General features: G+C 65.0%; 42 protein-coding genes, 2 rRNA genes and 1 pseudogene (1 of these 45 only partly in view). 18 read left to right on the plus strand and 27 right to left on the minus strand.

Annotated features, from left to right (window positions below; all coding sequences use genetic code 11):
- The 4 genes from IM816_RS00955 to IM816_RS00970 form a co-directional block, all read left to right on the plus strand.
- Nucleotides 1–868 (plus strand): 23S ribosomal RNA (locus IM816_RS00955); it begins 2,017 nt to the left of the window's first position.
- A gap of 113 nt (nucleotides 869–981) precedes the next feature.
- A 5S ribosomal RNA gene (rrf, locus tag IM816_RS00960) occupies nucleotides 982–1,096 on the plus strand.
- 372 nt (nucleotides 1,097–1,468) lie between these two features.
- On the plus strand, nucleotides 1,469–3,073 hold the full coding sequence (locus IM816_RS00965) for an ExeA family protein (RefSeq protein ID WP_345779958.1): 1,605 nt from the start codon (nucleotides 1,469–1,471) through the stop codon (nucleotides 3,071–3,073).
- A 2-nt stretch (nucleotides 3,074–3,075) separates the two neighbouring features.
- On the plus strand, nucleotides 3,076–3,759 hold the full coding sequence (locus IM816_RS00970; RefSeq protein ID WP_072324003.1) for a rhomboid family intramembrane serine protease: 684 nt from the start codon (nucleotides 3,076–3,078) through the stop codon (nucleotides 3,757–3,759).
- On the opposite strand, the gene IM816_RS00975 is transcribed toward IM816_RS00970, so the two are convergent.
- Nucleotides 3,748–4,485: a glutamine amidotransferase gene (locus IM816_RS00975; RefSeq protein ID WP_250339418.1), complete on the minus strand. Its 738-nt coding sequence runs from the start codon at nucleotides 4,483–4,485 to the stop codon at nucleotides 3,748–3,750. The two genes, IM816_RS00970 and IM816_RS00975, sit on opposite strands and share 12 nt — an antisense overlap.
- On the minus strand, nucleotides 4,482–6,296 hold the full coding sequence (gene tfpB, locus IM816_RS00980; protein ID WP_250339419.1) for a type IV pilus assembly ATPase TfpB: 1,815 nt from the start codon (nucleotides 6,294–6,296) through the stop codon (nucleotides 4,482–4,484). The genes IM816_RS00975 and tfpB overlap by 4 nt, the downstream gene beginning before the upstream one ends.
- Before the next feature lie 66 nt (nucleotides 6,297–6,362).
- Between tfpB and glyQ the strand changes: the two genes are divergently transcribed.
- Nucleotides 6,363–7,277 (plus strand): glycine--tRNA ligase subunit alpha, encoded by a 915-nt coding sequence (glyQ, locus tag IM816_RS00985; protein ID WP_250339420.1) that lies wholly within the window; start codon nucleotides 6,363–6,365, stop codon nucleotides 7,275–7,277.
- Entirely contained in the window at nucleotides 7,267–9,411 is a 2,145-nt protein-coding gene (gene glyS / locus IM816_RS00990; protein WP_250339421.1) for a glycine--tRNA ligase subunit beta, read from the plus strand. The genes glyQ and glyS overlap by 11 nt, the downstream gene beginning before the upstream one ends.
- A gap of 52 nt (nucleotides 9,412–9,463) precedes the next feature.
- On the opposite strand, the gene IM816_RS00995 is transcribed toward glyS, so the two are convergent.
- Nucleotides 9,464–10,063 carry a helix-turn-helix domain-containing protein gene (locus IM816_RS00995; RefSeq protein ID WP_250339422.1) on the minus strand — a complete coding sequence of 200 codons (600 nt, stop codon included), beginning with the start codon at nucleotides 10,061–10,063 and terminating at the stop codon, nucleotides 9,464–9,466.
- 549 nt (nucleotides 10,064–10,612) lie between these two features.
- On the opposite strand from IM816_RS00995, the gene IM816_RS01000 reads away from it, so the two are divergent.
- The 4 genes from IM816_RS01000 (at nucleotide 10,613) to IM816_RS01015 (ending at nucleotide 18,536) form a co-directional block, all read left to right on the plus strand.
- Nucleotides 10,613–13,693, plus strand: coding sequence for a TonB-dependent receptor (locus IM816_RS01000; RefSeq protein WP_250339423.1), 3,081 nt, complete (start codon nucleotides 10,613–10,615; stop codon nucleotides 13,691–13,693).
- Between the two features lie 634 nt (nucleotides 13,694–14,327).
- Complete coding sequence (locus IM816_RS01005; protein WP_250339424.1) at nucleotides 14,328–17,357, plus strand: TonB-dependent receptor; 3,030 nt, start codon at nucleotides 14,328–14,330, stop codon at nucleotides 17,355–17,357.
- A 7-nt stretch (nucleotides 17,358–17,364) separates the two neighbouring features.
- On the plus strand, nucleotides 17,365–17,640 hold the full coding sequence (locus IM816_RS01010) for a hypothetical protein (protein ID WP_250339425.1): 276 nt from the start codon (nucleotides 17,365–17,367) through the stop codon (nucleotides 17,638–17,640).
- 35 nt (nucleotides 17,641–17,675) lie between these two features.
- Nucleotides 17,676–18,536, plus strand: a complete 861-nt coding sequence (locus tag IM816_RS01015) for a DUF1481 domain-containing protein (protein WP_250339426.1) — start codon at nucleotides 17,676–17,678, stop codon at nucleotides 18,534–18,536.
- A gap of 70 nt (nucleotides 18,537–18,606) precedes the next feature.
- On the opposite strand, the gene IM816_RS01020 is transcribed toward IM816_RS01015, so the two are convergent.
- Nucleotides 18,607–19,056 (minus strand): hypothetical protein, encoded by a 450-nt coding sequence (locus IM816_RS01020; protein ID WP_250339427.1) that lies wholly within the window; start codon nucleotides 19,054–19,056, stop codon nucleotides 18,607–18,609.
- Between the two features lie 194 nt (nucleotides 19,057–19,250).
- On the opposite strand from IM816_RS01020, the pseudogene IM816_RS01025 reads away from it, so the two are divergent.
- Nucleotides 19,251–20,619: pseudogene (locus tag IM816_RS01025) on the plus strand (IS3 family transposase).
- Between the two features lie 69 nt (nucleotides 20,620–20,688).
- Here IM816_RS01025 and IM816_RS01030 read toward each other — a convergent pair.
- The 5 genes from IM816_RS01030 to pepN all read right to left on the minus strand — a co-directional run bounded on the left by IM816_RS01030 (nucleotide 20,689) and on the right by pepN (nucleotide 30,988).
- Complete coding sequence (locus tag IM816_RS01030; RefSeq protein ID WP_250339428.1) at nucleotides 20,689–22,485, minus strand: autotransporter outer membrane beta-barrel domain-containing protein; 1,797 nt, start codon at nucleotides 22,483–22,485, stop codon at nucleotides 20,689–20,691.
- A 222-nt stretch (nucleotides 22,486–22,707) separates the two neighbouring features.
- Entirely contained in the window at nucleotides 22,708–25,041 is a 2,334-nt protein-coding gene (locus IM816_RS01035) for a Tex family protein (protein ID WP_250339429.1), read from the minus strand.
- Nucleotides 25,042–25,139: 98 nt separating this feature from the next.
- A complete protein-coding gene (locus IM816_RS01040; protein ID WP_250339430.1) occupies nucleotides 25,140–25,886 on the minus strand; it encodes an RDD family protein in 747 nt (248 codons plus the stop codon).
- Between the two features lie 84 nt (nucleotides 25,887–25,970).
- Nucleotides 25,971–27,845 (minus strand): tRNA uridine-5-carboxymethylaminomethyl(34) synthesis enzyme MnmG, encoded by a 1,875-nt coding sequence (gene mnmG, locus IM816_RS01045; RefSeq protein ID WP_250339431.1) that lies wholly within the window; start codon nucleotides 27,843–27,845, stop codon nucleotides 25,971–25,973.
- Nucleotides 27,846–28,336: 491 nt separating this feature from the next.
- Nucleotides 28,337–30,988, minus strand: coding sequence for an aminopeptidase N (gene pepN / locus IM816_RS01050; protein ID WP_250339432.1), 2,652 nt, complete (start codon nucleotides 30,986–30,988; stop codon nucleotides 28,337–28,339).
- Nucleotides 30,989–31,056: 68 nt separating this feature from the next.
- Between pepN and IM816_RS01055 the strand changes: the two genes are divergently transcribed.
- From IM816_RS01055 to IM816_RS01070, 4 genes are all read left to right on the plus strand, one after another.
- Complete coding sequence (locus tag IM816_RS01055; protein WP_250339433.1) at nucleotides 31,057–32,061, plus strand: aldose 1-epimerase; 1,005 nt, start codon at nucleotides 31,057–31,059, stop codon at nucleotides 32,059–32,061.
- Entirely contained in the window at nucleotides 32,058–33,002 is a 945-nt protein-coding gene (locus tag IM816_RS01060; protein ID WP_250339434.1) for a pyridoxal-phosphate dependent enzyme, read from the plus strand. Before IM816_RS01055 ends, IM816_RS01060 begins: the two co-directional genes overlap by 4 nt.
- 210 nt (nucleotides 33,003–33,212) lie before the next feature.
- Nucleotides 33,213–33,761: a DNA-3-methyladenine glycosylase I gene (locus tag IM816_RS01065; protein WP_250339435.1), complete on the plus strand. Its 549-nt coding sequence runs from the start codon at nucleotides 33,213–33,215 to the stop codon at nucleotides 33,759–33,761.
- A 46-nt stretch (nucleotides 33,762–33,807) separates the two neighbouring features.
- Nucleotides 33,808–34,671 (plus strand): DUF72 domain-containing protein, encoded by an 864-nt coding sequence (locus IM816_RS01070; protein ID WP_250339436.1) that lies wholly within the window; start codon nucleotides 33,808–33,810, stop codon nucleotides 34,669–34,671.
- Nucleotides 34,672–34,674: 3 nt separating this feature from the next.
- On the opposite strand, the gene bioC is transcribed toward IM816_RS01070, so the two are convergent.
- The 5 genes from bioC to bioB are packed head-to-tail and all read right to left on the minus strand — an operon-like array spanning nucleotide 34,675 to nucleotide 39,310.
- Entirely contained in the window at nucleotides 34,675–35,562 is an 888-nt protein-coding gene (bioC, locus tag IM816_RS01075; protein WP_250339437.1) for a malonyl-ACP O-methyltransferase BioC, read from the minus strand.
- Nucleotides 35,559–36,287: a pimeloyl-ACP methyl ester esterase BioH gene (gene bioH, locus IM816_RS01080; protein ID WP_250340665.1), complete on the minus strand. Its 729-nt coding sequence runs from the start codon at nucleotides 36,285–36,287 to the stop codon at nucleotides 35,559–35,561. The genes bioC and bioH overlap by 4 nt, the downstream gene beginning before the upstream one ends.
- A 41-nt stretch (nucleotides 36,288–36,328) precedes the next feature.
- The gene (locus IM816_RS01085; RefSeq protein ID WP_250339438.1) at nucleotides 36,329–37,066 is read right to left on the minus strand and encodes a sulfurtransferase; all 738 of its coding nucleotides are present in this window, start codon (nucleotides 37,064–37,066) and stop codon (nucleotides 36,329–36,331) included.
- A gap of 28 nt (nucleotides 37,067–37,094) precedes the next feature.
- On the minus strand, nucleotides 37,095–38,309 hold the full coding sequence (locus tag IM816_RS01090; protein ID WP_250339439.1) for an 8-amino-7-oxononanoate synthase: 1,215 nt from the start codon (nucleotides 38,307–38,309) through the stop codon (nucleotides 37,095–37,097).
- Nucleotides 38,306–39,310, minus strand: coding sequence for a biotin synthase BioB (bioB, locus tag IM816_RS01095; protein WP_250339440.1), 1,005 nt, complete (start codon nucleotides 39,308–39,310; stop codon nucleotides 38,306–38,308). The genes IM816_RS01090 and bioB overlap by 4 nt, the downstream gene beginning before the upstream one ends.
- A 142-nt stretch (nucleotides 39,311–39,452) precedes the next feature.
- Between bioB and IM816_RS01100 the strand changes: the two genes are divergently transcribed.
- Together IM816_RS01100 and IM816_RS01105 are read left to right on the plus strand one after the other, a co-directional pair.
- A complete protein-coding gene (locus tag IM816_RS01100) occupies nucleotides 39,453–39,656 on the plus strand; it encodes a hypothetical protein (RefSeq protein ID WP_250339441.1) in 204 nt (67 codons plus the stop codon).
- 14 nt (nucleotides 39,657–39,670) lie between these two features.
- On the plus strand, nucleotides 39,671–40,438 hold the full coding sequence (locus tag IM816_RS01105) for a ComF family protein (RefSeq protein ID WP_250339442.1): 768 nt from the start codon (nucleotides 39,671–39,673) through the stop codon (nucleotides 40,436–40,438).
- Between the two features lie 63 nt (nucleotides 40,439–40,501).
- On the opposite strand, the gene IM816_RS01110 is transcribed toward IM816_RS01105, so the two are convergent.
- The 4 genes from IM816_RS01110 to IM816_RS01125 all read right to left on the minus strand — a co-directional run bounded on the left by IM816_RS01110 (nucleotide 40,502) and on the right by IM816_RS01125 (nucleotide 45,921).
- A complete protein-coding gene (locus IM816_RS01110) occupies nucleotides 40,502–41,995 on the minus strand; it encodes a CehA/McbA family metallohydrolase (RefSeq protein ID WP_250339443.1) in 1,494 nt (497 codons plus the stop codon).
- Nucleotides 41,995–44,484, minus strand: coding sequence for a TonB-dependent receptor (locus IM816_RS01115; protein ID WP_250339444.1), 2,490 nt, complete (start codon nucleotides 44,482–44,484; stop codon nucleotides 41,995–41,997). The genes IM816_RS01110 and IM816_RS01115 overlap by 1 nt, the downstream gene beginning before the upstream one ends.
- Nucleotides 44,485–44,681: 197 nt before the next feature.
- Complete coding sequence (ubiA, locus tag IM816_RS01120; protein WP_250339445.1) at nucleotides 44,682–45,686, minus strand: 4-hydroxybenzoate octaprenyltransferase; 1,005 nt, start codon at nucleotides 45,684–45,686, stop codon at nucleotides 44,682–44,684.
- A 76-nt stretch (nucleotides 45,687–45,762) separates the two neighbouring features.
- Nucleotides 45,763–45,921 (minus strand): hypothetical protein, encoded by a 159-nt coding sequence (locus tag IM816_RS01125; RefSeq protein WP_177257447.1) that lies wholly within the window; start codon nucleotides 45,919–45,921, stop codon nucleotides 45,763–45,765.
- Between the two features lie 156 nt (nucleotides 45,922–46,077).
- Here IM816_RS01125 and IM816_RS01130 point away from each other — a divergent pair, with 156 nt between their 5' ends.
- Nucleotides 46,078–46,677, plus strand: a complete 600-nt coding sequence (locus IM816_RS01130) for a short chain dehydrogenase (protein WP_250339446.1) — start codon at nucleotides 46,078–46,080, stop codon at nucleotides 46,675–46,677.
- Between the two features lie 22 nt (nucleotides 46,678–46,699).
- Here the strand turns inward: IM816_RS01130 and ilvN are convergent, their stop codons facing one another.
- The 9 genes from ilvN to IM816_RS01175 form a co-directional block, all read right to left on the minus strand.
- Entirely contained in the window at nucleotides 46,700–47,203 is a 504-nt protein-coding gene (gene ilvN, locus IM816_RS01135) for an acetolactate synthase small subunit (RefSeq protein WP_250339447.1), read from the minus strand.
- 2 nt (nucleotides 47,204–47,205) lie between these two features.
- Nucleotides 47,206–49,002 (minus strand): biosynthetic-type acetolactate synthase large subunit, encoded by a 1,797-nt coding sequence (ilvB, locus tag IM816_RS01140; protein ID WP_250340666.1) that lies wholly within the window; start codon nucleotides 49,000–49,002, stop codon nucleotides 47,206–47,208.
- Between the two features lie 144 nt (nucleotides 49,003–49,146).
- On the minus strand, nucleotides 49,147–50,166 hold the full coding sequence (ilvC, locus tag IM816_RS01145; protein ID WP_250339448.1) for a ketol-acid reductoisomerase: 1,020 nt from the start codon (nucleotides 50,164–50,166) through the stop codon (nucleotides 49,147–49,149).
- Nucleotides 50,167–50,225: 59 nt separating this feature from the next.
- On the minus strand, nucleotides 50,226–51,986 hold the full coding sequence (ilvD, locus tag IM816_RS01150; RefSeq protein WP_250339449.1) for a dihydroxy-acid dehydratase: 1,761 nt from the start codon (nucleotides 51,984–51,986) through the stop codon (nucleotides 50,226–50,228).
- Nucleotides 51,983–53,047 carry a 3-isopropylmalate dehydrogenase gene (gene leuB / locus IM816_RS01155; protein WP_250339450.1) on the minus strand — a complete coding sequence of 355 codons (1,065 nt, stop codon included), beginning with the start codon at nucleotides 53,045–53,047 and terminating at the stop codon, nucleotides 51,983–51,985. The genes ilvD and leuB overlap by 4 nt, the downstream gene beginning before the upstream one ends.
- The gene (gene leuD / locus IM816_RS01160; protein WP_250339451.1) at nucleotides 53,044–53,640 is read right to left on the minus strand and encodes a 3-isopropylmalate dehydratase small subunit; all 597 of its coding nucleotides are present in this window, start codon (nucleotides 53,638–53,640) and stop codon (nucleotides 53,044–53,046) included. The genes leuB and leuD overlap by 4 nt, the downstream gene beginning before the upstream one ends.
- Nucleotides 53,637–55,052 carry a 3-isopropylmalate dehydratase large subunit gene (gene leuC, locus IM816_RS01165; RefSeq protein ID WP_250339452.1) on the minus strand — a complete coding sequence of 472 codons (1,416 nt, stop codon included), beginning with the start codon at nucleotides 55,050–55,052 and terminating at the stop codon, nucleotides 53,637–53,639. The genes leuD and leuC overlap by 4 nt, the downstream gene beginning before the upstream one ends.
- Nucleotides 55,049–55,996, minus strand: coding sequence for a branched-chain amino acid transaminase (locus IM816_RS01170; protein WP_250339453.1), 948 nt, complete (start codon nucleotides 55,994–55,996; stop codon nucleotides 55,049–55,051). Before IM816_RS01170 ends, leuC begins: the two co-directional genes overlap by 4 nt.
- A gap of 10 nt (nucleotides 55,997–56,006) precedes the next feature.
- Nucleotides 56,007–57,236, minus strand: a complete 1,230-nt coding sequence (locus IM816_RS01175) for a 2-isopropylmalate synthase (RefSeq protein WP_425602624.1) — start codon at nucleotides 57,234–57,236, stop codon at nucleotides 56,007–56,009.
- Between the last annotated feature and the right edge of the window lie 435 nt (nucleotides 57,237–57,671).

Genomic DNA, 57,671 nt, shown 5'->3' on the forward strand with positions numbered 1-57,671 from the left:
CAGCGTTCCCGCGGCAAGACGGAAAGACCCCGTGAACCTTTACTATAGCTTTACACTGAACGTTGAGTTCTTCTGTGTAGGATAGGTGGGAGGCTATGAAACCGAGACGCTAGTTTCGGTGGAGCCATCCTTGAAATACCACCCTGAAGTGCTTGACGTTCTAACCTAGGTCCGTAATCCGGATCGGGGACCGTGTATGGTGGGTAGTTTGACTGGGGCGGTCTCCTCCCAAAGAGTAACGGAGGAGCACGAAGGTACGCTCAGCGCGGTCGGACATCGCGCACTGTGTGCAAAGGCATAAGCGTGCTTGACTGCGAGATCGACGGATCAAGCAGGTACGAAAGTAGGTCTTAGTGATCCGGTGGTTCTGTATGGAAGGGCCATCGCTCAACGGATAAAAGGTACTCCGGGGATAACAGGCTGATACCGCCCAAGAGTTCATATCGACGGCGGTGTTTGGCACCTCGATGTCGGCTCATCACATCCTGGGGCTGTAGCCGGTCCCAAGGGTATGGCTGTTCGCCATTTAAAGTGGTACGCGAGCTGGGTTCAGAACGTCGTGAGACAGTTCGGTCCCTATCTGTCGTGGGCGTTGGAGATTTGAGGGGGGCTGCTCCTAGTACGAGAGGACCGGAGTGGACGTTCCGCTGGTGTTCGGGTTGTCATGCCCATGGCATTGCCCGGTAGCTACGAACGGAAGTGATAACCGCTGAAAGCATCTAAGCGGGAAGCACGCCCCAAGATGAGATCTCCCGAGAGCTTGACTCTCCTTAAGGCACCATCAAGACTAGGTGGTTGATAGGCGCGGTGTGGAAGTGCAGCAATGCATTGAGCTTACGCGTACTAATGAGCCGTGAGGCTTGACCATATAACCCCAAGACGCTTCACCGTCTTAATACAATCCTCCGGTCGTTCCCGGACGCTTGTCACTCGTTTACCCCCTTTGTGGAGCCGGCGCTAAGGCGCTGCTCCCACCCCTTCCCTGGCGGCTATAGCGGCGTGGTCCCACCTGATCCCATCCCGAACTCAGAAGTGAAACGCGCATGCGCCGATGGTAGTGTGGCTCAAGCCATGCAAGAGTAGGTCACCGCCAGGGGCTTTATCCTAAAAACCCGGTCTCGTCAGAGGCCGGGTTTTTTTCTTGGCCGCAAACTAATGGCGTGGCGTCGTGCCCGCAGGGCACGACCCGCAACAGGTCACCGCCAGGGGCTTTATCCTAAAAACCCGGTCTCGTCAGAGGCCGGGTTTTTTGCTTGGCCTGTGGGAGCCGCCATGGCGGCGAGAAGCCCACGAAGCGATGTCGCCGCGAGGCTAGTTCCCATCGCCAGCAGGCTGGCTCCCACCAGACAAGCTTCCTTCGCTGCCATGGCGGCTCCTACGCGGATGGGCTGTCGTGTGGCCAATTTTTCGCTTCGGGGTTCCCATTCCTATGCATCCGCCCTCGCGGCCGATCGGCTACAGTAGACCCATGTATCTACAGACTTTCGGACTTCGCGAACCGCCGTTTGGCGACGCACCGGATCCGCGTTTCGCGTGTCTGTTCGCTCGCGAGCGCGAGATCCTGGCACACGTGGAATACGAGGTCGGCGCCGGTCCTTCGAGCGTGACGCTGGTGACGGGCGAGCGAGGTATCGGGAAGACGCTGCTCTGCATGCTGGTGGAAGCCGATGCACTGAGCCGGGGGATTCGCGCGGTCCGTCACGGCGAGGGCGACTATGCGCTCGAGACCATAGCCTGGTTGCGTTCGCTGTATGCGGGGTTCGGCCTGCCGCTGCCCTTGAGTGCTGAAGCGAATACGCAGGAGCATCTTGTCGACGGCCTGGCGACAGGCCTTGGACGCCTGACGCACCACGTTAACCACCGCTTCCTCTGGATCCTCGACGATGCCGAGGAACTGTCCGACGATGATCTTGCCATCGTCATGCGCTTACTCGTCGCCTGCGAGAAGGCCGGCGCGCCGTTTCATATCATGCTGGCCGGTGAGCCGTCGCTCCGCGAACGGCTTGCTGGGCCGGACGCGCCGGAACTCGCGTCCCGTATCCGCAGCCGGCTGCCGATGGGGCCCCTCAACGGCGAAGAAAGTGAGCGCTATGTCCGTCATCGCCTCCATGTGGCGGGCACGACGCAGATGCCGTTCAGTCGCCTGGGTCTGCGCAGCCTGCGCGATGACGGCAAGGGCAACCCACGCCGGTTGAACACCCTGGCTCATCGCGCGCTCGAGCGTGCGGCCGAGCGGGGCGAGCGTTCGATCGGCGAGCGCGCCTTGTCGTTTGTGGTGCGGGAGGCGCTGCCGCAACACGCCCAATACTGGCTGCGCCGATTCCGGAAACCCATCCTCGTCGCCGGCATCCTGGCCGCGGTTCTGTTTGTCGGTGGCGCGGCGACCTGGTTCCTGACGGGGCACAGTCCTTCGCGCCCCAAGAGCCTGGTAACCGCCACCCCGGAACAGGCCCTGGAGAAATTCAAGGACGCACTCCCGCCGCCCGATGTGGGTAAGGTTCGGGTCTGGGGGGAACTGCTCGCGCGCTGGCAGATCACCTCGAAGGAGACGTCGGTCGCGAACGCGATCAACTGCGACGCGACGATTTTCCCGGGCTTTGCCTGCGTGAGCGGCCGCGGCTCGCTGGACCAACTGCGTCGCTTCGACCGCCCTATCGTTCTGGAACTCGACGAGACGCACGCGAAGCAGCAGGTACTGCTGGTGGGCGCGGGCGATGAAGCGGTCCGCTTGTACCTCGGTGGAAAATACGTGGAACTGACCCGGGAAGCGTTCGCCCAGGTGTGGAGCGGTCGCTTCTATGCGGTATTCCGCGTCGATCCCGCCATGCCCTTGAAGCTTGCACGCGGCGACACGGGTGAAGGGCTCGCCTGGGTTCTCGCGCGCCTTCCGCGCGATCCCGGCGCGCCGACAGCCACTCCGCCGACAAGCTTCGATCGCTCGGTGGAGGCTCGCGTTCTCGGCCTGCAGCAGCGCTTCGGCATCGCGGCCGATGGGGTGGTCGGCCCCGAGACGATGTTTGCGCTCTCGTCACTGGAGACGGATGGCCCTCATCTGGCGCGTGGCGTCCCCTGAGCATGTTCGTCCAGGTTGACACCCGTCGACGGTCGCGGCTTTCCTGGGCGACGATGCTCGTCGTCATCGTTTGCGTGGTCAGTTTCGTGGCGCTCGCGTTGGCCGGTCCCGACGAGCGCCGCTCGATCATGCTCCACTGGGGCACGGTGCCTGCCCATCTCTTCGGGACAGGGCTGCCGTTGTGGGAGCAGTTGAGCGACCCCGCCCTGTTGCGCCTGTTCACCGCGATCTTCATTCACGGCGGCTGGTTGCATCTGCTGAGCAACCTGCTCTTCCTCGTGATCTTCAGCCTCCCCGCAGAGCGCAGTCTCGGTTCGCCGCGGTTCCTGCTGCTTTTTCTGCTCGGCGGCGTGGTCGCGAATCTCATCGGTGCGATTTCGCTCACTGGGGTGCGCGTGGCGATCATCGGATGCAGCGGTGCGGTGTCTGCGGTGGTGGGCGCCTATGTCACCTTGTTCCCGCGAGCGAAGCTGGGCCTCGTGCTGCCGCTGGGCTTATATCTCGAATTCGTGCGCGTGCCCGCATTCCTGCTGATCGGCATCTGGGCGCTGGTGCAGTTGCTTTTCAGCTACGCGGGCGCGAGCTACGGTGCGGTTGTGTGGTGGACGCACATTGGCGGGTTTCTCTTCGGCATTGTCTTTGCGCTGTTCTCGCGGGGCGCCATCGCCCGTCGCTTACGCGGCTGAGTATTCCCGCGGCGCGAGCAAATGCTCCTGCACAAAACCACGTAGCAACAGGGTCGCGTCACGCGTCGGGACGACGGCGGCGAGCATCGCGTCGGGCGCTTGACCCTCTTGCCGTAGCACGTCGTGCTTGCGCCGAATGTACGCGCGCATGACTTCCGCCGAAAACTCGGGATGGAATTGCGTGCTCACTGCGTGCTTGCCGTAACGCACCAGGTGATGCGGGTCTCGGTCCGACCGCGCGAGCGAAGTTGCCCCCTTCGGTAATTCCAGCACGCTCTGCTCGTGTGTCGCATGAGCATGGAAGGCGGCGGGCAACCGCGCGCCGAGTGGATCGGCCGCGGCATCGACGTGCGCTTCGATGCGTATCGTGCCCATCTCGCGCCCACCTGGCAGATAATCCACGCGCCCGCCAAGCGCATGCGACATCAACTGATGGCCGTAACAGACGCCGAGCATCGGAAGATCGATGTCCATGGCGTTGCGAATCCACCCCGCCGTTCGCTCGCTCCACGGCAGTTTCTCGGTGACCATCGACGCGGAGCCGGTGAGTACGGCTCCTGCGCATTCGTCGGGATCGGGCAGATGATCGCCTTGCTCCACGTCCACCACTTTTACGTGGGGCTCGCGCAGGCGAAGACCGAGACGGAACCAACGCGGGAAGTCGCCGTGGCGCTGGCTGATGACCTCGGGCGCACGGCCGGTGCGAATGATGAGAACGGGCTTCATGGTTGATGACTATCGTCGATGTCGGTCGGCGGGAGAACGTTGAGCACTTCACGCACGGTGGTGAGTCCAGCGGCGACCTGCATGGCCGCCGAGATACGCAGGGGTTTCATGCCTTCGCGCAAGGCTTCGGCACCGAACCGGCCGAGATCGAGGTCCGCCAAGATCAGCGAACGCAAGCGCGCGGTCATCGGCATCATCTCGTACACGCCGGTGCGTCCGAGGAAGCCTGTCTTGCGGCATTCGAGGCAACCGACGGGCTCGTAAACCCGCTCGGGCAGCGGTACGTCCCAGCCGTGCGTCAGCACACGCCAGGCATCCGCATCCTGCGTTGTGACCACCTTGCAATGCGGACAGAGGGTGCGCACCAGTCGCTGCGCGACAACGCCCGAGAGCGTCGACTGGATGAGGTAATGCGGCACGCCCAGATCGAGCAGGCGAGTGACCGCACTGGGCGAGTCGTTCGTGTGCAGCGTCGAGAGCACCAGATGGCCCGTGAGCGACGCCTGCACGGCCATCTGCGCCGTCTCAAGATCGCGAATCTCGCCGATCATGATGATGTCCGGATCCTGGCGCAGCAGCGTTCGCACGCCCGCCGCGAAGTCCAGGTCGATGGACGGCTGGACCTGCATCTGATTGAGGTCGGGGGACACCATTTCGATCGGGTCTTCGACCGTGCAGACGTTCAACTCGGGGCGCGCGAGATGTTTCAGTGTGGAATAGAGCGTGGTGGTCTTGCCCGAGCCGGTGGGGCCGGTCACCAGCACGATGCCGTGCGGGCGTTCCACCATGCTGCGCCACACGCGATCTTCCTCGGCGGAGAAACCGAGTTGAGCGAAGTCTTTCATCACGAGGTCGGGATCGAAGATACGCATCACCACCTTCTCGCCGAAGGCGGTAGGCATCGTGGAGATACGCAATTCCACTTCGCGGCCGCCGGCCGAGCGCGTCTTGATGCGACCGTCCTGCGGACGCCGTTTCTCCGCCACGTCCATGCGCGCGAGGATCTTCACGCGCGCGGTCACCGCGGTCATCACCGGTGGCGGAAGCTCGAACACCTTCTGCATCACGCCATCGATGCGGAAGCGCATCTGCCCGGCATCGCGGCGCGGCTCCAGGTGAATGTCGGAGGCGCGTTGTTCGAAAGCGTATTGCAGCAGCCAGTCCACGATGTGGACCACATGGCGGTCGTCTGCACCCACTTCGCCGGTCTTGCCGAGTTCCACCAACTGTTCGAAGTTGATGATCTTCGACGGCTCGTTGCCCTTGGCGTCCTGAGCGAGCTGGATCGATCGCTGCACGCCGTAGAACTCGAGCAGATAGCGATTGATGTCGATCGGATTCGACACCACGCGGCGCACGTCGCGGCGGAGCATGTGCGCCAGGTCGTTCGCCCAGCCGGTGTCGAAGGGCTCCGCGGTGGCGAAGGTCACCTCCATCGACGATGCCGCCACGGGAAGGATGCGGTGGCGCTGGGCGTACGCACTGCTCACGGCCTGCGTGGCCTGGGCCACGTTCACCTTCATGGGGTCGATCTTGAGGTAGGGCAGGTCGGCCTTGCCGGCCAGCCATTCCACCAGGATTTCGAGGCTCAGCGGCCGCCCGGCTTCACGGCGGTTCTCCGGCTTGGCGTTCGCAATCAGAACCAGCGGGTGCAGCTCGATGGCGGATTTTCCGCCGCGGGAAGCGAGCCGGATGCGCTTGGCGTCGTCGCCGGTGAGGTATCCGTCCACGACGAGCGAGGCGAGCACCTCGTCGAGTTCCAGCCGGCCGCGGCGGCCGAGCAGCGCGCCGGGTTGCGGATTGACTGCCATGGTGGTGCGACCCCGTGTGAATCCTACGCCGCTATACTAGCCCGCTTTCTCAAGGACTCGGGAACCATGTCCGCGCCCACCTTCCAAGACGTGATCCAGACCCTGAACCGCTATTGGGCGGAGCAGGGCTGCGTGCTGGTCCAGCCGCTCGACACCGAGGTCGGCGCGGGAACGTTCCACCCCGCCACCTTCCTTCGTGCGCTCGGACCCGAGCCCTGGGCAGCGGCCTACGTGCAGCCCTGCCGCCGGCCCACGGACGGTCGCTACGGCGACAACCCGAACCGACTCCAGCACTACTACCAGTACCAGGTGGTGTTGAAGCCGAACCCGGACGACATCCTCGAGCGTTACATCGGCTCGCTGAAAGCGCTGGGTATCGATCCGCTGGTGCACGACCTGCGTTTCGTCGAGGACAACTGGGAATCACCCACGCTGGGCGCCTGGGGTCTGGGTTGGGAAGTCTGGTTGAACGGCATGGAAGTCACCCAGTTCACCTATTTCCAGCAGGCCGGCGGTCTCGAATGCCGTCCCGTCACGGGCGAGATCACCTACGGCCTCGAGCGCCTGGTCATGTACCTGCAGAACGTGGACAGCATCTACGACATCGTCTGGACGCATGCCCCGCATGGCGTCGTCACGTATGGCGACGTCTTCCATCAGAACGAGGTGGAGCAGAGCACGTACAACTTCGAGCATGCCAACGTTCCCGAGCTGTTCCATTGGTTCGACGTCTGCGAAGGCGAGGCAAGCAAGCTGATCGCCGCGGGCCTGCCGCTGCCGGCGTACGAGCAGGTCTGCAAGGCCAGCCATGCCTTCAACCTGCTGGATGCGCGCCGCGCCATCAGCGTGACCGAGCGCCAGCGTTTCATCCTGCGCGTGCGCACGTTGGCGCGCAGCGTCGCCGAGGCGTACGTGGCGCAGCGCGAAAAGCTTGGTTTTCCTGGCCTGAAGAACGACAAGGAGGCCACCCGTGGCCGATAAGCGACTGCCGCTCGTCATCGAGCTGGGCACCGAGGAACTGCCGCCGAAGGCCCTGGACGACCTGTCCGCCGCGTTCGCGCGTGGCGTTGTCGAAGGCCTGGAGAAGCGCGGCGTCGCCGCAGACTTCGCCTCGGCGAAGGCTTATGCGTCACCCCGCCGTCTTGCGGTGCACATCGCCGACGTGGCCGTGGCACAACCGGAACAGACCATCGAGCGTCGCGGCCCGGCGATCGCCGCGAGTCTCGGCGCCGACGGCGAGCCGAGCAAGGCGTTGCTCGGCTTTGCGCAATCGTGCGGCGTCGACGTGTCCGCCCTCGAAAAGCTCGAGACCGACAAGGGCGCGTGGTTCGTGTTCCGCGCCGTGAAGCCGGGTCAGCCGACCGCATCGCTGCTCCCTGAGGTCGTTACCGAGGCGCTCAAGGCGCTGCCGATTCCCAAGGCGATGCGCTGGGGCGATCGCGACGATACCTTCGTGCGCCCCGTGCATACGCTGCTGATGCTGCATGGTGCCGACATCGTCGAAGGCGAGGTTCTGGGCTTGAAGAGTGGTCGCCAGAGCAGCGGTCATCGCTTTCATCATCCCGCACCGGTCCACGTCGCCGACGCCGACAGCTGGCTTGAGGCCCTGCGCCATGCGCACGTCATCGCTGATCCCGCCGAACGGCGGCAGCGCGTGCGCGACGAAGTGGCGCGCGTGGCGACCGGGGGCGTGCCGCGACTGTCCGAAGGGCTGCTCGACGAGATCGCCAACCTCACCGAATGGCCGGTGGGCATCGCCTGTACCTTCGAGCGCGCCTTTCTCGACGTGCCGCCCGAGGCGTTGGTCACCACGATGGAGACCAACCAGAAGTTCGTGCCGGTGTTCGATGCCGAGGGGCGCCTGACGGAACACTTCATCGGCGTCGCCAACATCGAGAGCCGCGATCCCGCCGAGATCCGCAAGGGCTACGAGCGCGTCATCCGTCCGCGTTTTGCCGACGCCAAGTTCTTCTGGGACGAAGACCTCAAGACGCCGCTCGCCGACCACCAGGAAGGCTTGAAGAACGTGACCTACCAGCAGTCGCTGGGCAGCCTGTGGGACAAGACCGTGCGTGTGGCCGAGCTGGCTCGCGTCATCGCCAACCGTGTCGGTGTGGACGCGGGCCAGGCGACGCATGCCGCGGCGCTTTCGAAGTGCGATCTGCTCACGCGCATGGTCGGCGAATTCCCTGAACTGCAAGGCGTCATGGGTCGCTACTACGCCACGCGGCAAGGCATCGCGGCCGACGTGGCCGAGGCGCTCGACAGCTTCTACCAGCCGCGTTTCGGCGGCGATGCCATTGCCGCCGGTAAGGTCGGGCAGGTGCTTGCCGTGGCCGAACGTCTCGACACGCTCGCCGGCATCTTCGCCGTGGGGCTCAAGCCCAGCGGCAACAAGGATCCGTTTGCGCTGCGCCGCGCGGCGCTGGGTCTGGCGCGTACCCTCATCGAGGGCGGGCTGGAGATTGATCTGCGCGCCGCCTTCACCGAAGCCTTCGAGATGGTGCCCGAAGCGGCGCTCGTGGCCGGCGTGAAGCCGGGCAAGGATGGCAAGGCACCGGCCGTGGACATCGGCGCCCGGCGCCGGGAACTGGGCGACGAAGTCGTGGCCTTCGTGCTCGATCGCCTGCGCGGTTACTACGCGGACCAGGGCTTTTCGGCCGACCAGTTCGAGGCCGTGCTCGCGGTGGCGCCGGCCACGCTGCCCGACTTCGATCGCCGTCTGCGCGCGGTCGGCGAGTTTGCGCAGCGAGCCGAGGCGGCTAGCCTGGCGGCAGCGAACAAGCGTGTGGCCAACATCCTGCGCAAGCAGGCGGAAGAAGCCAGCGCCGCACCCATCCCGTCGAGCGTCGACCCAGCCCATTTCGAATCCGATGCCGAGCGTGAGTTGCACGCGGCCCTGGACGCCGCCCGCGCGGAGACGCGCGACTTGCTTGCACGTGGCGACTACACGGGCACGCTCGCGCGCCTGTCAGCCTTGCAGAGGCCTGTGGATCGGTTCTTCGACGATGTGCTGGTCAACGCCGAGAACCCGGCCGTGCGCGCCAACCGTCTTGCACTGCTCGCCCAGCTGAAAGCCAGCTTCGGCGCCATCGCCGACATCTCGCGGCTGTAATTCCTTCGGCGGTCTTCGGGCGATGCCGATGGCATCGCCCGAAAGACGGGGCTCAAGCGAGTGCCGTACCCTGTTCGTCGTGCACGCGCGACACCAGCGTCCGCCGGAAGGCGACCATTCGGTCGGCGTAGTCCGATTCGCCCGAGCGGCCGAGGATGGCGTACATCTCCGCCACGAGGTCCGCGTGGCGCACCGGTGAAAAGCGGCTGCCGGCCATCTCGATATCCGATTGCAGCAACTTCATCGCGGCAGCAAGGCGGGAGGGATCCAGTGCGCTCGTACGCGCGGCCGATACTTCGCGGCTGCGCGTGGATTCGGACGACTCGGTGCGAGCGACGGTGTCTTCGTTGGACCCGTCAAGCATCATCGGTCCTTCGCCTGCGGCAAGCCAGACGAGGGACAGACCCAGCGTCTTCGCCATGGTCACGCAACGGCCACGCGACGGATCGGTATTTCCGTCGCGCCAACTGCGCACCACGCCCTCCGAGAAGCCGCAGCGACGTGCGATTTCGCTGACGCTCCCCGACATCTTGATGACCGCGCGCACGCGGCTGGCAAAGGAAGACGGCGCTACCGAGGTCTCGGCGCGACCGGTGTCCAGGCCTCCGCTGGCAGCATCGGCCAGGATGGATCCCCGTAAATTGTCGTTCATGCGATTGAAACCTCGTTGATCAAAGACCGCCCCCCGGCGTTGACGCTCCAACGCGCGAGCCCGGCATCCGGTGTACACGCGCTTCCCTTCGAAAGTCTTTCGCTTGAGAAGTTTCGGAAGGCGGCGATTCAGCGGCCGTCCCGCTGTCCGTCATCGATGCGATATCGCGAACTAATCGCCGGTTTTTTCTAGGAATGTTTCCTAGGGCGAATTCGCAGACATGCCGAAAGTCATGGTTGGCGCCGCCGTAACCGTCGATCCCGACAGCTTTTTTTGCTGCGCGCGCACCCATGGCCTCCCGGGCACGATTTCGATCGACCGGACGTGCGTGAATTTTTCGTGTTGCCAAGCCGCAAGCTCTTACGTATATGTGACGACGCAGCACGTCACCGTGCTGTAGGGGAGTATGCGGCGCTTGTTGGCAAGTGGCCGTCATGAATGGAAAAAGACACGAGCCGATTGACCCTGGCCTGGTGCCGCCGGGACGGGCGCGGCTTGCCGATGAATCGAAAGAACGTACGACTTCGGAACTTCCAGGGGAGCCACTGAATGAATTTGCGTAACTACCGCACGGCAGCGCTGGGTCGGCGGACGGCGTTGGCCGTCGCCATCGGCCTGGGCACCGTCGCTGGCGCCGCGATGGCGCAATCGAACGTCACCGGTTCGATCTTCGGCCAGGTGAATCCGCAGCAGGGCAACACGGTCACCATCTCCAACCCCGATACGGGCTTCGCACGATCGATCACCGTCGACGCGAACGGCCGCTATCGCTTCAGTTCGCTTCCGCCGGGCAGCTACAAGGTCACGCTCGAGAACAACGGCGCCGTGGTGAGCCAGCGCGACAACGTTTCGGTGACGATTTCGGGCGGTTCGGAAGTGTCGTTCGGTTCGGCAGCGTCCGCGACCGAGGCCAGCACGCTGGAAGGCGTTTCCGTGAGCGCGACGGCCATGCCGTCGATCGACGTTTCGTCCGTGGACACGCGCACCGTTATCACCGCCGAGCAGCTCAACAAGTTGCCCATCACCCGCGACGTGCTTGCCGCCGCACTGCTGGCGCCGGGTGTCATCGGCAACTCGAGCTACAAGGATGCCCTCGGCAATCCGGTGCCCAGCTTCGGTGGCTCCGCTTCCTCCGAGAACGCCTATTTCATCAACGGCTATGCCGTGACCAATCCGCTGACCTCGATCGGCCTCACCCAGCTTCCGTTCGATGCGATCGATCAGCAGCAGGTGCTCACGGGTGGTTACGGTGCGGAATTCGGCCGGTCCACCGGTGGCGTCATCAACATCGTCACCAAGCGCGGTACCAACGAGTGGCACGGCGGCGTATACACCATCTGGGAACCGTCCGGCACGCGCGCGTCGCCGCGTAACAACAACTATCCCGACACGGGCTTCTACCCGACGACCGACGGCACGATCTATCAGTACACGAAGAAGAACAATTACTGGCGCTCGACCATTGGCGCCTACGCGAGCGGTCCGCTGATCAAGGACAAGCTGTTCTTCTACATCGATGCCGAAATGAATCGGCGTGAAGGTCAGGGCATCGCCAGCAGCACGACTGCAGGTGCGATTACCTCGGCTACCGTTGGCCGCAATGGTTGGAACGAATACCAGTACAAGATCCCGCGCTGGTTGGCGAAGATCGACTGGAACATCACCGACGATCATCACATCGAACTGACCGGCGTCTCGGACAAGAGCGAGTACACGTCCAAGACCTACGGCTTCAGCTACGCCACGCTCGGTCACGGGCAGACGCAGAACGGCGGCGTCTATACCAAGGACGGCGGCGACCTCTACGTCGGCAAGTACACGGGCTACATCACCGACAACTTCACCGTGTCGGCCCTGTACGGACAGCAGCGACTGGATCACATCCAGTTACCGTATCAATACAACCCGAACTGCCCGCTCATCAGCATCGCCACCGCGCAGGCACGTGCGCCAGGCCTCAGCTACGGCGGTTGCCAGACCACCTCGGCCGCGGTTCGTGTGCCGGGTGCCAACGACGAAACCAACGGCTGGCGCCTCGATCTGGAATACCGCCTGGGCGATCACGACATCCGCTTCGGCGCGGACCGCCAGGAGGCGAAGTCGTTCACTGGCACCTCGCTGCCAGGCGGCTATAGCTGGACCTATAACTTCCAGAACAACCCGGGCCAGGCGATCGACGCCGGCCACGGCGTGGGTTCACCGGCGGCTGCAGGCGGCCTCGGTACACAGGGCTACTACGTCACCCGCGCGTACACGACCACCTCGGCGAAGGTGAAGACGGTTCAGGAGTCGCAGTACATCGACGACCACTGGCAGCTCACCGATCGCTGGATGATCTACGCCGGTCTGCGCAACGAGCAGTTCAAGAACTACAACGGCAACAACGAGGTCTACGCGAAGCAGCGTCATCAGCTCGCCCCGCGCCTCGGTGTGTCGTGGGACGTCAACGGCGACTCCACCTTGAAAATCTACGCCAACGCCGGTCGCTACCACCTCGCAATGCCGAACAACGTCGCCGTCCGCGCGGCGTCGGGTTCGCTGGGTACGTCGGAGTACTTCAGCTACACGGGCATCGACCCCACCACCGGTGCGCCTACCGGACTGGTGTCCGTGCCGGTAAACCAAGCCGCGGGCTATACGTGTAATGGCACGAACGCCGTCTCCGCGAACCTGGAATGCGGCATTGCGCCGGATCCCCGCACGGTCGCGGCGAAGGGCCTGAAGTCGCACTACCAGGACGAGTACATCGCCGGTCTCGATCAGGCGCTCACCCCGTCGCTCAACTGGGGCGTGAAGCTCACCTGGCGTCAGCTGCGCAGCGCCATCGACGACACCTGCACGCCCGCACTTGGCGGCGCCTGCTTCCTGTTCAATCCGGGCACCGGCAATACGTTCCTGCAGGAGCAGGATGACGGCTCCTTCGTGGCCGTGCATTACTCGAAGGACGCGTTGCAGCTGCCGGATCTGAAGCGCAAGTACTACGCCGTGGATCTGTACCTGGAGCATCCGTTCTCCGACAAGTGGTATGGCCGCATCGACTACACCTGGTCGCGCAGCTACGGCAACACCGAAGGCCAGCTCGCTTCGGACCTCGATACCGGTAACGGGGGCCAGGCTGACGTGTCGGTCACGCAGGACTGGGATCTTCCGCAGTTGATGGTCGGCGCGAACGGCAAGCTGCCGAACAACCGCACGCACCAGATCAAGGCGTTCGGCTACTACCAGCTCAGTGACGACTGGCGCTTCGGTGCGAACCTCAACATCGCCTCGGGCCGTCCGAAGAACTGCACCAGCTTCTACCCGACCGCCGACGCCGGCTTGTACAACGGCTCGTTCTACTACTGGTGCGGTCTCCCCGGCACGCCTGGCTACGCGCGCTCGCCGCGTGGTTCGGCAGGCAACACGCCGTGGACCTACGTCGTGAACCTCAACGCGGCGTACACGCCGTCCTGGCTGCATAAGAACCTGACCTTCCAGGTCGACGTGCTCAACGTGCTCAACAAGCAGACGCCGACCTCTTACAACCCGCGCTACGCGCAGTCGCGCTCGACGGTGAACCCGCTCTATGACCGCGAGCTCAACTTCACCGATCCGCGCACCGTGCGCTTCACGGCGCGTTACGACTTCTGATCCGCGGAAGTCGCCGTAGAGCGACGACAAGAGTCCCCGTACGGTCTTCCGTACGGGGAGACAACAAGCGTCTCCCCGCATCGCCCCCGGCTGTTCACGCCGGGGGCTTTTTTCCATAAGCCTCACGGCGTGATTCTGCTTGCTCGCCCCGGTGCCCGTATCGGCAGGGAGTCAGCGGAAAACGCGACGAGTGGCGGCAAAACAGTGGGCACGTGCGGGATCTTGCGCCAACGGTGTAATTAGCGCTCTCCGAGGACGCGGATTTCTCCCCGAACCGTTTCAATTGTAAGCACTTTTTCCTTCGGCGCTGAGGCGTTGTGTTCGAGGTTGCCAAAGAAACGCTAAGAAAAGTCGTTTTCCCATGTAAATAATTTGTTGACACGGCGGTCGGCGTACGCCTATGTTCGGCACCGACCATGCTAGTTTTTTCTTTCGCGCATCATGCGTGGGGGCAAATTCAGCAGGTGTCCATGGCTTGTCGGGAGCAGGTCCAGGGGATGGCGTACCACTCGAGGAGGGACGGTACGCAGGGAATATCCTCAAGAACGTGCGCCGAGAAGCTGTTTTTTTCCGGCCTTGGCTGGGTTTTGCTCGTTTTCAGGCCCGGTGAGGGCCGATCTGGGGAGATTTGCAAATGAGTTCTCGCAGCATCCGGCAGGCATCCGTCCTGCGTCGTTCTTCGCTCGCCCTTGCGCTGGCCATTGGCTTGGGCGGCTCTGGACTGGCTGTCGCGCAGTCCACCGTCGGCGCGATTTTCGGTAGCGCTACTCCGGGCCAGACCGTCACCGCGACCAGCGCGTCGGGCGTCACCCGCACGGTTACTGTCGACCAGTCCGGTCGATACACCATCAGCTCGCTGCCGGTGGGCAACTACACCGTGTCGCTGTCCTCGGGCGGTTCGACCGTGTCAACGCGTGACAACGTTGGCATCCGCGTCGGTTCGGGTACTGAAGTGTCGTTCAACAACCCGACGAATGCGGGCGCGGCACAGGACCTGTCGGGAGTTACCGTCTCGGCGAACACGCTTCCGTCCATCGACGTCACCGGTGTGGATTCGCGCACGGTGATCACCGCGCAGCAGCTGCAGAAGCTCCCGCTGGCGCGTAGCGCTGACGCCATCGCGCAGCTCGCGCCCGGCGTCGTCGCGGGCAGCTCTGACTTCACCAGCCAGGCAACGGGCCGTCCGTTGTCGTCGTTCGGCGGTGCGGGCGTCTCCGAGAACGCCTACTACATCAACGGCATGAACGTCACCGACCCGCTGAATGGCCTGGGTGGTATCGAGCTGCCATACGGCTCCATTGAACAGCAGGAAGTGCTGACCGGCGGTTATGGCGCAGCCTACGGCCGTTCCGACGGCGGTGTGATCAACCAGATCGGTAAGCGCGGCACGAACGAGTGGCACTTCGGCGCGCAGATCCTCTACACCCCGGAGTGGGCTCGCGGCACGCCGCGCAGCACGTACTACGGTGACGGTTATCCCGGTGGTGAACTGAATGGTACGCTCTACCAGCGGCGCCACGACGACAAGGGCTGGGAAGCGGTCGAGAGCGCATACGTGGGCGGTCCGCTGATCAAGGACAAGCTCTTCATGTTCGCGTCGGTCGAAGCCGACAGGACCCAGGACAAGTACACCGGCCTCAATTCCAGCGCCGCACAGCAGACCAAGCGGACCTACAAGGATCCGAAGTGGTACGCCAAACTCGACTGGAACATCACGGACAACCACATCCTCGAGCTTACCGCTGCCTCGACCAAGCACGAGTACAACGGCTCGAACTACGAATACAACTACGACGACTTCACTCGCGGCGATTATCTCGGTCAGGACGTTCCGACCAAGACTTCGGCCAAGATGTGGATCGCGAAGTACACCGGCTACATCACCGACGACTTCACCGTGTCGGCGCAGTTCGGTAAGCAGATCACGAATATCTATCAGGAGAACGTGAACAACTTCCCTGATCTGATCCCGATCCTCGGTTCGACCAACCAGAACCCGGCCTACACCGGCGGTGCGCCGATCACCAACGCGAACAAGGTCATTCAGTACACCGATCCGTCCCATCAGACGCGTGGTGCCAACTACCGCATCGATCTGACCTACAAGCTCGGTGATCACACGATCACGGCGGGTATCGATAATCAGCGTACGCAGGATCTGAACGACAGCACGCTGATGGCGCCCAACGCCGGCTACGCCTGGCAGTATGGTCGCCAGAACAACCCGGCCAGCGAGATCGCCGACGGTGAAGTGGATGCGCCCATCAATTATCCGGGCGGCCAGAACGGTTACTTTGTCGACAAGTACGTTCAGTACACCAGCGCTTCGACCCGCGTCGAGCAGCGTGCCCAGTACATCGAAGATTCCTGGCAGGTTTCCGACCGCTGGCTGGTGAAGATCGGTCTGCGCAACGACCAGTTCACCAACTACAACCCGGATGGTGATGCGTACATCACGCAGACGCGTCCGCAGTGGGCGCCGCGCCTCGGCTTCAGCTGGGACGTCTTCGGCGATTCCAGCTTCAAGGTCTACGGTAATGCCGGTCGTTACTACCTCGCGCTGCCGACCAGCGTTGCGCTCCGTGGTGCTTCGGGCTCCTACTACACCAAGGAGTACTACACCTACACGGGCATCGATGCGAATGGTTACCCGACCGGTCTGACGCCGATCAACACCTATCAGGGTGCGGGCGTGCCTTACTCGGCTAACCGTGAATACGGTCAGCAGCCGGATCCGAAGACGGTGACGGCCAAGAACCTGAAAGCGCAGAACCAGGACGAGTACATCCTCGGCTTCGACAAGGTCCTCAACGACCAGTTGAACTGGGGTATGAAGGCGACGTATCGCAAGCTCAATCGCATCATCGACGATGTCTGCGATACCGACGTGCTCGAGGGCCAGGCTATTGCCCAGGGCGCCGACGTTTCCGGCCTTCGCGGCTGCTACTTCTTCAACCCGGGTAACGCGGCGACGTTCCAGCTTCCGAACGGCACGGGCGGCTACCAGCAGGTGCACATCACGAACGCCGATTTCGGCTTCCCGCAGCCGAAGCGTAAGTACTACGCCCTGGACACGTACCTCGAGCATCCGTTCGACGGCAAGCTGTGGGGCCGTATCACCTACACCTTCTCGAAGAGCTACGGCAATTCGGAAGGCCAGGTGAAGTCCGACATCGGTCAGCAGGACATCGCGGCGACGCAGGACTGGGACTACCCGTCGATCATGGAATACGGCTCTGGCCGACTCCCGAACGACCATCGCCATCAGATCAAGGCCTACGGAAGCTGGCAGATCACTCCGGAGTGGAACGTGGGTGGCATTCTGCAGATGGCCTCCGGCTCGCCGAACTCGTGCGAAGGTCTGTACGGTCCCAACCAGACCGTTCCGGCGTACAACGGCAACTACTACCACTGGTGCGGTGGTGTACCGTCGCCGTACGGCTCAAAGGGAACGACTGACTGGACCCACATCCTGTCGCTCAATGCCGAGTACCGCCCGTCGTTCGCGGACCACAAGCTCGCGTTCAATGTGAACGTGTACAACGTCCTCAACGAGCAGAAGGCCACCCGACTGAATCCGGATTACTCGGACGGCAACTATAAGACGCCGCTGTCGTGGGAAACCCCGCGCTACGTTCGCTTCGGCATTACCTACGACTTCTGATCCATCGATGTCGCAGGCCAGCGCCACGCCCCTCGGGGCGTGGTCGCCGGAAAACGAAAAACGCCACCTTCGGGTGGCGTTTTTCGTAGGCGGAGGAAAAACATCTCGCAAGATCAAGCAATTGCGCCTTTCCGGCAAATCTGACTGTCAGCTTGCCGACCGCATCGCGAAACCCGATTCCTGTCAGATTCGTCACTTGACTTTTCCAGAGGCGCATTTGCCGGTATGCTCCGACGTTCCCCCCGGAAGCCTTGTGCGCCATGCGCGCGCGTATCTTCCGTGACCCACCAACATTCCGTTCTGTAACGAGGTTCGACCATGCGCAGGATTTTCTTGTCGCTCGCATCCGTGGCCGCATTGGCCCTCGCCGGTTGCAGCGGCGGCTCCGACAACAACGCTCAGCCCGCCGCCGCAGGCAGCAGCCCGGGTAGCAGCGACAACGCGGCACCGGCCAATGCCGTCACCGGCACGGTCACTCTCCGCGACGCCGGAGCGCAGCTCAGCCCGGATGCCAAGCTCGACCTGAAGCTGGTGGATGTCTCGGCCGAGGGTTCGCAACCGCTGGCCAGCAAGACCATTGCGCCGGTCACCATGCCGCAGTCGTTCCAGCTCGACTTCAATGCGTCGGACGTCAATCCGAACGACATGTACATCATCGAGGTGTCGCTGCAGGACGGCGAGCGCCACTACTCGTCGCCGCTCAAGACCCCTGTACTGACCAAGGGCGCCAAGAACGTCGCCAACATCCAGCTCGTCGGTGAAGCCACCCCGGGTGAGAAGGAACTGGCCGGCTACAACAGCGTCAAGAAGAACATCGGCGGCATGAAGGTCACCCAGGGCACCGCGCTGAAGGAAGGCGAGTCGCGCGGCTGGCAGATCTTCAAGAAGGGCAACGACGTCCAGTTCGTCATCGAACTGGTCGACTACGGCGACAAGGGTTTCACCTCGACCAACTACGCGTACCGCGACGGCAAGCCGTGGGTGATCGTGCAGGAGAAGAAGGCCAGCAAGGACGCCAAGCCGACCTCCATCGAGCGCGCGGGCTGGAACGATGCCGGCGAACTCGTGCTGAAGCAGAACGAAGCCGGCGGCAAGGTCGATACGCTTTCCGACGAGGACGCGAACAACCTGAAGAAGCAGGCCGAAGCGATGTACGTGAAGGCTGGCGGGAAGAAGTAAGCTCGCCTGTTCGCAGAAAAAGAACGCCGGCCTTGTGCCGGCGTTTTTTTTAACAGGTCTATACGGGGACCTAGTTCCATCCCGGAAGATAGCTACTTCCCCATGATGGAATTTCTGACGGGGCTGGAAGACTGCAATCTGGCCTGCGGGCGAACGGCCCACCGATATATGTCGCATCGAGACAGTAGTTGTTGACCGTCCTACCGGTGGCGCTATGGAAGTAAACGATGCTGGTATAGACGTTGTGTCCGACGGTGTTACAGAGGCCCGTGTCGGTGCACGAGACGATGGGATCGCCGCATCCAAACTCGAACTCTATGCGGTTCACGTTTGCCGGGTCGATGTTTCCGATGTGCTCTCGCACGTTATTGCAGTACAGATTCTGATTTCCGATGATGTTGTCGTTTGCATCGAAATAAATGATGGCGCGCGCGACTTCGGGCAGCGCGAAAGACACTCCGGGTATGGCTACGCAACAAACGAACAACGCTGCGGCGATCAGGTAGCGGATCCGATTCATACGCATATCCTCTTGGGCCTCAAATGAGGCCATGGAAGAATACAAGTCGCTCGGTCTGACGCCCGCTGCTCACGCAACGTCTTGCGATCGCCTACGCAGATTTCAGATTTTCCCTACACGTTTTCGGAAAAAAAGACGCCGGCGTGAACTGACCCCCGGAAATTGGACACCGTCCAAATCCCGGGGGTTTTTCATTGGCGAAGTACGACAAGAAATTCAAGCAGGCGGTGGTGAAGCGGATCCTGGAAGAGGGCATGGGAGCAAAGCGGCTCGCTGCCGAGTGCGGGCTTCACCACGCGATGATCGACCGATGGGTGGCCAGTTACCGCATTCACGGCGAGGCCGGCCTGGCGCCCAAGTACGGTGTCTACGATGCCGCTTTCCGTCTAAAGGTGCTGCGCCGCAAGTGGCGCGAGGACCTTTCCTGCATTCAGGCGGCGGCGATCTTCAACATTCGCAGTCCGGCCAGCATCGGCAATTGGTAGCGCCAGTATCATGCGGGTGGCGTGGGTGCGTTGGCGCCCCGAGCCCGAGGACGTCCCAAGGCCATGGCCAAACCTACCCCGCCCCCCCTCCAAGCCGGCCGAGGCAGCCGTGCCCGATGAGGCGCGATCGCCCAAGGATCTGCTCCGTGAACTGGAATACCTGCGTGCGGAGAACGCTTATTAAAAAAAACTCGATGCCTTGATCCAGGCCAAGAAGGCAGCAGCACGGAAGAAGCGCAGCTAGTGGATGGATTGAGGCATCAGCGTCGGCTTGCCGACCTGCTTCAGGCGGCGGAGCTATCTCGCAGCACGTTCTATTACCACCGCCAAGTCCTACTCGCTCCGGACTCGAGCGCGGGCCTCAAAGATCGGGTCGGCCGTATCTTCGAACAGCACCGACGCCGTTATGGCTATCGCCGGATCACCGCCCAACTGCGCCAGGAAGGCGCGCACATCAATCACAAGGCAGTACAGCGGGTGATGCATATCCTTGGCCTGAAATCGCTGGTGCGCCCGAAGAAGTGCCGTTCTTATCGTGGCGGCGCTCATCCCGCCGCAGCCAAGCTCCTGCAACGCCGGTTCGCGGCCGAACGTCCCAATCAAGCCTGGGTCGCCGACGTCACCGAATTCAACGTTCGCGGCGAAAAGCTCTATCTGTCGCCGGTGATGGATCTCTACAACGGTGAAATCGTGGCCTTCAAGACCGCATCCCGGCCCACCTTCGATCTGGTGGGTGGCATGCTGCGCAAGGCCTCGACCAACTGACCAAGGGCGAGCGCCCCCTGGTTCATTCCGATCAAGGATGGCAATACCAGCAGCCGCCTATCGTCGCTTGCTGGGCGAAAATCACCTCACCCAAAGCATGTCGCGCAAGGGCAACTGCCTCGACAACGCGGCCATGGAGAGTTTCTTCGGAACCCTCAAATCCGAGTTCTTCTACCTGACCCGGATCGATACTATCGAGCAGCTCAAGGACGGCATTCGCCGCTACATCCACTATTACAATCACGACCGCATCAAGCTGAAACTAAAAGGCCTGAGCCCGGTGAAATTCCGGACCCAGGCCTTCGGCGCCTAGCTTAGACCGTCCAACTTTAGGGGGTCAGTTCAGCGGGGCTGGCGTCTTTTTCTGCAGGCTAGTCGAGCCTTAAAATGCCATCTTCAAACCGAGATTCAGGCCATTGAAGCGCTGGGTGTCGTCGCCGAAGCGGCCGCTGTAGCTGACCCAGCCGCTCCAGGTCTGGTTGAAGTCGGCGCTGAGGCCGAGATCCGCCGTGACCCAGGTCTTGTCTGGCGTGAAGCCCTGCACGCTGAACTCCCCGGACATGTTGGTCAGGCCCGCCGTGATGTAGCGAGCATCGGCGCGACCGTCGTGGTTGTACGCGACTTCGGCGAACGGACGCAGCAGCGTGTTGCCCGACTGCCAGGTGCCCTGCAGGCGCCAGCCGGCGGTTTCGATGCGGGCGTTGCGCGTCTGACGGTCGAAGCGCATGGCGGTGCTGGTGTTGCTGCGCTCGGTGTAGCCGAACACGCGCAGCTGCTCCCATTCCACCGACGCGAACGGACCGGTCTTCAGGGAGTCGCTGCCGAACCACCAGCCGCCGCTCAGGCCAGCGCCCACGTGCGAGCCGTCGGTCTTACCGGTTTCGGTACGGCGGGCGGCGCCGAGGTCGATGCGACGGTCGATGTCGGTGAAGCTCAGCTGGCCGAAGCTGGCGTAGCCGCCGAAGTAGCCGCCGCCGTTGTGATAGAAGGCGTAGCCCGAGCCGGCGATGTCCTGCATCTTGTAGCCGCCACCGCCCTGGAAGTCCGCCTTGGACTGCGCGACGCCAGCAGCAACGCCGACCGACACGTGGTCGCTGACCTTGGCATCCGCGCCGACCGTCAGGTTGACGTTGTCGCTGTCGGTCTTGGGCGAGGTGTCGGTGGTCTTGAACTTCTGCTGGCCGTAATCGACCGCCGCGAAGAAGCGCGAGTCGGCACCGAAGTTGTCGGCCATCATCTGGTTGCGCAGCGTACGCACGTGCGCGGCGTTGGACGCGAGACCTGCTTCACCCAGCAGCGAGATCTGCTGCGGCGCGCGGATGATCGAGATCGCGTACTGGCCGAGCAGCGCATGTGCCGCGTTGGTCGGGTGGATGCCGTCAGCGAACAGGTAAGTGTTGGCGGCATTCGGATCGCGCAGCGTGGCCGGCGAGCAGGTGATCGAGCTGACCGTGGTGCATGCCGGCGTCGTGACGTTGGTGAAGCCGTAGGTGCTCGGGCTCGCGATCACTTCGTTGAGCAGTGCGTAGGTGTCGATCGGCACGATGCCGCGGTTGGCCTGTGCGAGGCCACCCGAGAGGATGCCGTTGTAGATCTGGGTCAGCTGGGTGATGCCAGCGGATGCGGCGGCACCCTGCGAGAGCGCAGCAGGCGTCTTGCCGACGTCCGGCAGGTTGAAGACGACGATGGTCTTCGCGCCTGCGGCCTGCAGCGCCTTGATCTGCGCTACTTCGTTCTGCGCGGCGGTCGCGACGACAACCTGCGCGGTTGCCGGGTTGCTGGTGGCGGCGAGCAGATCGTTGGCGCCGATCCACATCGTGTACAGCGCATTCGGGTTGGCCTTGCCGCCGTTCGCGGTCAGGTACTGCTGAATCTGCGTCGACGTGGCCGGGACCGGGTTCGCAATGGCCGCGCGTGCGCCACCGAACGCGTAGTCGGTGCCGCCCTGGAGCGATGGCGTCAGCGTCAGGTTGAAGTACTTTGCGATGTTCTCGACCGCGACGGTGCCGGGGTTGGTGGTGAAGCGGGAGACGACCGGCGAGCCGGTCAACAGGGCAACGTTGCCGTTGTCGCTGAGGCTGTCGCCAAAGGAGACGACCTGCTGATATCCGTCGGCGTGCGCCCCGGCACTGAAGAGAAGGGCGGCGCCGATGGCACCGGCAAGATGACGAATACGCATGTGGATCACTCCGTGTGTGGGGCGTTAGAGAAACGTTACGTTAATGGAAGCCATACGCAAGCGCATGCTGCGCCGCGAAATGGAAAAGGGAAGTAGCCCCTGAGCGGGTCGTGCTGAAAGGCCCAAGGGCCGTAAAATCTTGCGCCTTAGGCCCTGGGCCGTTGGGTCGCAAGGCGATGTCGCGCTCGCCCGCCGCAGCAGTAGCTGCGACGGGCGTCTGAGTTATTTCTTCAAGGCGCGGGAGAACGCGTCGGCAAAGGCGCTGTTGGCAGGGGCGGCCGCAGGCTTGGGAGGCGGCGTTCCGCGTCCGCCACCCGGGCCACCGCGGCGGTTGCCGCCCGACGGCGCGTCGTCGCGAGCGGCGGGGCGTCCACCCCGGGCCTCGCCTGGTACGTCGTCCAGCCGCATGCTGAGGGCGATGCGCTTGCGCGGCAGGTCGACCTCCATGACCTTGACCTTCACGATGTCGCCGGCCTTTACCGCATCGCGCGGATCCTTGACGAAGGTGTGCGACAGCGCGGAAACGTGGACGAGACCGTCCTGGTGCACGCCGATGTCGACGAAGGCGCCGAACGCGGCCACGTTCGTGACGCGACCTTCCAGCACCATGCCCACCTTGAGATCCTTCAGATCCTCCACGCCCTCGGCGAAGCTCGGTGCCACGAACTCGGGACGTGGGTCGCGGCCGGGCTTCTCCAGTTCCTTGAGAATGTCGCGGATGGTCGGCACGCCGAAGGTGTCGTCGGTGAAATCCTCGGGCTTGAGGCTGCGCAGGAACGAGGTGTCACCGATGACCTGCTTCACCTCGCGGCCGCACTGCTTGAGGATGCGCTCCACGACCGGGTAAGCCTCGGGATGCACCGAACTTGCATCGAGCGGATTGCTGCCACCGGTGATGCGCAGGAAGCCGGCGCACTGCTCGAACGCTTTATCGCCGAGGCGCGGCACCTTGAGCAGATCCTTGCGGCTCGGGAACGGCCCGTTCGCGTCGCGATGCTTCACCACGTTCTCGGCCACGCTCGACGATAGGCCCGCAACGCGTGCGAGCAACGGCGCAGAGGCCGTGTTCACGTCCACGCCAACGGCGTTCACGCAGTCTTCCACGCGGGCATCGAGCGCACGCGCGAGCTTCACCTGGTTCACGTCGTGCTGGTACTGGCCGACACCGATGGCCTTCGGTTCGATCTTCACCAGCTCCGCGAGCGGATCCTGCAGGCGGCGCGCGATCGACACGGCGCCGCGGATCGATACGTCGAGGTCGGGAAATTCACGGGACGCGAGTTCAGAGGCGGAATAGACCGAGGCGCCGGCCTCGCTCACCACAACCTTGGACAGGCCGAGGTCAGGATGCTTGCGCATCACTTCGCCTGCCAGCTTGTCGGTCTCGCGGGACGCGGTGCCGTTGCCGATTGCGATGAGATTCACACCGTGCTGCTTCGACAACTGGGCGATGCGCGCGAGCGACTGATCCCACTGATTGCGGGGCTCGTGCGGATAAATGGTGTCGTGCGCCAGCAGCTTGCCCGTGGCATCCACGATGGCGAGCTTGCAGCCGGTGCGGATGCCGGGGTCGAGGCCCATGACGGTCTTCGCACCGGCGGGGGCGGCGAGGAGAAGATCCTTGAGGTTTTCGCCGAACACGCGGATGGCTTCGTCTTCCGCGCCTTCGCGCACGCGGCCGAACAGATCGAGCGTCAGGTGCAGATGCAGCTTCACGCGCCAGGTGAGGCGCACGGTCTCGCGCAGCCAGGCGTCGGCAGGGCGACCGCGATCGACGATGCCCGCCCGCGCCGCCACCCGACCTTCGCCTTCGGCGTGGCCCTGGTCGGCATCCACGCCCGGATTGAGGTCGATCTCGATCACGCCTTCGTTGCGTGCGCGCATCAGCGCGAGCAGGCGATGCGAGGGAATCTTGGACACCGCTTCCATGTGGTCGAAGTAATCGCGGAACTTCGCGCCTTCGTTCTCCTTGCCGGGAACGACAGTGGCGCGGATCTGGCCTTTCTCCCAAAGCCAGTCGCGCAGCTCGCCCACGAGTGCGGCGTCTTCGGCGATGGTTTCCATGAGGATGGCGCGCGCGCCGTCGAGTGCGGCGCGGGTGTCGGCGATGCCTTTCTCCGCATCGACGAAGCTTGCGGCAAAGGTCTCCGGATCCAGCGTCGGATCGTCGCGCAGGCCCAAGGCGAGCGGCTCGAGGCCTGCTTCACGTGCGATCTGCGCCTTGGTGCGGCGCTTCGGCTTGTAGGGGAGATAGAGGTCTTCCAGGCGCGCCTTGGTATCGGCGGTGAGGATGTCCGCGCGCAGCGCGTCGGTCATCTTGCCTTGCTCGGCGATGCTATCCAGGATGGCCGTGCGGCGGTCTTCCAGCTCGCGCAGGTAGCGCAGGCGCTCTTCGAGCAGGCGCAACTGGATGTCGTCGAGGCCGCCGGTCACTTCCTTGCGGTAGCGCGCGATGAACGGCACGGTGGCGCCGCCGTCGAGCAGCTCGACCGCCGCGCGCACCTGTTCGGGCTTGGCGGCGATGTCCTGGGCAATACGTTGTTCGATGCTCTGCATGTCGTTCCTGTGCGTTGCTCGCCGGCCGAACGTCGGGCCGGGCCGCCGATGATAGCAAGCACAGGGAAGGCCCCGGCCGGATCGGCCGGGGCGGTGGGTCAGGCGTCGAAGCTGCCGCCCGTACGGCCGCGTGGCGCGGGCGACGCGACCTTGTCGGCGCGGCCGACAAGCACGTAGGTGCTGGCGAGGAGGTCATGCACACCCTGCTTGCGCTGGGTGAAGGCGGCGACGACGTAGAAGACCATCGGCACCAGCAACGTGAAAGCGTTGAGCAGACGGACCGCATTACGCCCTGCGGCGCGGCCCACGCTGATGCGACGGCCCTCGGTGTCGGTCACGCGGATGCCCACGGCCATCTTGCCCGGAGTGGCCTGCCACTTCGAGCTTTCAAAGAAGGCGTAGTAGACGAAGCCGATGACCAGCAGCACATAGGTGATGGGCTGCGCGGTGGCGGCATACGCCGTAATGGCTGCCGTCTGGTCTTTTTCCATCTCGGCGAACAGCCGGGTCATCGCCGCGCCCAGCCCCATGCTCAGGCTGATGGCGGTGAAGGGCACCATGAGGATGAGGTAATCGATCACCCAGGCGCCGAAGCGCAGCCAGAAGCCGGCGTACTCCGGCTCAGCGGTCTCGTGAACGCCCATGAAGGGCGGTGGCGGTGGGGGTACGGCGCCTGATGCGGGGCGCTCGTCGGGGAACAGCTCACCGAGAGGCCGCCAGTCGGTCATCCCCTCGTACCAGCCGAGTTCCTCTGGACGACAGGTGCCGTCGCGCAGCCACTGCCGGACTTCGTCTTCCCCATAGGGGCCGAAGCGCTCGCCGTTGCGTCCGATCCAGACTTGCATGGTGTTCCTTCCGCTCGCTTGCTCGATGTCGGAATGATGCCAGATGGGTCGTCGGCGCGCCGACTGCTGGATGGCAGGGTGTCGTCAGGCGGCGCGGCGCTTCAGATGGACGAGCAGGAGCGAGATGGCCGCGGGCGTGACGCCACTGATGCGCGAGGCCTGCCCGATGGTGGCGGGCAGCGCGCGCTTCAGCTTGAGCAGGACTTCGGCCGAGAGGCCGCGCACGCGGTCGTAGTCGAAGCCTTCGGGAATGGACGTGGATTCGTGACGTCGCTGGCGCTCGATGTCTTCGCGCTGGCGCTCGAGGTAACCGGCGTACTTGGCCTGCACCTCGACCTGCATGGCGACTTCGGCGTCCTCAACGGCAGGGCCGAGCTCCGGGACCGTGGTGAGCGTGGCGTAATCCATTTCCGGCCGGCGGAGCAGATCCAGCGCGTGCGTCTCGCGGCTGACGGCGAGGCCCAGCGAGCGCTCGATGGCGGCGCCCAGCGCATTGTTCGGTGCCGCCCAGAGGGCGCGCAGCCGGGCGCTCTCGCGTTCGGCGGCATCGCGCTTGCCCTCGAGTCGACGGAAGCGCGCATCGGACACCACGCCCAGCGCGTGGCCCTGGGGTGTGAGCCGCAGATCGGCGTTGTCCTCGCGCAGGTGCAGGCGGTACTCCGCGCGCGAGGTGAACATGCGGTAGGGCTCGATCGTGCCGTTGGTGGTCAGGTCGTCGATCAGCACGCCGATGTAGGCCTCGTCGCGACGCGGGTACCACGGCGCGTCGCCGCGTACGGCCAGTGCCGCGTTCAGCCCCGCGATCAGGCCCTGCGCCCCGGCTTCTTCGTAGCCGGTGGTGCCGTTGATCTGCCCGGCGAAATACAGGCCGGGGATGCCCTTGGTTTCCAGCCACGGATGCAGGCCACGCGGATCGAAATAGTCGTACTCGATGGCATAGCCGGGCCGGGTGATGTGCGCGCGCTCGAAGCCCGGAATGGAACGGACCAGCGCGTACTGCACGTCGAACGGCAGCGAGGTGGAAATGCCGTTCGGATAGATCTCGAAGGTATCGAGGCCTTCCGGTTCCACGAAGATCTGGTGCGAGGTCTTCTCGGCGAAGCGCACCACCTTGTCCTCGATCGACGGGCAGTAGCGCGGGCCCACGCCTTCGATCTGCCCGCTGTAGAGCGGCGAGCGGTCGAGCGACGCGCGGATGAGCTCGTGCGTCGCCTCGGTGGTGTGGGTGATCCAGCAACTGACCTGCCGGGGGTGATCGGCCGGCGAGCCCATGAACGAGAAGTGCGGCATCGGGTCGTCGCCCGGCTGCTCGTCGAGTACCGAGAAGTCGATGCTGCGGCTGTCGATGCGTGGCGGCGTGCCGGTCTTGAGTCGATCGGCGGCGACGGGCAACTCGCGCAACCTTGCGGCAAGCGTCGTGGCCGGCGGATCGCCTGCCCGGCCGCCCGCGTATTGGGCCTGTCCGATGTGGATCTTGCCCGCCAGGAAGGTGCCCGCCGTCAGCACGACGCAGCGTGCGCGGAAGTCCAGGCCCATCTGGGTACGTACGCCCGCAACACGGCCGCCGTCGAGAAGGAGATCGTCCACGGCCTGCTGGAACAACACGAGATTGGGCTGGGTTTCGACCAGGTGCCGAATGGCGGCCTTGTAGAGCGCACGATCCGCCTGGCAGCGCGTGGCGCGCACGGCAGGCCCCTTGGACGCATTGAGCGTGCGCCACTGGATACCGGCGCGATCCGCGGCCAGCCCCATCGCGCCGCCCAGCGCGTCGATTTCCTTGACCAGATGTCCCTTGCCGATGCCGCCGATGGCCGGGTTGCAGCTCATCTGACCGATGGTTTCGATGTTGTGGCTGAGCAGCAGGGTGCGCGCGCCGGCCCGCGCGGAGGCGAGCGCCGCTTCGGTCCCGGCGTGGCCGCCACCGACCACGATCACATCGTAGGTTTCGTCATGCAGCATGGGAGGGCGTGGGTAGCGGAATCGGGATCGATATTTTACGCGCTATGCGGCGTCGCGGCGGACCGCGTCTTCCCGTCTTCGGACGGGGTGCTGGCACGTCTTGTGCTTTTCACTACTCGCACTTCCTCCGGGCAGACGCAGCGCGATCATCCGCGCGCCGAGGCCGAACGCAGGGGTTTGGCCGAGTGCCGAAGGAAGGAAGCGGGGTGGGCAGGGATGCCTCATCCGGTTCGAAGAATGAGATCTGGCGCCCGGCGGTCTCAGGAACAGGGGGAATCCAGGATGACCGTGTTGCCGGGCGCCAGAAACCGAGTGACTGGCACAAAGAGCCGCGGCTATGGCCGCGGCTTTTCTTTGTTGAAGGTCACACTACACTTTTCCACTGAACCGTGTGTGACTTTTGCGTCAAGAAAGTGCTCTGTTTCGGCATTTGGTGACGCAGTACGTCAGTTTCTTACCTTCCGTGAGACCCTGCGTGACGCAGCGCACGATCAGCCAAGGGCGACGCGCCCGAGGATGTCGGTCAGGTCGCGCGACAAGTCCTTGCGAGCGGCAAGCTCCGCGACCACGGCATGGGCGGCCTCACGCCGCGTCGGCTCAAGCCGCTTCCAGCCGTTGAACGCCGTCGCCACTCGCGCCGCCACCTGCGGATTCAGGCCGTCCACGGCCACAAGCCGGTCCGCGAGCCACCGATAGGCCGCGCCGTCGGCGCGATGGAATCCCGTGGGATTCGAGCGGGCGAACGTTCCCACCAGCGACTGCACGCGGTTCGGATTCTTGAGCATGAAGCTGGGGTCGCCTTCCAGCGCCTGCACCCGGGCCAGCGCGTCGGCACCCGGAAGCTGCGCCTGCATCGCGAACCACTTGTCGAGCGCCAGCGCGTTCCCCTCGTAGCGGCGACGGAAATGCGCGATCGGTGCGATGGCCTGCTCCGGTGCCACGGTGGCGAGCGTGGCCAAGGCGGCCAGCCGGTCCGTCATGCCCGGCGCTTGTTCGTACTGAGCGAGTGCGAACGTGGTCGCAAGCGGCGCATCGATCAAGGCAAGCAGATCGAGCACGCGGCGCTTCAACTGACGACGCGCCTGGCTGGTGGCGTCCATCGCCGCACTGGTGGACGCACGGAGTGCCTCGTAGCGGACCCGCAAAGGGGCCGCCCCCACGCGCAGGGCCAACGCCAGCAGCATCGCCTGGCGCGCGGCGCGGATACGGTCCGGGTCGCGCTCGGCCTGTCGTTCGACCAGCTCGATTTCCCCGGGCGGGGTCAGCAGTTCGGCGAGCAGCGCATCGTCCAGCGACGCGTCGGCAAACAGTTCCGCGAGCGCTCCGGTCCAGGCGAGCAGCGCCGGGCCGTCGGCCCGGGCATCGCGGCAGTCGTCGTAGGCGAGGCCGGCCAACTGCTGGCCGGCCTCCCACCGATTGAAGCCATCTGGATCGTGGCGAAGCAGAATCGCCAGATCCTCTGGCTGGTAATCGCATTCGAGAATGACCGGCGCAGAGAACCCGCGCAGCAGCGACGGCACGGGTGCGGCGTCGATATCTTCGAAGACGTAGTGTTGTTCGGCCGTGTCGAGCACGACAGTGCGTTCGGTGCCTTCCGCGCGGGCCTCGTCTTCGAGGCGCAATGGGAGCGCACGGCCGGAGCGGTCGAACAGCGACAGCCGCACCGGAATCGGCAGGGCCTGTTTGGTCGGTTGGCCTGCCGTGGCCGGCGTGCGCTGGCGCAGTGTCAGACGGTATTGCCGCTGCGCTGGGTCGAAACGCCCTTCAGCCGTGAGTCGCGGGGTGCCCGCCTGTCCGTACCAGGCCAGATAAGACGACAGGTCGATGTCGTTGGCATCGCCGAGCGCCTCGATGAAATCTTCGATGGTGGCGGCCTGTCCATCGTGACGATCGAAGTACAGGTCCATGCCACGGCGGAAGCCTTCGGTCCCGAGCCTGCCGGCCAGCATGCGCACCAGTTCGGAGCCCTTTTCGTAGACCGTGGCCGTATAGAAGTTGTTGATCTCGCTGTACTGCGACGGGCGTACGGGATGCGAAAGCGGACCCGCGTCCTCCGGAAACTGGGCGCGCCGAAGCAGTGCGACGTCCTCGATCCGCTTGAGCGGTGCCGAGTTCATGTCAGCCGAGAAGCTCTGTTCGCGGAAGACGGTGAGGCCTTCCTTCAAGCTGAGCTGGAACCAGTCGCGACAGGTGACGCGGTTGCCGCTCCAGTTGTGAAAGTATTCGTGGGCGACCACGGCCTCCACGTGACGGTACTCGTCGTCGGTGCTGGAATCCGGGTCGGCGAGCAGGTACTTCGCGTTGAAGATATTGAGACCCTTGTTCTCCATCGCGCCCATGTTGAAGTCATGCGTGGCGACGACATGGAAAACGTCGAGGTCGTAATTGCGACCGTAGGTGCGCTCGTCCCACTGCATCGACCGCACCAGCGAATCCATCGCATAGTCGCAGCGATCGATGACGTCGGCTTCCGCCCATACATGCAGTGCGACGGCGCGACCATCGGCCGTGGTGTAGTCGCGGCTGATCCGCTCCAACCGGCCGGCCACGACAGCGAAGAGATAGCTGGCCTTCGGATGCGGATCGACGAACCGCGCCCAATGACGCCCATCGGGCAGTTCGCCGCTACCGTCGGGATTGCCGCCCGCGAGAAGGACGGGGAAGCGCTGGCGGTCCGCGCGCAACGTGACGGTGTAACGGGAGAGCACGTCCGGTCGATCCGGAAAGAACGTGATGTGGCGGAAGCCTTCGGCCTCGCACTGGGTCAGCAGGAAGCCGCTCTCGCGGCTGCCGGAAAGGTACAGGCCTTCGAGCGCCGTGTTCTCTGCGGGGCGAAGCGCCACTTTCGTGCGAAGGGTGCAGTGCTCGGCATCGACGGCGATTTCCAGCAGACCGTTGGCGAGGATGTACTCGCCTTCGACCAGGCGCCGGTCGTCGACCGAGAGTTCGAGCAGTTCCAGGCCCTCGCCATTCAGCCGTATCGGTTCGTCGCCAGCCGCTCGTACCATCTGCAGCGTGGCATCGACCTCCGTGCGGTCGATGCCCAGGTCGAAGACCAGCGCCACGTGCTCGACGGTCCAGGCTGGCGGTCGATAGTCATCGAGTCGGATGACGGTGGTGGGGGCGTCGGAACGGTCGCTCATGGCTGACGTCATTTGTCGAATACGGTGGGCAGGCTAACATGCGGCCGGATTCGTCAAAAGGAACTCCCATGTCCCGTTTCGCCGTGACGCGCGCCGCCCTGGGTGGCGAGGAACTGGTGGTGCTGGTGGACGCCGATGCCGATCGTGAAATCCGCATTGCGCGCCGCGGCGCCACGGTTCTTTCGATAATGACCTGCCCGCCTCAGGGCCGCCGCGATATCGCGGATGGCTTCCGCGACGAGAAGGAACTGGTCGGGCACAAAGGTTCGCGATTCGCGATCATGACGCCGTTCGCCAATCGCGTTAACGATTCGCGCTACACATTTGAAGCAACTTCTTACGATTTGCAGCCAGGTGTCGTCGGCGCGGATCGTGCGAGCCGCCACGGCTTCCTGCGTGGCGTGACCTTCGACGTGAAGCAGCAACACGCCGACGACGAAAAGGTCTCCGTCACGCTCGTCACCTCGGCGATCCGGCCCGAGGTCAACCCTGGCTATCCCTTTGCGCTCGACGTGTCGATCACCTTCACCCTCGACGACAACGGCCTGAGCCTGGAAGCGATCACGCGCAACGTCGGCGAGCGCAATGCGCCCACGTTCTTCGGCTGGCACCCGTACTTCCGCCTCTCGGACCATCCGATCGAAGGCTGGGAGCTTCAGGTGCCTGGCGACAAGATCATCGCGACCGACAAGGACTTCATTCCGCTGCCCGGCACACGTGCATGGCAGGCGTTGGACAAGGCGGACCGCGCACTCGATTTCCGCACGACGCGGCCGATCGGAGACACGCAGCTCAATCACACCTACGCCGATCTGCAACTCGATGCCGATGGCCGTGCACGCACGCACCTGCGCGATCCCAAGAGCGGTGCGGCGATCGCCGTGTGGCAGGAGCGCGGTGTGATGCTTGTCTTCACTGCCGACACGGCCGAACGCGATGCCCGTCGCTCTGTGGCGTTGGAGCCGATGGAATGCATGCCCGACGCGTTCAATCGCGACGACTGCACACCGCTCATCACGCTGGGCCCGGGCGAGGAGCGTCGTTTCGTGTGTGGTGTCGAGTTCGCTCGATGAATCTGCCCAGCTTCGCTGAGGTGCGCGATGCGGCGGCGCGGATCGCGCCGCATGCACTCGTAACGCCCGTCATGCGCAGCGATCGCATCGATGCATTGGTGGGTGCGCCCATCGTCTTCAAGTGCGAGAACCTGCAGCGCGGTGGTGCATTCAAGTATCGCGGTGCGACCAACGCCGTCTGGTCTCTCGCGGAAGACGAAGCGGCCCGCGGTGTCGTCACGCATTCGTCGGGCAACCACGGCAACGCGTTGGCGATGGCGGCACGCGCGCGCGGCGTCCCCGCGCACATCGTGGTTCCCGAGGGCGCGGTAAAAGCCAAGCTCGATGCGATCGTCGCTGCCGGTGCGACGGTGCATCGTTGCGAAGCCACGACGGCGGCGCGCGAAGCCAAGGCGGCAGAGGTGCAGGCGCAGACGGGAGCCGTGCTGGTTCACCCTTACGCCGACGCGCGTGTCATGGCCGGCCAGGGCACCGTGGTGCCGGAAATGCTTCGTCAGGCGCCGGGTCTCGATACCGTGCTGGTGCCTGTCGGTGGCGGTGGCCTCGCGTCGGGATGCGCCATTGCCGCGCACGGTATGGATCCGTCGATCGTCGTGTTGGCAGCAGAGCCCGAGGGCGCCGATGACGCGGCGCGATCGCTGGAAGCGGGCGCCCGAGTGGGGCCGTTCGCTCCGCACACGATATGCGATGGGCTGCGCCCCCTGATGGGTGAGCCGAACTTCCATGCGCTGCGCGATCACAATGTTCGCGTGTTGCGCGTGAGCGACGCCGAGACGATTGCAGCCATGCGGTTGCTGTGGACCGAGTTGCGCCTCGTCGTCGAGGTTTCCAGCGCCACGGTGCTGGCGGCCGCGCTGCGTTACCCGCAGTATCTCGCCGGCCGTCGGATAGGCGCGGTACTGACCGGCGGCAACGTAGACATCGACGCACTGCCCTGGTGACCCGACCCATTGGCGCGGCGTCGATGACGGTTCGTGCCGTTTGTGGGCTACACAAGCCCACATGATGACGGTGGCGCCCAATGCGATGACGGCGTCATGCGTGCCGCGGGGCCCGTCCATACGTACGTTCGACTAGGCCGCCAGCGGACATCCTCGCGAAAGACGCGGCGATATTCTCGCCGCTCTTTCCGGGCAATTCGTGAGGTGGCAATGCGTTGCGCATGGGCCGAACACAGCGATATCGAGCGCGTTTACCACGACACCGAGTGGGGGGTTCCCGTCTACGAGGATCATCTGATCTTTGAGCGGTTTTCCCTACGTGCCGTACAGGCCGGGCTTGCCTGGCGCACGGTACTCGTCAAGCGCGAATCGTTCGCCCGCGCCTTCCATGGTTTCGACATCGCACGTGTCGCCGCCATGGGTGACGACGAACTGGCAGCGGTACTGGCCGATCGCGGTGTCATCCGCAATCGCCTCAAGATCAACGCCATACGCAACAACGCGCGTGCCGCGTTGCGCGTCATCGATGAGAGAGGCTCGTTATCCGCGTATCTGTGGGCATTCGTTGGTGGCACGCCGCAGGTCAACGCGCGGCGGGGCGACGAGCCGCTGCCCATGCGCAGCGATCTGTCCGATCAGTTGAGCGAGGCGCTGCAACAGCGTGGCTTCCGCTTTGCCGGCACGGCGATCTGTCAGTCGCTGCTGCAGTCGGCGGGCCTGGTCAACGATCACGCGGTAGATTGCTTCCGCTATCGATGACGCGGCGTTCACCCTGGCTGCACCCGTGGCGGGTTGCCATGACGGCATGGCTACCACACGAATCGGCATTTCGGGCTGGCGCTACGCTCCATGGCGCGGCGTGTTCTACCCCAAGGATCTCGTGCAACGAAACGAGTTGTCCTTCGCGTCGCGCCAGTTCCCCACGATCGAGCTGAACGGTTCTTTCTACTCGTTGCAGCGGCCGGAGAGCTATCGGTCCTGGTACGACGACACGCCACGTGGGTTCGTTTTCGCGGTCAAGGGGCCGCGTTTCATCACCCATACCTTGAGACTTCGCAACATCGAGAAGCCGATGGCGAATTTCTTCGCCTCGGGTGTGCTGGCGCTGCGCGAGAAACTCGGGCCCATCCTTTGGCAGTTTCCGCCCACACTTCGATTCGAGCCTGCGATCTTCGAGCACTTTCTGGCCTTGCTGCCGAAGACCACGCGGGCCGCGGCGGATATGGCACGTGGCTACGACTCGCACCTGAAGCGCGAGCCCTTTCTCGAGTTCGGGCGTAGCCATCGGTTGCGCCACGCTGTAGAAATCCGCCACGAGAGTTTCGTCGATCCTGCCTTCGTCACGCTGCTGCGCCGATACGGTGTTGCGTTTGTCGTCGCCGATACGGCAGGCAAGTTTCCGCGCTATTTCGACGTGACCGCGCCGTTCGTCTACGTTCGTCTGCACGGCGACAAGCATCTGTACACGAGTGGCTACGGCGACGAGGCGTTGGGCGAATGGGCGCGCCGTATTCGCGCATGGCGCAAGGGTGGGCAGGCGCAGGCGGATCCGCGCATCACTCGATCGCTCCCGCCCACGCGTGCATCGCGAGACGTGTACGTCTATTTCGACAACGATGCCAAGGTGAAGGCGCCAGGCGACGCGCTCACGCTCACCGCGATGGTCTAGCTGTTAGAACGGCGTCTTGCGACGCGATCCGCGCAGGTTCTCGATCGGGAAGCTCGCGATTTCGCCGCTGCCTTCGCGGCGCGACTGTCCTGCCGGCGGCCCCCAGGCATGGGCCGTCACGACTTCCCATGTGGAGGGAATCACGCCATCGGTGCGAAGCGACTCGTAGGCCTCCACCATGCGCTGGTAATGGCGCTTGCCGGTCAAGCCGCGAGGACGCTGCGCATCCGCGTTGTTGGCGCCCAGACCCTTGAGTTCGTCGAGCAGCGCGCGGGGCGTGGGGTAGGTCAGCGTATAGCGCTCGGCGAACAGGACCGGATCGCGCAGGCCCTGGGCAAGCATCGCGTCACCCACGTCGTGCATGTCGAGAAAACGTGCCACGTGCGCGTACTGGTCGGCTTCCGCCCACGAAGCACGCAACTCCTTCAACGTGTCCGGGCCGAAGGTGGAGAATGTGAGCAATCCGCCGGGCTTGAGCACGCGAGCGCACTCGGCGAACAGGCGAGGCAGATCCTCGCACCACTGGAAGCAGAGGTTGGAAAACAGCACGTCCACGCTGCGATCCGGTACCGGTAGCGTGTACGCGTCGCCAAGCACGCGACCGAACGGTTTCAGCCAGGACGCATGCTGCTTTGCCTGCTTCAACATCGGCAACGCGAGGTCGATAGCGACGACCTGGGCCTTGGGGTAGCGCTTCTTCAATGCCGCACTGCCTCGACCCGTCCCGGCGCCGACGTCGAGGACCACGTCGGGCACCTGCTCGTAGATGTCGAGCCGATCGATCAACGTGGCTTGCACTTCGCGTTGCAATGCGTCGTGTTTCTCGTAGGTGTCGGCGGCGCGCGCGAAGTTGCGGCGGACCTGACGGCGGTCGAAATGGAAATCGCTCATGGGTAGGCGTCGGTAAATTCGGTCAGGACATCCGCCACGGCGGCGGCATATCCGATGAAGGGGGCATGCCCGGCGTGGGCGATTTCCTCGAAGCGGCCACCTGCGGCGTCGGCGGACCAGCGCATGGCGTCGGGATGGACGATGCGGTCGCGGCGCCCTGCGATCCAGAGGCTGGGTGCATCGATGGCGGCGAGGCGGGGGCGCAGATCTTCGCTTTCCAGCAGGCGGATACCCTCCATGAGCACGCGCGGGTCGGGTTCGCCGCGCGAGAACGCCTCGTCCTTCAAGCGGCGCGCTTCGCCGCGCGGGTCGGGGCTGCCCATCGCTTCCAGGGCGATGAAGCGCTCGACGGTGGCGCGATAGTCCACTTCCAGATCGGTGGCCAACTGGCGCACCAGCGCCGGATCGTTGCCATGTGGCCAATCGTCCGCGCGCAGGAAGCGAGGCGTGGCACACATCGGGACCATGGCACGAACCGCCTCGGGTACATCCAGTGCGGCCGTCAGTGCCACCAGGCCGCCCATCGACCAACCAAGCCATACCGCCGGCGGCGTCACCGCGGCGATGGCGCGGGCGCAGGCGCCCGGCTCCAACGGCACGCGCGAGTCGCGCGAGTAGCCGTGCCCGGGCAGGTCGACGACGTACATCGTGTAGTGTGTCGTGAGCCGTTCGACCAGCGGCGCCAGGATGCCGCCATGCATGGCCCAGCCATGCACCATCACCATCGGCACCGGCCCGGTGCCATGGACTTCGACGTGGAGGTCGCTCACGGAGGCGAACTCGGCGCGAGCGACGGATCGACGGCGCCGCGCGCATCGAAGACGAAACAATCGCCGCGCCAGTGCGCACCGCCCACTTCCTCGAAGTACTTGAGGATGCCGCCTTCAAGCTGGAATACGTGCTCGATGCCCAGCTCGCGCATGTGGATGGCAGCCTTTTCGCAGCGGATGCCGCCGGTGCAGAACGACACCACCGTCTTGCCTTCGAAGCGTTCGCGATCCGCGGCGACGGCAGCGGGGAACTCCGTGAAGCTGGCGAGGCCGTACTCCACCGTGTTCTCGAACGTGCCGGCGCTGACCTCGTAGTCGTTGCGCGTATCCAGCAGGACGACCGGACGACCTTCGTCGTCGTGGCCCTGGTCGAGCCAGCGCCGCAGGTCGGTCGGCAGCACGTGTGGCGCGCGTCCTTCGGCGGGGCGAATGGCCGGCGCGCGCATGGTGATGATCTCTTTCTTCAGACGTACGCGCATGCGCGCGAAGGGCGGCGCATCGGACACGCTTTCCTTCGGCGTCAGGTCTGCGAAACGCGGGTCTTGGCGCAGCCAGTCGAGAAACTCGGCGATGGCGTCGCGCGGTGCGGCCAGGAACAGGTTGATGCCCTCCGGCGCGAGCAGGATCGTTCCCTTCAACGCCAGGGCCTCGCAGCGTTCGAGAATCCGGGCCCGCAGCCCGGCGAGATCGTCGAGACCGACGAACTTGTAGGCGGAAATATTGAGGATCGTCATGGGCGTAGCCGGGGTTCGCGACCGGTCATTATACGACCGCGCCCTCTGCCGGGCGGGGCAGCCTCGCCAGCGCGTCCAGCAGGGCGTCGATGTGCGCCGCGGTGTGGGCAGCGGACAACGTGATGCGCAGGCGCGATCCCTGCGGCGGCACGGTGGGCGGACGGATCGCCACGACGAGGAAACCAGCGGCTTCCAGAGCCCTCGCCGCGGCCACGGCGGTCACCGGGCTGCTCATCGGGAGGGGCTGGATGGCGGTGGCCGACGTGGTCAGGGGCAACCCAAGCTGCGCGGCGCCGACGCGAAATCGCGCGATGTTGGCCGCGAGGCGCTCCCGCCGGCCTTCGGGGTCGGTGCGCACGAGCCGCACGGCAGTCTGCGTCGCGGCGGCCAGCGCAGCGGGCATGGCCGTGGTGTACACGTGGGTGCGGGCGAACTGGACGATGCCCTCGATCCATCGCGCGTCCCCCGCGAGAAAGGCGCCCGCACATCCCACCGCCTTACCGAGTGTGCCCATCAGGATCGGCACGTCCCGGGTGCCGAGGCCCGCGGCCGCGACCGACCCGGCGCCACCCGGCCCCCTCACGCCCAGGCCATGGGCGTCATCGACGTAAAGCATGGCGCCGCGATGGCGGCATACCGCGGCGATATCGCGCAGTGGGGCCACGTCGCCGTCCATGCTGAAGACGCCGTCGGTGGCCACAAGCGCGGGAAGATCCGGTCGCGCGTCGAGTTGCCGGGCGGCGCCCGCGGCATCGGCATGCGGGTAACGACGCAGCTCCGCACCGGCAAGCATCGCCCCGTCGATGAGGCTCGCGTGATTGAGGCGATCCTGTACGCAGAGCGCCTTGTGGCGCGCGGGCGATGCGCCCGCCCCAAGCAGAGCCTGCAGTGCGCCGAGATTCGCCATCACCCCGGTGGAGAAAAGCAGGGCGCGCTCGCGTCCGGTCCAGTCGGCCAGCTCTTCTTCCAGCGCCGCGTGAGCGCCGCGGTGGCCGGACACGAGATGCGCGGCACCGCTACCGACGCCTTCCGTCGAGGCTGCACGTATGAGCGCGGACACGACATCCGGATGCGCTGCGAGACCCAGGTAATCGTTGCCGCAGAAATCGACGAGCACGCGATCGCCGACTCTGCGGCGCCCGTCGGGCAGCACGTCGCAGACGCGCGCCCGGCGCAGCAGACCCGCCTGCTCGCGTTCGCCGCGCGCGGCGTCCAGTCGCGCGAGCAGGTCCGGTCGCGTCACGCCGCTGCGTGCTCCACGATGTCTGCATGCACGGTGCCGGGTTCGAGGACGACTTCCAGCGGCTTCAGGCCGAGACGGGTGAACAGGCGGCGATCGTGTTCAACGTCCGGGTTGCCGGTGGTGAGCAGCTTTTCCCCGTAGAAGATCGAGTTGGCACCCGCGGCGAAGCACAGTGCCTGCAACGCGTCGTCCATGGTTTCGCGACCGGCCGAGAGCCGCACGACGGACGCCGGCATGAGGATGCGCGCGACGGCGATGCTACGCACGAACTCGAACGGGTCCAGCGCTTCGGTGCCGTCAAGCGGCGTGCCCGCGACCTGAACGAGGCGGTTGATCGGCACCGATTCCGGATGCTCCGGCAGGTTCGCCAGCGTCATCAGCAGGCCGGCGCGCTGCGCGCGCGACTCACCCATGCCCACGATGCCGCCGCAGCAGGTCTTGAGTCCCGCAGCGCGGACGTGATCCAGGGTGTCGAGACGATCCTGGAACTCACGCGTGTGAATGATCTCGCCGTAGTAGTCCGGAGAGGTATCGAGGTTGTGGTTGTAGAAGTCGAGGCCAGCCGCTTTCAGCGTGTCGGCCTGCGGTTGGGTCAGCATGCCCAGCGTGGCGCAGGTCTGCAGGCCCAGGCCTTTCACGGCGCTGACGATCTCGGCCACCTTCGCGACGTCCCGGTCCTTAGGAGAGCGCCACGCGGCACCCATGCAGAAACGGCTCGCGCCGGCCTCTTTTGCCGCCTGGGCTCGGGCGAGCACCGCCTCGACACTCATCAGCTTCTCGGCTTTCACGCCCGTGGCGTAGCGAGCTGCCTGCGGGCAGTAGGCGCAATCCTCGGGGCAGCCGCCGGTCTTGATCGAGAGCAAGGTCGAGACCTGGACCGCGTTCGGGTCGTGGTACTGCCGGTGCACGGTCTGGGCCTGGAAGAGCAGGTCGTTGAACGGCAAGGCGAAAAGGTGCTCGACCTCCTCGCGGGACCAGTCGTGGCGGATGGCTGCGGTCATGGGGGGTATCCCGGCGGGCGAAGACGCGGAGTGTGAAAACCCGCCGGGATGATGTCAACCTTAACAGCATGGCAAAGGTTGACGGTGGCCTGGTCGGCGCTGCCGTACGATGGTTCCGGGTTTCCACGAGGAGGGCGTGCGCATGAGCGAAGGTCAGGGCAGCAGCGGCAACGTGCTGGCAGCGATCTGCAGTTTCTTCATTCCGGGACTGGGCCAGCTCGTGCAGGGCCGTGTCTTCAAGGCGCTGATCATGTTCGTACTCGCCGCCGTGCTTTGGGTGATCTGGTTGGGCTGGATCATCCACCTGTGGTCCATCGTCGACGCGGCGATGTATCGGCGCGACTGACGGGCCATCGACGCATGGAAGCGTCTTTCTGGAAGCGATGGTTCGGTGCCGCCACGCGCTTCTTCCTGCCGGCGCGTTGCCTGGTGTGCGCCGGTGCGGGCGGTGACGACATCGCATTGTGCGACGGATGCCGCGCCGCGCTCTCGCGCAACCTGTCCTGTTGTGGACGCTGTGCACTTCCGCTGCCGATACCGACGCCGATCTGCGGCCAATGTCAGCGCGCACCGCGTCCATGGGCCGATGTGTGGGTACCTTTCTCGTATGCGTGGCCGCTCGACATGCTGGAGGCCCGCTTCAAGTTCGCGGGTCACCTCGCTGCCGGACGCGTGCTTTCCACGTGCTGGCTCGACGCCGGACCGCCGCCGTTGATGCCCGAGTTGATCGTGCCGGTGCCGTTGCATCCGAGCAGGCTGCGCAGTCGCGGGTACAACCAGGCGCTGGAACTGGCACGTCCGTTAGCGCGACGTTATGGCCTGCCGCTGGCGCACGACGCACTGCGTCGCACGCGCGGCACCGAAGCGCAGACGCTGCTCGATGCCGGCGCACGTGCACGCAACGTGCGTGGCGCCTTCGTTGTGCAACACGCGCCGGTGCAACGCCACGTCGCGCTGGTCGACGACGTGATGACCACTGGCGCCACGCTCGCCGAATGCACGCGCGCGCTGCACGCGGCAGGGGTCGAACGTGTGGACGTATGGGCGCTGGCGCGCACGCCACTACCGTTCGATCGGCCGACACCTCCAGCGGAACGCATCCCTGGAGATGCGCCCGCGCGTCGATGATGCGACCGGCCTCATCGAGGCATCGTTGGTCTGCGGTCTTCGTTCATCACGGCGGGGCCACGCTCAGTGATTCACGTAGACCGGATTGCCCAGGATCAGCAGTTTTCCATCGGCGCCGCGAACGTCCACGCGCAGCCAGTGCGGCTTGCCATCGCTGCGCCAATCGAAGACCCGTGCGCCGTTGGCAGGAATGACCTGCGTATAGGTGGGCAACGCCTTGCCATCGAGCGTGACGGCGATCTTCTTGCCTTGCAGCGCTTCGGTACGCACGGATACATGAAGATCCGCCCCAGACGGCACGGCGATGGCGTCGCCCATACCGGCTTTGGCGATACCCGTGCTCGCGGTGACGTCCACTGAGCGATCGCGGGTGCCTTCCGTGTCGATGAAGACATGGCCGGCACGGATGCCGTCGAGGATCGCCTCCATGGACAGCTCGCGCGCGTGGACTACCGTCGTCGGTGTGCCAATGATGCCGGCGAACTCGTCGCGGGCGTCGTCACTGCCGACGTGGCTGTCGCTGCCGCCGATGGCGGTGACCCGGAGTCCGGCATTGAGTTGCTTTTCCCAGAAGGGAATGCCGGTCTCCGCGCGTTCGACGTCGCGTCCGTTCACCGCTTCGATGGCCTGGAAGCCATGCATGTCCACGGTGTCGTGCGGGGTGAAGCCGCAGCCCATGCAGGTCTCGTCGTTCGGACGGCGGGGATGGTTGATGGAGATGACGCCGTGCGCGCGGGCGACGTCCGCCAACAAGGCATTCCAGTCTGGTACCTGTCTGCTGCCTACGCGGAAATCCACGGTGCGCGAGACGCCGAACAGGTTGGCGTGTCCTTCGAAGGTGGTGATCTCGCGTGCCGGGATCAGCAGCATCGTGTCGAAGTACGGCTGCATCTCGCGAAGCTCGGATACTTGCGACATGGTGTTATGTTCGGACACTGCAATGAACTCGAGGCCGCGCTTCGCCGCCGACATCACGGTGAGGAACAGCGGGCAAGGCACGCTCTTCGTCTTCGACGTGTTGAGGCATCCGCCATCGCTGTGCGCCGAATGCATGTGCAGGTCGCCGCGGTACCAGCGCTCGCCGGTCGCCAGCGCGGTCGTGAGGCCGTGCTCCGGGCCGAAGCCTTCGTCATCGCGCGAGAGCCAGATCTTCGCGGTGTATGTGGACGTCGAGGTCGGACGGATGTTCGGGATACCGAGCAGAAGCCGCCATCGTCCGGGCCCGATGGCACCGGGAAGGAACGAGGCGGTCGCGTCTGTGGCGGACACGGTGAAGCGGCGCTTGCTGCCGCCACTCCATCCGCGAAAGCCATCTTGTGCCTCGAAGTCGCCGGGGCCCAGCAGGCCCAGGTCGATCGCGGTCTTTTCCTCGCGGCCGGTGTAGTCGACGTCGATGGTGATGCGCGAAGTGCCTGCCGGCACGTCGAACGGCAACTCGCGATAGGTGTGCTGGTCCGCGCCGGAAAGCGTGCCGCGCAGGACCAGGTCGGGTGCCCGCTCCGCCGCCACGCCGGTGGCGACGAGACTGGCGAGAATGAAAGCGATCCAGCGGCGCATCAGAAACGGTACATCGCGGCAAGACGGAACGAGCGGCCGAGCAAGGGGCGCGCGATGAAGGTATTCGCGCCCGCATCGGCGCTCACCAGTTCGCCCGCACGCGGGTTGCCTTCCGTCAGGCCGAGGGAATTGGTGAGGTTGTCCGCGTAAAAGAACAAGGAAAGCTGGGGCGTGGCCTCGTAGCGCGCGCTGGCGCCGATCACGTAGTACGACGGCAGCACCACGGAGTTCGCGGTATCGACGTAGCGCTTCCCTTCATGCTCGTACGACATCTGCAGGCGCAGGCGACCGTCCAGCAGGTTCACGCCGGGCACGATGCGGTAGCTGACCTTCGGTACGCGGATCAACTGGTTGTCGTCGTAATCGCGCAGCACCGGGGCTCCGGCGACGACATCGGTATAACTGAGCCCTTTGTACTTGGGGTCTTGCAGCGTCGCGTTGAACTGCACGTCGAACCACTTGCTCGGATACAGCGTGCCTTCCAGTTCAAGGCCGTAGGTCTTGGTATTCGCGTAACCCGTCTGCGGCGTGGACGTGTTGCCGTTGCGGTCGAAGACGTAATTGGTGAAGCTGACGTTGTCGTACTTCGTGTAAAACGCGGTCGCGTACAGGTCCATGAAGCGATCGCTGTACTTCCAGCCGGTCTCGGCCAGGTCCATGGTCTGCAACAGCGGCGTGGCCGTCGGACTGGTGATGTAGGTGCTGAGGTTGGGCAGGCGGAACGCCGAGGTCCAGCGTGCGAACAGGCCTTGGCGTGGCGAGAACTGCCAGTTGGCGCCGAGCGTCCAGCCGGTCTTGTCGAACGACTGGTCGTAGTGGGCGAACTGGCCGTTACCCGTCAGCACCTGGGCGGCAGCCGGCGAGCCACCGATGTCGACGGTCTGCTTGCCCTCGGTATAGCCCTGCACGTTCACCTTTTCCCAGCGCACGCCGCCATCGATGCGCAGCTCGGGCGTCACCTGCCATTCGTCCGAGGCGTAGAACGCGTTCGTCTTCGACTTGCCGCTGGCGTGTTCCCACTCGTAACCATAGCGATAGAAGCCGTGGTCGGTGAGCGAGCCGAGCACGTTGCCGTTGGCGTCTACGCCCACCAGATCCAGCAGGCGCGCGTTGTCGGTGGCATCGGTCAGCACCGTGGACGAGTAGCGATCGAAATCCTGCTCGAAGTTGGCGTGGTAATAGCCGAAGGTGACGTCGTGGGTCTGGTCGCCGAACTCGAACTTGCGCAGCACGCGCGTGTCGTTGATGAACTCGTCGACCGGCAGCGTCACGCCGCGCAGGCCTTCGGTCACCACCAGGCCGTTGCCGTTCTGGTTGGCGACGTTGAAAACCTGCGACGGGTCGTCCACATAGCGGAACTGCAGGCCCGTGGCACCGGGAACGAGCGCGAGACGTTTGCTGTCCTGGGTGATGAACGAACTGGCGCTTTGCAGCGCGTTCGGGAACACGCCGTTGCGCTGCGTATCGGTGGTGCTGTAACGCATCGACTCGGCGAGCTTCCAGTCGTCGCCCAGGTCGTGGTTGAACTTGAACGACACCTGGGTGCGCTTCACATGCGTGCCTTCGCTGTTGTCGAAGTCGTACGTGCCACCGCCCGCTTCGCGCATCTGCAGGTGCTTGGTCTCCGGACCCGCCAGCGTGCCGTAGTTGCCGTTGAATCCAGGCACGGCACGGATGTCGCCGTTGGCATTGGTACGCATGGGAATGCCGAGGTACAGCGCTACCTTGTCGTCCATGTGCTTCACGTCGAAGCTCAGGTCGCCATGCTCCAGCGTCTTCGACAGCGTGGCGCGCAACTGACCGCCGTCGTCCGCGTGGAACTGCGGGCGGCGCACGCCGTCATCGACGCGCCAGAAGCCGCCCACGGCGAGCTTCCACCCGTTGCCCACGGGCGTGCCGTACCAGAAGTCCAGGCGGTTCAGGGAATAGTTGCCGACGGTGTACTTGACCAGGCCCTCGGCCGTTTCGCCCACCTGACGCGGAATGAAGTTGATCGCTCCTGCCGGTGCGTTCGAATAGAACACCGACGACGGACCACCGCGCACCACTTCGACGCGTTCGATGGTTTCGTCCAGACGAAACGCCTGATCGGCGTTGAGGTAGCCCAGCGCGGGATCGTGCTGCACCGGGATGCCGTCTTCCAGCAACGTCACCGATCCGTAGCCATCCACTGGGATGCCACGTGCGCGGATGTTGCCCGAGGCCTCGCCGCCGGAGGATTCCACCCAGAAGCCCGGCACGGACTTCACCGCTTCGGTCACGCTCGTCGGCGCCTGCATGCGCAGGCGATCCTCGTCGATCGTGGTGATCGAATAGCTGGTTTCCGCTTTGGTGCGCGTCTCGACGCCCGAGCGGGCGGTGACGACGACATTGTCGAGGTCCGTCGTTTTCTTTTCGGGTGCGCTGTCCTGCGCATGGGCGGCGGTGGCAAGCAACAACGCGGCGGCGATGGCTGCGCGCAGGGCGCAGCTTGGCGGGGTGTGACGCATGGTCGATGTCTTCCGGGGGCAGGGCTGCGTGAACCCGCCCCTCGGGCGCCGCTGGGGTGTGCGGCTACCCGTGGCCTCTCCGTGGGTCCACGACCCTGCGAACGTTATGCGTTACGGGTGACGGAACGAATGAACTTACGTGACGGCCCGGTTTCAATCGTGAAAAACGAGAACAGCGTACTCGTCATGCGTTTGCGTCAGAGGGCCAGCGCCACCACGATGCCCAGCCACAGCGCCAGCCCTACCCACTTGTTGTGGCTGAACGCGGCAAGACAGGCCAGGCGTTCCCGGTTTCGCATGAGCCATTGCTGGTAAGCGAACAGGCCGGCGGTAGCCACCAGTCCAATCCAATACGGCCACGCGAGTTCGGCGCGGGTGCCGACGAACAGCATCGTCAGCAAGAACGTGCCCATGAGGATGCCGATGATGACCAGGTCGGCATCGGCGAAAAGAATGGCCGTGGACTTGGCGCCCGCCTTGAGGTCGTCCTCGCGATCGACCATGGCGTATTCGGTGTCGTAGATCACCGACCACAGGATGTTGCCGATGAAGAGCAGCCACGCCAGCGGCGGAACCGTGTTGGTGACCGCAGCGAACGCCATGGGTATCGACCAGCCGAATGCCGCGCCGAGCACCACCTGCGGGAGGTTCGTGTAGCGCTTGGTGAAGGGGTAGAGCGCGGCAAGCGCCGCCCCGGCGAACGACAGCAGGATGGTGAGCCGATTGGTGAACAGCACGAGTGCGAACGAGAAGACGAGCAGCCCGGCGAAGACGACCAGCGCCTCGCGCGGCGTCACGCGTCCGCTGGCGATGGGCCGGCCGGCCGTGCGCGCAACCTGCGGATCGAGCTTGCGATCCGCGTAGTCGTTGATCGCGCAGCCTGCCGATCGCATCGCAAAGACGCCCAGCGTGAAGATCACCAGCGGCCCGATGGGCGGGAAATCTTTCGCTGCCAGCCACAGTGCCCACCATGTGGGCCACAGCAGCAGAAGCGCTCCGATGGGCCGGTCCATCCGCGTGAGCACCAGATAGGCGTGAATCTTTTCGCGCCGCGCAGCCGGCAGTCCTTTCAGAAGAAAAGCGATGACGCGCTCGGCCGAGGTCGATGCATCGGCGGGGCGTGCGGGCGCGGCGGCCGGTGCCTTGCGCGCGGCAGGCGCCGTCTTTCGCCCTGGGGAGGGTTTGCGGGACGTGGGAGTCATGCGGGAAGTCTAGCCGACGCCCGCCGACATGCCCTACTGGCGCGACCCGTCAAGGGTCGCGCCCATCAGGAAACGATCAACGCTCCAGCGGTTCGATCGGATCGTTATCCACCGGCGGCTCAGGGTCCGCGTCCCGTTCGGGCCGGAAACTGCCCGGCTTGCGAATTTCCTCGTCCGGGCGGTTCTTGCCGGGCTCCGCAAACGGCGGCTGGGGATTGGTTGGCGTATAGGGCATGGGGCTTGCTCCATCGGCGGGGAGCGCTCACGGTAGGCGCGGCGGAGTGAAGCACCCGGATACGTCCCGTAAAGCGCCGGTCCACGCGATCGTGGGGAAGACCGCCCGCCTCGCGCGGCGTATGCTCGGCGGTCGCATTCACCAAGGAACCCGATCATGAAAATCCTGATCATTGGCGCTGGCGGCACGCTGGGCCAGGCTGTCGTCAACGAACTCGGCGCACGTCACGAGATCGTCCGCGCCGGACGCACCCACGGCGACGTACGCGTGGACCTGCGCGACGCGGCGAGCGTTACCGCCATGTTCCGCGACGTGGGCGAACTGGATGCCGTCGTCTGCACGGCCGGCAAGGTGCCGTTCGCACCGCTGGCGGAGCTGAGCGAGGCGCGCTATCTCGAAGGCCTGCAGGACAAGCTGCTGGGTCAGGTGCGCCTCGTGGAAGCAGGTACGCCACGGCTGCGCGACGGTGGCTCGTTCACCCTCATCACCGGCATCCTGACCGAGCAGCCGATCGTCGCCGGCGCCTGCGCCAGCATGGTCAACGGCGCCGTGGAAGCGTTCGTGCGTGCAGCAGCGATCGAGTTGCCGCGTGGTCTGCGCATCAACGCCGTGAGCCCCAACGTGCTGGTCGAGTCGATGGAAGGTTACGGGCCGTTCTTCCGCGGATTCGAACCGGTTCCCGCGGCACGCGCCGCGCTGGCGTTCTCGCGCTCGGTCGAGGGACGCCAGACCGGGCAGGTCTACAAGGTCTGGTAAAGACTCCGCCGCACAGGCGCCGCTAAAGCAGCGCCTGTGCGGTTGCACCTGCCGGGATCTGCGGGCGCTCGATCGCCGCGATGCCACTGCGGGCATGATCGACGATCTCTCCGCGCTGGCGCAGGGCGTCGAGGAAATCGTCGACCTCTGCTGCGTTGCCCGTGTACTCCATGACCGACTGCGTACCGCTACGGTGCAGAAGACGCGCACCGAAGCGTGCCAGGCAGGTATCGGCGGCGGCCTCCGGTGCGTCGAACCTCACCACCAGCAGTTCGCGCTCCACGTGCTCGCGTGCGGTCAATTCGCCGATCTCGATCACGTCCACGAGCTTGGCCGACTGCTTGACGATCTGGTCGATCACGGCCTCGTCGCCGAAGACGACGAGCGTCAGGCGCGACACGTCCACGTCGGGCGTCGCCGCCACGGTCAGCGACTCGATGTTGTAGCCGCGCGCGGCAAACAGACCGGCCACTCTTGCCAGCGCACCTGCCTCGTTCTGCAACAGCATGGAAACCAGATGGCGCATGGTCAGAACATCCCCGTCGGTTCGGCCTCGGCGGGCGTGGCGGGCGCATGCCGGCTCGCAATCCACTCGCCGGTAATCATCTCGGCATAGGTCGCGCCCGGCCCCACCATGGGATAGACCCCCGCGTCGGGGTCGATGACCACTTCAAGAAAGGCCGGACCATCGAAGGCGAGGAAGTCGGCGATCGTGGCGTCGATGCGCGCGGGGTCATCGAGACGCTGCGCCCACTCGAAACCATCCGCCTGTGCGGCCTTCACGAAGTCCTTCTTGTGCAGGCTCTTGTCGGAGGCGGAGAAGCGGCCCTTGAAGAACAGCTTCTGCCACTGGCGCACCATGCCGTCGCCGCTGTTGTTGAGCACCACCACCTTCACCGGCAGGCCGTACGTGGTGACCGTCTCCAACTCACCGATGTTCATGCGAATGCTCGCGTCACCGTCGATGTCGATCACGACCCGATCGCGCCGCGCGAACTGCGCGCCGATGGCGGCAGGAAGGCCGAAGCCCATCGTTCCCATCGACCCGGACGTGAGCCAGTGTCGCGGCTCGCGAAAGTCGAAGTACTGCGCGGCCCACATCTGGTGCTGGCCCACGCCCGTACTGATGATGGCGCGACCGCCGGTGATGCGATTGATGGCCTCGATGACCGCGCATGGCTGGATGGCCTCGCCATCGCGGCGGAAGTTCATGGGATGCGTGGCTTTCAGCGTGGTCACGTGCTCGCGCCAGGCCGAGTAGTCCGGGCGGAAGCCATGGCGCTTGCCGTAGGCGGTGAGGCGGATCAGTGACGTATCCAGCGAGCCCACATGGTGCCAGTCCACCGCCTTGACCTTGCCGATCTCGGCGGGATCGATGTCGATCTGCGCAATGGCGCGCGCCTTCGGTGCAAATTTGTCGGGGACGCCAACCACGCGGTCATCGAAGCGTGCGCCCAGCGCGAGCACGAGATCGCAATCGTCCATGGCGTAGTTCGCATACGCCGCACCGTGCATGCCGAGCATGTTCAGTGCGAGCGGATCGGTCGTGTCGAACCCCCCGATACCCATGAGCGTGGTGACCACGGGGATGCCGAAAGTATGCGCGAAGTCACGCAGCGCGTCGGCCGCGCCTGCAGCGACGATCCCGCCACCGGCATAGATGAGCGGTCGGCGCGAACGGTTCAGCAGTGCGATGAAGCGGGCGCACTCGGTGTCCGCGATGGTGGCGGATTCCACTGCACGCAGGCGCGTGCGGTAGCCGCGCACCGGCAGTTCACGCGAGCCGTCGAAAACGAGCGGCGCGTTCTGGACGTCTTTGGGAATGTCTATGACGACAGGGCCGGGCCTGCCGCTGCGAGCGATGTGAAACGCCGTGCGCAAGGTGGCTTCCAGGGTCGACGCATCCGTCACGAGGAACACATGCTTGGCGCACGAGCCCATGATCGTGCTGATGGGTGCTTCCTGAAACGCATCGGTGCCGATGGACTTGGTCGGCACCTGGCCGCAGATCACCACCATTGGAATGGAGTCGGCCATGCAATCGCGCACGGGCGTCACGGCGTTGGTGGCCCCGGGGCCGGACGTGACCAGCGCGGCGCCGACGCGTCCCGACGCGCGCGCATACCCGGCGGCCATGAAACAGGCGCCTTGTTCGTTGGCGGGCACGATCAGCGGCAGCGGCTCGCTGCCGTCATCGGCTGCGTGGTCCGCGTTGTAGCGGAAGACGGCGTCGTATACGGGAAGGATGGCGCCGCCGGAATAGCCGAAAAGGACGTCGAGGCCTTCGTCGGCAAGTACCTGCACGACGATGTCTGCGCCGGTCATGGATTGACCGGCCAGGGGATGGGTCGAGGGAGTGCGGCGAATGTCGCCGACGCTGTCCACTTGGGCATTCACGGTGTGTCGTTCCTTACTTGGCAAGTGATCCGGTGCGAAGGCTCGCGCACGCGACGCGAGCCTTCGCGTTCCTCATTCCGCCTTGGCGGGTTCTGCTGCCGGCTTCGGCTGGTTCGCGGCGAGCCACGGCATGCGTGCGCGAAGCTGCGCGCCGACCTTCTCGATGGGGTGGTCCAGATCGCGTTGCTTGAGTGCCTTGTAGTTCGGCAGGCCGGCCTTGTATTCGGCCGTCCATTCGCGGGCGAAAGTGCCATCCTGGATGTCCTTGAGCACGCCCTTCATGCGTTCCTTCGTGCCTTCGTCCACCACGCGCGGGCCGCGGGTGTAATCGCCGTACTGCGCCGTTTCCGACACGAATTCGAGCATGCGGGCGAGGCCGCCTTCGTAGAACAGGTCCACGATCAGCTTCAGCTCGTGCATGACTTCGTAGTAGGCAATCTCGGGCCGGTAGCCCGCTTCGACGAGCGTTTCGAAACCCTTGATGACCAGTTCGGACGCGCCGCCGCAAAGCACGGCCTGTTCGCCGAACAGGTCGGTCTCGGTCTCTTCCTTGAAGTCCGTTTCGATCAGCATGGCGCGTGCGCCGCCGATGCCCGCCGCGTATGCGGTGGCGCGCTCCGCGGCCTTGCCGGTGGCGTCCTGATGCACGGCGTACAGGCAGGGCACGCCGCGACCGATCTCGTACTCGCGACGAACCAGTGCACCCGGTCCCTTCGGGGCCACCAGCACGACGTCGATGTCCTCGCGGGGCTTGATCTGGCCGAAGTGCACGTTGAAGCCGTGGGCGAAGAGCAGTGTCGCACCGGGTTTCATGTTCGGAGCGATGGCGTTTTCGTAGATGGCGGGCTGGGTCATGTCCGGTGTCAGCACGGCCACGAGGTCGGCGCCGCGCACGGCGTCGGCGGGTTCCGCCACGGCGAAGCCATCGACATAGGCGCGGCTCCACGACGGGCCGCCCGGACGCAGCCCGACCACGACGTCGAGTCCGGAATCCTTGAGGTTCAGCGCATGCGCGCGACCCTGGCTGCCGTAGCCGAGCACGGCGATACGGGCGTTCTGCAGCGGAGCGGTAGTGGCTTGGATATCGGTCACGAGGTGTCTCCTTGGGATGTTCGAAACGGAAGGCGAAACGAATAGCGGTGCGGGAGGGATCAGTTGCCGATCAGTTCCTGGCTCAGGTCTTCGTCCTCGATCTCGCGGCGCGCGCGAGGTGACGCGATGGGCGCGTCGTCGAAGGCTTGGGTGACCGCGCCTTCGGCGGCAGAGCCGACCAGGCGCGCGTATTTCGCAAGGACTCCGCGCGTGACTTTCGGAGGTGCCGGTCGCCATGCGGCACGGCGCGATGCCAGATCGGCATCGGTGCGCAGCTCACGCGTGGATGCATCGATGAAGATCGCATCGCCCTCACGCAGCAGGCCGATCGGTCCGCCACGTGCCGCCTCCGGCGCGATGTGACCGACCATGAAGCCGTGCGTGGCGCCGCTGAAACGGCCGTCGGTGATGAGCGCGACGTCGTTGCCCAGACCGCGTCCGACCAGTGCGGCCGTGACCGCGAGCATCTCGCGCATGCCGGGACCACCGGCGGGGCCTTCGTTGCGGATCACCATGATGTCGCCGGCACGGATGCGTCCGGCTTGCACGGCCGCGAATGCTTCTTCCTCGCTCTCGAACACGCGTGCGGGCCCAGCGTGGCTCGTGCGGCCATGACCGGCCAGCTTGAGGATGCAACCCTCGGGCGAGAGATTGCCGTACAGGATGCTGTAGCCACCGCGCGGCTTGAAGGCATTCTCGACGGAACGCACGACCTGCTGGCCTTCCGTCGCGGCAGGCGCCGCGTCGAGTTCCTCGAAGAGGGTGCGGCCCGTCACCGTCTGGGTATCAGCGATCAGTCCGGCTTCGCGCAGCGCACGAGCGACGATCGCCGTACCACCCGCGGCGGTCAGTTCGACGGCGCTGTACCGGCCACCCGGTTTCAGGTCGGCGATCACGGGCGTATGCGCGGAGGCCGGTTCGAAGTCCTCGATGGACAGCGGCACGCGCGCCTCGTTGGCCATGGCGAGCAGATGCAGCACGGCGTTGGTGGAGCCCGCCGTAGCGGCGACCATGCGTGCGGCGTTGTCGAATGCGGCTCGGGTCATGACGTCGCGCGGGCGGCGATTCGCTTCCAGGCATGCCATCGCCAGCTCTCCGCAACGGAAGGCAGCGTCGCGCTTTGCAGGCGCGGTAGCGGGAATGTCGTTCAGGCCTACCGGCGACAAGCCGAGCGTGGTGAGCACCATTGCCATCGTGTTCGCGGTGAACTGGCCGCCGCACGCGCCTGCGCCGGGACAAGCATGGCGCTCGACGTCGTCCAGTTCGGCGTCGTCGATCTTGCCGGCGCCATGTGCGCCCACGGCCTCGAAGACTTCCTGCACCGTGATCGGGCAACCGTTGCGGCTGCCGTGGTCGATGCTGCCGCCGTACAACGCGACGCCGGGAATATTCAGTCGCGCAAGCGCCATGGCTGCGGCGGGGATGGTCTTGTCGCAACCGCAGAGGACCACCATCGCGTCGAGGCAATGACCATCCACGGCCAGTTCGATGGAGTCGGTGATCACTTCGCGGCTGACCAGCGAGGAACGCATGCCCGACGTGCCCATGGCGATGCCGTCGGTGACCGCGATGGTGTTGAACTCCACCGGCGTGCCACCTGCCGCCCGCACGCCTTCGGCGGCGGCTTCGGCGAGATCGCGCAGGTTGAGGTTGCACGGCGAGACATTGGACCAGCTGTGCACGATGGCGACCATCGGCCGGGCAATGGCTTCGTCGTCGAGGCCGGTGGCGCGCAGCATGGCCCGCGCCGGTGCGCGATCGGGACCTGTCTTGATCGCATCGCTGCGCAGCGTGCGAATGGGGATCTTCTTCGTTGTCATGCGGCCTCCGCCTTGGCGTTACAGGCTTCGATCACGGCGCGGGTCACGGCATGCGTGGTGGCCGTGCCGCCGAGATCGCGGGTGAGATCGGCGTGTTCGAGGACGTGGTCCACGGCGGCTTCGACCGCTGCGGCTTCCTCGGTGAGCCCGAGCGAATGACGCAGCAGCATTGCGGCGGAGAGGATCGTGCCGAGCGGGTTCGCGAGCGATTGCCCGGCGATGTCGGGCGCAGAACCGTGGATCGGTTCGTACACGCCCGCGCCGGGACCGCCAATCGACGCCGACGGCGACAGTCCCAACGAACCTGCGAGTACCGACGCCTCGTCGGTCAGGATGTCGCCGAACATGTTCTCGGTCACGATCACGTCGTAGTCGGCGGGCCGCGTCAGCAGATGCATCGCCATGGAATCGACCAGTTGGTGTTCCAGCGCCACGTCCGGAAAGTCCGCCGCGACGCGCGTGGCGACCGAGCGCCACAGCCGCGAGGTTTCGAGCACGTTGGCCTTGTCCACCGAGGTGACCTTGCGGCGGCGCGTGCGGGCCAGCGCGAAGGCGTGACGCACCACGCGCTCGATCTCCTCGACGCTATAGCGGCACTCGTCGGTGGCGTCGTGCTCGCTGCGGGTCTTTGCGCCGAAGTAGATGCCGCCGGTGAGTTCGCGGATGAAGACGAGGTCGACGCCCTTGGTACGCTCGGGTTTCAGCGGCGAGAGTGCCGCGGTGCGCGGATGCAGCTTCAACGGCCGCACGTTGGCGAACACGCCGAGCAGCTTGCGCATCGCCAGCAGGCCTTGCTCCGGGCGAACCGGCGCATTCGGATCGGACCATTTCGGGCCACCAACGGCGCCGAGCAGCACAGCGTCCGCGGCGAGCAAGGCCTCGCGGGTCTGCGGCGGCAGTGGATCGCCGAAGCGGTCGATCGCATCGCCACCGATAGCGTGCTCTGCAAAGGTGAATTCGTGGCCGAAGCGCGTCGCGATCTGACGCAGCACCGCAACGCCAGCCGAAGCGACCTCAGGACCGATGCCGTCACCCGGCAACACGACGATGGAAGCCTTCATGCCGCCGCCTCCATGCGTTGTTCGTAGGCGGCGATGGCGCTCTCCTGCTGCAGCAGAAAGCCGAGCTGGTCGACGCCGTTCAACAGGCAGTGACGCGAGAACGCATCGAGATCGAAACGTAGGTTGCCGCCGTCGGGGAGGCGGATGGTGCCTTCCGCGATGTCGATGCGCAGTTCCACACCCGGGTTATCGAGCAGCCAGCGATGCTCGGCGTCGCTCACCACGATGGCGAGCAGGCCGTTCTTCAGCGAGTTGCCACGGAAGATGTCGGCGATCTCGTTGGAGATCACCGCGCGAATGCCGTAGTCGAGCAATGCCCAGGGCGCGTGCTCGCGCGACGAGCCGCAACCAAAGTTGCGACCCGCGACGAGAATGGAACAACCGCGCGCCTCGGGTCGGTTGAGCGGAAAGGCAGGATCGTCGCTGCCGTCGGCGGCGTAGCGCCAGTCCTCGAAGCAATGCTTGCCCAGGCCGGTGCGTTCGGTGGTGGTCAGGAACCGCGCCGGGATGATCCGGTCGGTGTCGATGTTCTCGTTGCGCAGTACCGCTGTACGGGAATGCACGTAGGTCAGCGGGCGAAGGGTCGGGCTCATGCGGCTACTTCCTGGGTCATGTACTCGCGGGGATCGGCGACGTGGCCGGCGACGGCGGACGCGGCGGCCACCAGCGGGCTGGCCAGCACGGTGCGTGCCCCCTTGCCTTGGCGACCTTCGAAGTTGCGGTTGCTGGTGGCGACGACGAGCTGCCCGGGCTGGGCGAGGTCGCCGTTCATGGCGATGCACATGGAGCAACCCGGCTCACGCCATTCGGCGCCGGCCGCACGGAAGACCTCGTGCAGGCCTTCGCGCTCCGCATCGCGGCGCACCTGTTCCGAACCCGGCACTACCAGCATGCGGACACGGCTCGCCACGCGGCGGCCGCGCAGGATGGCCGCGGCAGCGCGCAGGTCGGACAGTCGGCCATTCGTGCAACTACCGATGAAGACGACGTCCACCGGTTCGCCCGCAATCGACTTGCCGGCGGTGACCTGCATGTAATCCAGCGCGCGCTGTTCCAACGCATCGGTGGCTGCAGGCACGGGCGCATGAATCGAAACGACCATGCCCGGGTGCGTGCCATAGGTGACCGAGGGCTGGATGGTCGACGCGTCGATGCGTACCTCGCGGTCGTAGCGCGCGCCTTCGTCGGTCGGCAAGGTGCGCCAGTAGGCGACGGCGCGGTCCCATGCTTCACCCTTCGGCACGCGCTCGCGGCCTTCGAGCCAGGCGAAGGTGGTGTCGTCCGGTGCGATGAGCCCGGCACGAGCGCCGGCTTCGATCGACATGTTGCACACCGTCATGCGCTCTTCCATCGACAGCGCGCGGATCGCCTCGCCGGTGTATTCGATGACATGGCCGGTGCCGCCGCCGATACCGATGGTGCCGATGATGTGCAGGATGAGGTCCTTGGCGGTGACGCCGTCCTGCAGTGCGCCATCCACGTGGATGGCGAACGACTTCGGCTTGCGCTGGAGTAGGCATTGGGTGGCGAGCACGTGGCCGACCTCGGTCGTGCCGATGCCGAACGCCAGTGCGCCGAAGGCGCCATGCGTGGCGGTGTGGCTGTCGCCGCAGACGATCGTCATGCCCGGTTGCGTCGCACCTACCTCCGGGCCGGCCACGTGGACGATGCCGCGCTGCGGGCTGTCCCAGCCCATCAGGTCGATGCCGAACTCGCGCACGTTGGATTCGAGTTTTGCGACCTGGGCTTCGGCTTCCGGCGTGTAATACGGTCGCTTGCCGTTGGCGTCGGGCGGCAGTGTGGGCGTGGAATGATCCAGTGTCGCCAGCGTGCGATCCGGACGACGAACCTTCAGTCCACGGCTGCGCAATTCGTCGAAGGCCTGCGGCGAAGTGACCTCGTGGACCATGTGCAGGTCGATGTAGAGCACGCCCGGCGTGGCCTCGGTCTCGGCCACCACCTGGTGTGTGTCCCACAGCTTGTCGAACAGGGTGCGTGCGCTCATGCCGCGGCCCTCCCGGCGGTCGCATCCTCGACGGGCGTGAGCCAGCCCCAGCGATCTTCGGTGCGGCCGTCGAACAGTCCGAAGAAATCCGCCTGCAGTTGCCGCGTGATGGGGCCCGGTCGACCCGTGCCCACCGGCTTGCGATCGACCGAGCGCACCGCCGTCACTTCCGCCGCGGTGCCGGTCATGAACACTTCGTCGGCGAAGTAGAGCATTTCGCGCGGCAGCGCCTGTTCGACGACGGCGTAGCCGCGCTCGCGCGCGAGGGTCAGCACCGAGTCGCGGGTGATGCCGCAGAGAATCGACGATGCGGCGGGCGGCGTGTAGATGACACCCTTGCGCACGATGAACAGATTTTCGCCCGCGCCCTCGCTCAGCAGTCCGTCGGTACCGAGTGCGATGCCTTCGGCATAACCGCCGTTGATCGCCTCGCGCGCGATGAGCTGGCTGTTGAGGTAATTGCCGCCGGCTTTCGCACCGCTCGGATACGTGTTCGGTGCTGCGCGATTCCACGAGGAGACGCAGACATCCACCCCTTGCTCGATGGCGTCGGCGCCGTGATACGCCCCCCAAGGCAGCGCGATGATGGCGACGTCCACCGCCGTATCGAGCGCCGGGGCGAGGCTGAAGGTGAATCCGCTGCGGAACACGATGGGGCGGACGTAAGCCGAGGTCAGGCCGTTGGCGACGATGACCTCGCAGCAGGCGCGATTGAGCGTCGCCGCGTCGTAGGACATGGTCAGGTCATACACGCGCGCGGAGTGAAACAGGCGCTCGGTGTGTTCTTCCAGGCGGAAATAGCGCGGACCGTCCGGCGTTGCGTAGACGCGAATGCCTTCGAACACGGACGAACCGTAATGCAGCGCATGCGCGCCGACGTGGACAGTGGCATCGGCCCAGGTCTTGATGCGACCGTTGTGCCAGAGGTGGGTCGGGGCTTCCATGGTTACTCCTTCAGGACTCGACCGCGACGGCGGCGGTGTGGTGGTTGTTTCGGTGCTTGTCCATCAGCGCGACGAGGTCATCGTTGGTGATGGAACGCTGTTTGTCTGTAAGGTTTTTGAACCGCTCGAAGACGGCATCGAGCGTTGCTTCGTCCAGGTCGTATTCCAGTTCTTCCAGGCGCTGGCGCAGCGCGTGACGTCCGGAGTGCTTGCCGAGGACCAGCGACGTTTTCGCGCCGACGTCTTGAGGCCGCATGATTTCGTAGGTGCCGCGGTGCTTCAGCATCCCGTGCTGATGGATGCCCGACTCGTGTGCGAAGGCGTTGTCACCGACGATGGCCTTGTTGCGCGGTACCGGCTGTCCGGTAACTTCCGCCAGCAGGCGCGAGGTTGGATACAGGTGCTGGGTGACGATGCCGGTGTCGACACGAAACAGCGGGCGGCGCGTGTGCAGCGCCATCACCACTTCTTCCAGCGCGGCATTGCCTGCGCGCTCGCCGATGCCGTTGATCGTACATTCCACCTGCCGCGCGCCGGCGGCGATCGCGGCGAGGCTGTTGGCGACGGCCATGCCCAGGTCGTCGTGGCAGTGCGCGGAGAACACGACCTTGTCCGCTCCGCGGACGTGCTCGCGCAGGTAGGTGAACATGCGGGTGATTTCGGTAGGGGTGACGTAGCCGACGGTGTCGGGAGCGTTGAGTACGCTGGCGCCGGCTTCGACGGCGACCGAGAAGATCTCGGCGAGGAATTCCGGCTCGGTGCGCAGTGCGTCTTCGGCGGAGAATTCGACTTCGTGGGCCAGAGCCTTGGCCCGTTGGATCGCGCTGGCGGCGATGTCGATGACTTGTTGCTTGCTCTTCCCCAGCTTGTGTTCTCGATGCAGGGGAGACGTGGACAGAAACAGATGGATCCGTGAGTGTCTGGCGCCTTCCAGTGCTCTGCCAGCGCTGTCGATATCGGCTTCCTGACATCGGGCCAGCGCGGCGATCGTGGGCGTTTTCAGCGTCCTCGCGATCTCGGCAACCGCGGCGAAATCATCGGGTGAGGCCTGCGGGAAGCCTGCTTCGATGATATCGACCCCCAACGCCTCCAGGGCATGCGCCATGCGCAACTTCGCGCGCCGGTCCATCGAGAAGCCCGGGGCTTGCTCGCCGTCGCGCAAGGTGGTGTCGAAGATGCGCACGCGCCCGTCTACGTCGCTTTCGACGTTGTCGGTGCTGTCCTGGTGTGTTGGTTTCATGTGTGTGGCTCCGCTCGTGAATGAGGCGGGCCGGGCAATAAAAAACCCCGCATCCGTTACCGGGTGCGGGGTTCTTTGGGAGTCTTCAGGTCGTTCTCTTATTTCACCTGGACACTTGCCCTCAGCCCGCACCTCCGCAGGTAATAAGTACAAGGCTAATAAGAAGGAGGCCGCTGCCGAGACGCAGCTTGCCGGTTACCGACGTAAGTCGGTTCGGGGCAATGCGGCCATGGGTGTTGCGCTGCGTCATGTGATCGACCGTATGCCACTTCACCGACGCGTGTCAACACTTTCGAACGAAACCTTTTCCTAGGACGTTTGGACGGCTAGACGCCCGATCCCGTGGTTTGCCGCGTCAGAGCCCGTGGCATGCGGGCTTTGCACAAGTGGTATGGCGCCACGGCAAGGCGAATCGCGGGAGCTGCTACAGGGCTC

The sequence above is a fragment of the Luteibacter flocculans genome, from assembly GCF_023612255.1.
Lineage (GTDB): Bacteria > Pseudomonadota > Gammaproteobacteria > Xanthomonadales > Rhodanobacteraceae > Luteibacter > Luteibacter flocculans.

Bases quoted from the DNA above. Each gene is read 5' to 3' on its own strand.
- IM816_RS00965 (WP_345779958.1), top strand. From the start codon at position 1,469: ATGTATCTACAGACTTTCGGACTTCGCGAACCGCCGTTTGGCGACGCA.
- IM816_RS00970 (WP_072324003.1), top strand. From the start codon at position 3,076: ATGTTCGTCCAGGTTGACACCCGTCGACGGTCGCGGCTTTCCTGGGCG.
- IM816_RS00975 (WP_250339418.1), bottom strand. From the start codon at position 4,485: ATGAAGCCCGTTCTCATCATTCGCACCGGCCGTGCGCCCGAGGTCATC.
- tfpB (WP_250339419.1), bottom strand. From the start codon at position 6,296: ATGGCAGTCAATCCGCAACCCGGCGCGCTGCTCGGCCGCCGCGGCCGG.
- glyQ (WP_250339420.1), top strand. From the start codon at position 6,363: ATGTCCGCGCCCACCTTCCAAGACGTGATCCAGACCCTGAACCGCTAT.
- IM816_RS00995 (WP_250339422.1), bottom strand. From the start codon at position 10,063: ATGAACGACAATTTACGGGGATCCATCCTGGCCGATGCTGCCAGCGGA.
- IM816_RS01000 (WP_250339423.1), top strand. From the start codon at position 10,613: ATGAATTTGCGTAACTACCGCACGGCAGCGCTGGGTCGGCGGACGGCG.
- IM816_RS01005 (WP_250339424.1), top strand. From the start codon at position 14,328: ATGAGTTCTCGCAGCATCCGGCAGGCATCCGTCCTGCGTCGTTCTTCG.
- IM816_RS01010 (WP_250339425.1), top strand. From the start codon at position 17,365: ATGTCGCAGGCCAGCGCCACGCCCCTCGGGGCGTGGTCGCCGGAAAAC.
- IM816_RS01015 (WP_250339426.1), top strand. From the start codon at position 17,676: ATGCGCAGGATTTTCTTGTCGCTCGCATCCGTGGCCGCATTGGCCCTC.
- IM816_RS01020 (WP_250339427.1), bottom strand. From the start codon at position 19,056: ATGAATCGGATCCGCTACCTGATCGCCGCAGCGTTGTTCGTTTGTTGC.
- IM816_RS01030 (WP_250339428.1), bottom strand. From the start codon at position 22,485: ATGCGTATTCGTCATCTTGCCGGTGCCATCGGCGCCGCCCTTCTCTTC.
- IM816_RS01035 (WP_250339429.1), bottom strand. From the start codon at position 25,041: ATGCAGAGCATCGAACAACGTATTGCCCAGGACATCGCCGCCAAGCCC.
- IM816_RS01040 (WP_250339430.1), bottom strand. From the start codon at position 25,886: ATGCAAGTCTGGATCGGACGCAACGGCGAGCGCTTCGGCCCCTATGGG.
- mnmG (WP_250339431.1), bottom strand. From the start codon at position 27,845: ATGCTGCATGACGAAACCTACGATGTGATCGTGGTCGGTGGCGGCCAC.
- pepN (WP_250339432.1), bottom strand. From the start codon at position 30,988: ATGAGCGACCGTTCCGACGCCCCCACCACCGTCATCCGACTCGATGAC.
- IM816_RS01055 (WP_250339433.1), top strand. From the start codon at position 31,057: ATGTCCCGTTTCGCCGTGACGCGCGCCGCCCTGGGTGGCGAGGAACTG.
- IM816_RS01060 (WP_250339434.1), top strand. From the start codon at position 32,058: ATGAATCTGCCCAGCTTCGCTGAGGTGCGCGATGCGGCGGCGCGGATC.
- IM816_RS01065 (WP_250339435.1), top strand. From the start codon at position 33,213: ATGCGTTGCGCATGGGCCGAACACAGCGATATCGAGCGCGTTTACCAC.
- IM816_RS01070 (WP_250339436.1), top strand. From the start codon at position 33,808: ATGGCTACCACACGAATCGGCATTTCGGGCTGGCGCTACGCTCCATGG.
- bioC (WP_250339437.1), bottom strand. From the start codon at position 35,562: ATGAGCGATTTCCATTTCGACCGCCGTCAGGTCCGCCGCAACTTCGCG.
- bioH (WP_250340665.1), bottom strand. From the start codon at position 36,287: ATGGTGATGGTGCATGGCTGGGCCATGCATGGCGGCATCCTGGCGCCG.
- IM816_RS01085 (WP_250339438.1), bottom strand. From the start codon at position 37,066: ATGACGATCCTCAATATTTCCGCCTACAAGTTCGTCGGTCTCGACGAT.
- bioB (WP_250339440.1), bottom strand. From the start codon at position 39,310: ATGACCGCAGCCATCCGCCACGACTGGTCCCGCGAGGAGGTCGAGCAC.
- IM816_RS01100 (WP_250339441.1), top strand. From the start codon at position 39,453: ATGAGCGAAGGTCAGGGCAGCAGCGGCAACGTGCTGGCAGCGATCTGC.
- IM816_RS01105 (WP_250339442.1), top strand. From the start codon at position 39,671: ATGGAAGCGTCTTTCTGGAAGCGATGGTTCGGTGCCGCCACGCGCTTC.
- IM816_RS01110 (WP_250339443.1), bottom strand. From the start codon at position 41,995: ATGCGCCGCTGGATCGCTTTCATTCTCGCCAGTCTCGTCGCCACCGGC.
- IM816_RS01115 (WP_250339444.1), bottom strand. From the start codon at position 44,484: ATGCGTCACACCCCGCCAAGCTGCGCCCTGCGCGCAGCCATCGCCGCC.
- ubiA (WP_250339445.1), bottom strand. From the start codon at position 45,686: ATGACTCCCACGTCCCGCAAACCCTCCCCAGGGCGAAAGACGGCGCCT.
- IM816_RS01125 (WP_177257447.1), bottom strand. From the start codon at position 45,921: ATGCCCTATACGCCAACCAATCCCCAGCCGCCGTTTGCGGAGCCCGGC.
- IM816_RS01130 (WP_250339446.1), top strand. From the start codon at position 46,078: ATGAAAATCCTGATCATTGGCGCTGGCGGCACGCTGGGCCAGGCTGTC.
- ilvN (WP_250339447.1), bottom strand. From the start codon at position 47,203: ATGCGCCATCTGGTTTCCATGCTGTTGCAGAACGAGGCAGGTGCGCTG.
- ilvB (WP_250340666.1), bottom strand. From the start codon at position 49,002: ATGACCGGCGCAGACATCGTCGTGCAGGTACTTGCCGACGAAGGCCTC.
- ilvD (WP_250339449.1), bottom strand. From the start codon at position 51,986: ATGACAACGAAGAAGATCCCCATTCGCACGCTGCGCAGCGATGCGATC.
- leuB (WP_250339450.1), bottom strand. From the start codon at position 53,047: ATGAAGGCTTCCATCGTCGTGTTGCCGGGTGACGGCATCGGTCCTGAG.
- leuD (WP_250339451.1), bottom strand. From the start codon at position 53,640: ATGAGCCCGACCCTTCGCCCGCTGACCTACGTGCATTCCCGTACAGCG.
- leuC (WP_250339452.1), bottom strand. From the start codon at position 55,052: ATGAGCGCACGCACCCTGTTCGACAAGCTGTGGGACACACACCAGGTG.
- IM816_RS01170 (WP_250339453.1), bottom strand. From the start codon at position 55,996: ATGGAAGCCCCGACCCACCTCTGGCACAACGGTCGCATCAAGACCTGG.
- IM816_RS01175 (WP_425602624.1), bottom strand. From the start codon at position 57,236: ATGAAACCAACACACCAGGACAGCACCGACAACGTCGAAAGCGACGTA.